Below are 57,671 nucleotides of genomic sequence, written 5' to 3' on the forward strand. Positions count from 1 at the left end.
CCTAGATTAACACACCAAGTGCAACGCTAAGTAATGGAATAAAACACCTGGTTTGGCGTTTTAAACCCTAATCGTTTTCTTGGTCTGTTGTTTAACCTGTCTTCAATGTTTTGAACCTCATCATCAGATACTTGTCTAAAGTCACATCCTTTAGGCAAGTACTCTCTAATCAAGCCATTGGTATTTTCGTTTGTTCCTCGTTGCCATGAGGCATAAGCATCAGCAAAGTAGAACCCACTATAGAGTCTTTGCTTAATGGCTTTATGATCCGCAAATTCCTTGCCATTATCGGACGTAATCGTCTTAACGTGTAGTTTCACTGGAGTTAGCATTACCACCATCGCATCCGCGACCAGATGAGCACTCTTTTTAGTCACTCGCTTCATCTTAACCAAACCTGTCTTTCGCTCTACCACTGTCACGATAGCTTGTTTATGGTTTTGACCAATGATGGTGTCCGCTTCCCAATCACCGATGCGGGATCGCTCTTTTACTACATGAGGGCGCTCATGAATTGAGATCCTGTCATTAATACGCCCACGAGTCTCAGTGGTAAGCCTTTGACGATAGGGTTTGGCTTTGCGTCTTAAATACTGCCATAGCGTGCCGCCTTGCCTCTTATCCGTCCATAAGTAACGATAGATACTCGTGTGACTGACTCCACTATGAACGCCTGCTATTTGCTCAGGACTCCACTGCAGTTTAAGCTTAGTCACGACCCAGTCCCAGACGTTTAAAATGATGGTGAAGGCATTATTTGCTCGCCTCGCTTTAGCGGTGTTGTCTGCATGCTTTGCCCGGTAGCCTCGTAGGCTTTTATTGCGTCTAAGCTCTCTTGATATGGTGCTGGGACTTCTGCCTAACGCCCCTGCTATAAATTTAATACTATGTTGTGCCCCTCTAAGGGCATAAATCTGATATCGTTCCTCTAGGCTTAGATGTGTATAGCTCATGGTTGCAATCTCACTTTGGCGGTGGATAGTAGCTTTGATGCTAGCGCATCTAGGCCTCTTTTTCACCTGCTCTTTGATATTGCACTTCATGTGTTAATCTAAGATTTACCTTTTATACCTACTTTTTATACTAATCTAAGCGGTTGTAAGTAGTCGTTTGGATAGGTAGTCTTTATAAACGTTGCTTGCCCTCGTATGATTTTTGCTGCTAGGCATCGCGATGCCTGCAAAAAACCGCAAATGTGTTTATACTAAATGGTCTTTTAATGTCTCATCATCATTTGTTATTAGAATTTTTGATATCTTTTAGTCGGTATCGCTTAGCTATTGAGCAATATGGATTTTTAACTTTTGCGTTTAAGGTTGTAACATGACAGTCACCTCTACACCTATTATTACCTCGTTGCTTGATAACGATTTGTACAAATTTACCATGCTACAAGCCATGTTACATCAGTTCCCGCAGACCCATGGTGTCTATCGATTTCGCTGCCGTAATAATAATGAAGCGGTCTATCCACTAGCAGACATTAGAGAGTCATTAGAGCATCAATTGGATATGTTGTGTGAATTGCGCTTCTTAGAAGATGAATTGGAGTATTTGCGTGGGTTGCGCTTTATGCGTTCCGATTTTGTCGATTATTTAGAGCTGTTTAAACTTAAGCGCCGTTTTATCACCGTCAGTACGGACAATAAAGGGCGTTTACTGATCGATATAGAAGGGCCAATGATTCAGGCGATGTTCTTTGAAGTGTTCGTGCTGGCTATCGTGAACGAGTTGTATTTTAATGCCTTATCGAGCCCTAGGGTAATAGAGGAGGGACAAAGGCGTTTGGATGACAAGGTTGCGCTGTTGCAGCAGTATGCAAAGCAACAAAACACAGACCAGCCGCCGTTCATCGTCGCAGACTTTGGCACACGTCGACGCTTTAGCAAAAGCTGGCAAGCGCATGTGGTAGAAACCCTGCATAAAGCTGAGCCGAAGGTGGTTAGCGGCACCTCAAACGTTTATTTAGCTAAGCAACTTGGGATGACACCGATAGGAACGATGGCGCATGAGTTTATGCAGGCTTTTCAGGCGTTGGATGTGCGTTTGCGTGACTCACAAAAGGCTGCGCTTGAAGCTTGGGTACATGAATATCGCGGTGATTTGGGTATCGCGTTGACCGATGTCGTTGGCATGGACGCATTCTTGCGTGATTTTGATCTGTATTTCGCCAAGCTTTTCGATGGTCTGCGCCATGATAGCGGCGATCCGTATGTTTGGGGTGATAAAGCCATTGCGCATTATCAAAAACTAAAGATAGACCCGAAGACGAAAATTTTGACTTTTAGTGATGGCTTGACGCTTGAAAAGGCGTGGGAGTTGCATCAATACTTTAAAGAGCGCATCAGAACCAGCTTTGGTATTGGCACCAATCTCACCAATGATATGGGCATCACGCCAATTAATATTGTACTCAAATTGGTTGAGTGTAATGGGCAGCCTGTTGCTAAACTGTCTGATAGCCCAGGCAAGACCATGATCAATAATGATACGTATCTTGCCTATTTGCGCCAAGTTTTCGAGGTTGATGAACCCGAATAGAGAATGAGCCTATCTCTAGCTGTTGCTATTTTCTGTTTTATCTTCTTCAGCAAAAGCGGCATCCAATGCTTGTTGTACTGCATTGATGCGCGTCTCGCAAACGCGATAAGCGGCAATTGATTCTTCCACCGTGGTCATCAAGTTGTCGATATCAGGCTCATCTTGTTGCTGCAATTCAGCCGCATTGGTTTTTAGAATATCGTAAGCTGCCTTAAAGGTTTTTGGGGCGGCTTTTTTGCGCTTGCGAGTAGGGGTAGTCATAGCGTGTCCTAATTTTTAAAGTACAAGTAAGTAAGTAGGGGAGCAATCGTTAGATATTATTATATGGTTAACTTGGTATATCTGAGATTTCTGTCGTGTTCTTCTCAGTATTAACATCAACAATCTGAGCTTTAGCCTTACCGTCTTTTAAGACGATATGAATGGTTTGCTCAGGGAAGAGCTGTGTGCTGCTGGTGAGTATCTGTTTGTCTTTATCATTAGTCAGCATGGTGTAGCCTTGCTTGAGCACACGAGACGGTCGGTGCAAGAGTACGATATCACGAAGATGGGCGCTATCACGTTGTGCTTGTATCAGCTGCTGCTGTGCGCTCTGCATGATGGTTTTTTGATGGATATCACTGTAGTTATGGGCGCTGGCTAATTGCTGATGTGCAAGGGTTTGCGTCTGTGTGTGTAACTCGGTTGTCAGTCTCGCCGCTTGCTTTACTTGCCGCTGTGCGCTTTGCTGAATACTACGCCACGCATAGTCGCTGTCTTTTTGTAGCGCGGTCAGCTGACCGATGGTACGTGACTGTATTTGGCTCAATTGTCGCGCCGTTTGTTGCTCCGCGATATTGAGTTGACGCTGAGCGGCTTGTTTTATTTGTGTTTGATAATGCAAAGTCTGCGTGACCAGCTGTGCTAAATGCGCCATGATAGCGGCAATTACCTTTGATGGCGTGTCAAAGCTGCTGTGCGCCACTTCATCTAAAATCACTTTATCGCGCTCGTGACCAATACCAACCCAGACGGGGATAAGCTGTTCAGCGACCAATGCCGCAAGCTCGTAATCATTGAGGTAAGCCAAATCTCCCACCGCGCCGCCGCCACGAATAATTACTAATAAGTCAGGCAGGCGCTGATAAGTATCTTGGAATCGTTGCTGAGCACTGACGATGGCTTGGCGAATCTCGCTTGGGGCATGATTGCCTTGAAAGGTCGCGTTATGGTAGTGAAAGTGACAAGCGCCCGTGCTCGCTAAGCGATCAGCATCGGCTTGAAAATCCCCTAAACCTGCGGCCTTTTCGGGAGCAATCACGAGGACATGCTCGATATCAAAGGGCACAGGTAATTGTTGATTGAGCTGCAATAAGCCTTCGCCAGTCAAGCGATCGACCATCTCCGCATATTGCCGTGCCAAATCTCCTAAGGTATAGCTAGGATCAATGTCTTCAATCGTAATAGAGAAGCCATATTGTGCGTGAAAGCCTGCGGATACTTTGAGTAATACGGTCAAGTCGCGCTCAAGAGGCATGCCGGTCGCCCGCTCAAATTTTGCCAATACGCGGGCAGCTTTAAAACGCCAAAGGTTACCACGGCAGCTTGCAACGACTTTGCCTTCTTCATCTTTTTCAGCCAACTCAAAGTAATAATGCCCGCCTTTGCTAGACAGATTACGAATTTCAGCCTTCACCCATACGCGGTGATCAAAGGTTTGTTTGATGACCATCTCAACTGCTGATAAATAGTCACTCAAACGCAAGACCGTATCTTCTAAATGATCTTCCTGCTCTGCCAGTTCGGCTTCTAGCGTCGCTAAATCCTTAGCAGGCGCTAACACTTTTGCCGATTTGAGATTTGAAAGGTTGGGTTTGCGCATAATAATAGACCATGGATTCTAAAAATAAGAGCTCTAAAAACAAGAGTTCTAAAAATAAGGATTCTGAAGACTAGGATTCTGAAGATTAGAAAACTGAATAGAGTGAGTACAACATTAGATAGGGTAGTCTACCCCAAAATTGCAGCTACAAAAAGTAAAGCCAGTAAGTCCGCGATCAATATATTATTTTCATCGCTGATTTACTGGCCAAACCCTATTATATTTTAAACCAAATGCCATTATTTTTATCGAGTACAAGGCAAAGCTAGCGATACTTAAGTATTCAATCAGCTTATTCCGTCAGCTTAAAAAGTTAGTAGAATGCTGGAGCTTTGTCAGTTAATAATGACTCTTTTATTGGCAACGGAAACTGATTTTATACTCATAATCATCATCGCGTGACAAATCTGGTGAGCCAGTCCCAAAGATTGAGCCGATAACCGCACCTGCTTGTCCAACCATACGACCCGCACGCTCATCTAAAATACCATTGTAAGTGACTTTATCATCAACGATAATCACTTGCTTGCTGCGACAAGTATTTTTGGCACTATCAAGTGCATTTTGCTGGGCTTTGACCTTGCTATCCGCTATGCCAGTCGTCTCGTAAATAGAATTGGCACGTTGAATGACTGGTGATGAAGGCGTGCTCTGGCAGGCACTTAAGATAAGAGCCGTCGCCAAAGTAGCCGTGATGGTGGCAGTTCTATTAACAGTATTCATAAATTACTCCTCTTTCCTATAAATTAACCATAAAAACCAAAGATAAGTAGGGCAAGTATTTTGTTCGTTAAGAGTTTTGTTCATTAAAAATGTCGTCCATGAAAAGACAGACTAAATTTAACCTATTGCAGTCTGGAGTGTCTAGGCAGTTATTGTGTGCGGTATTGCGCTTGTATTACCTGCTGACGTTGCCGCCAAGAAAATTGTCCTAATCTTACTAAGTGTTCCAAGCTATTAGCCATGATAAAACCATGTGCACTTGCCACAAACCTCGTGCATACACAGCAAATCACTTGAAATAAAAATCATATCTAGGATAATTGAGGTATTCATTTTTAATTATTAAGTAAGTTTATGCAATTGATTCCTGCTCCTGCTGGCGTGCTCGAAGTTGACGCGCTATGGCAACAAGACAATCCCAACGATCCGAATACTGACACGGTGGCGCTGCTTTGTCATCCCAACCCTTTGTTTGACGGCACCATGAACAATAAAGTGGTCACGACGATGTACCGTTTTGCCCGTGATAACGGTATGCACGTGGTCCGTTTTAATTTTCGCGGTGTCGGTCAATCGACAGGCGAGCATGATTATGCTGAAGGAGAGGTGGTGGATGCAATGACCGTGCTACAATGGATTGCAGAACAAACCAATGCACGTAAGTTATGGCTTGGCGGCTTTTCTTTCGGTGGCTACGTGATTGCGCGTGCGGCTGAGCAAGTCATAGAAGCGCCGCATGTATGGGGCTTGAGTGATTTTGAAGTTTCTAAAATCGCGCTGATTGCTCCCTCAGTAGAAAAAAATAATACCAGTGACTTAAGCTTACCAGCTGACAAAACTTTTGAGATTTATGGTAATGCTGATACAGTCATTGATCCTGATAATATGCAGGAGTTTGCAGAACGCTTAGGACTGGCAGTCAGTATCGTGGATGGGGCAGGACATTTTTTTCACGGGCGCTTGTCTGAGCTAAAAAAACTGTTGGAACAGCACAGTTTTGCTGAGCATTGATTTCTCTAAGCACTGATTTCGCTTGGCATTGATAAGAGTAAGTAATTTTTTATTCTTATTAACTAGTCACACATAGAAATAGAAATAAGTGGTCATTAACACTACACACCTTTTTCTTTATATTTACCTTTTTAAATGATGAGTCTTATTATGAGTTTATCTCCATTGCAACGTTACGAGCAAGCCATCAGCACTGATGAGTTTACTCGAGATGAGCAGCAATATCAGGCCATGAGCTATCTTGATGAGCTACACCATCAGCTCACCAATAGCGTGGAACAAAAAAAAGGCATTTTTAGCTTTTTAAAGGCCAAGCCAGTTGCCCCAAAAGGTTTGTATATGTGGGGCGGGGTGGGACGCGGTAAGACCTGGATGATGGACATGTTTTACGACTCTTTGACCATTGATCGCAAGATACGTCAGCATTTCCATCATTTCATGCAGCGCGTCCATCGCGAGCTAAATGCCATCCAAGGTGAGAGTGATCCATTAGAGAAAGTTGCTGATATCATTTACAAAGAAGCCGTTATTATCTGCTTTGATGAGTTCTTTGTCTCCAACGTCTCTGATGCGATGATTTTGGGCGATCTATTTACCATGTTATTCAATCGCGGCGTGACGTTGGTTGCGACTTCAAATATTGAGCCGTCTGGCCTCTATAAAGACGGTTTGCATCGCGATCGTTTTATGCCGGCTATCGCTGAAGTTGAGCGCCATACCACAGTCATGAATATCGACTCTGGTATTGACTATCGTTTGCGCGTATTACAGCAAGCAGAGTTGTATGAATCACCCATGACCAAAGCCAATCACCATTGGCTGGCCAACCGCTTTGCGAGCTTGTCTAATAATCAAAAAATCAGCAATGAGCCTATCACTATCAATGGTCGGCAGATCAAAATCAATGCCCGTACCGAAGATATTTTATTCTGCGATTTCCGTCATTTATGTATGGAGCCGCGCTCCGCTGCTGATTTTATTGAAATCGCCAAACAGTTCAATACGGTACTGGTCAATGGGGTCCCAGCGTTAGATGATGACCTGCGTGATCCAACGCGCCGGTTTATTTATATGGTCGATGAGTTTTATGATCGCCGCGTAAAACTATTGGTTCGAGCAGAGCAGTCAATTCTTGAGCTGTATCAAGGTGAAAAGCTGGCGTTTGAGATTGAACGGACACGCTCGCGTTTGCTTGAGATGCAATCAGAAGACTACTTAAAGATGGAGCACCGTGTTGAAAATGCGGATGCTGCTTAATATAGTTAATCCTTTATAAATTAAATGCGGCGTTAGTCTAGCTTGGTCTACTATTGGTAGGACTTTTATTTAAAAGTATGATTGTGATTTAAAGATAGAGGTTAAGGGCTGCTTGGGTTTTCGTTTACGATTGTCCAATCATATTTATAACGGGATAATCTGCTGAGATAAATAGTGGCAGTCAATATCAATAGGGTCTGTTGAACATTCAAATATTAGGACTGCTGATTGCTAAAATCGTCCCAAACCTTTTATCAAATCAGGCGTAAACCGACGATAATGTCGAGACCTTAGCTAGGTTTACAACAACGTTTGGGGTGATTTTAGTATCAGCCTTTCAGGGCAGGGCTGTTTTTTGCCAATACATGGCGAAATTGTCTAACCTAGAATGACTAGGCGTCAAAAATTTCACTGCGTATTGTCTAAAAAATAGCCACTGCCAGTGCCACATTTGAATGTTAAACAGACCCTAATAAATAAGGACAAATAATGAATAAGTCTGACGAAAACAACTTTACAAAGGAAAATCAAGCAAAAGATAGTCAAGTGCAAAGTGGTCAAGAACAAGATAGTCAAGCAGAAAACAGTCAAATAGAAAGAAACCCTGCAAAAAATAATGAAAATATCTCTATTAAATCACTAACGACTGAGAGCACGCCATTTACTAGTGAGGAGCTCATTCACTGGATTAATTCAAGACGTAGTGTGGGTAACTTAGATCTTCCTGCACCAACGCAAGCCCAGATTGAAGAAGCGATTGAGTGTGCAGCGACCGCACCTGACCACAAAAAATTGCGTCCGTGGCGCTTTATTGTGACTGCCGGTGACGCTCGTCACGACTTGGGGCGTGCCCTTGTCGAAGCAGCAGAGGCAAAGGCCACCGAAGAGGGCGAGATACTCTCTGAAAAAACAGTGAAAAAAACTCAGACGATGCCGCTACGTGCGCCGCTTATTATTACGGTGGTGACTCAGATGCAAGAGCATAAAAAGGTACCGCATTTCGAACAGATGTTAAGTACAGGCGCTGCGGTACAAAATCTGATTTTGGCGTTAAAAGCGCAAGGCTTCAGCACAGTATGGCGTACAGGATTATTGTGTAACGAACCTGCGGTAAAAGCATATTTCGGCGTAAGTGCAGATGATTATGTCACGGCTTTTGTTTATACTGGCACCAGTCCTAAAGGTGAGCACCCACGTAAACCTATTGATATCGAGCCGCTTGTTCGCTTTGAGTCATAACCATACTTGAGGGCTACTGAGCTAAAGACGGTTTTTTATTAAACAATATTACTAATTAAAGAAAATGATTTATGCAACACAATTGGCCTCAGTAGCTGCCCACTAAAGATATTATTACTAATAAGTCAGTCAATACGGATACATGCATATGACAAGCGCTAATGACAACAATACTAACAAAGATAATGCTCAGAATAGTAGCAACGAGAGTAACAAAGCCGCTGACAAACAAAACAGTCTGTTGTCAGGCATCATTGAACGAGCCAGCAAATCTGGTATCGGTCGTAAGAAGCTCAACCCTAGCACGGTAGAGTCAGCAGTCGCAAAAAACATGGCAGAGATTCACAGCAATCCTACCAAGCTGCGTTTGGCGTTCTTAGGTGGTGGTAGTTTTGGTACGGCAATGGCGAACTTAGCCGCGCGTAATGGTTGTGATACCACGCTGTGGGTTCGTAACAAGCGTACCGTTAAGGCCATGACAAAAACCCAGACGAACAAGAAATATCTGCCCGGTTATAAGCTTGATGACCGCCTGAAATATAGTCATGATTTAGCATCGGCAGTCAAAGATACCGACATTATCTTTATTGCCGTACCAGGCTTGGCCTTTCGCGAAACGCTAAAAAATATCGCCCCCTTTATTAGTGGACAGTCTATTGTGTCGCTAACGAAAGGCATGGAAAAAGACACTTTTGCCACGATGAGTGATATTATCAAAGAAGTGTTGCCTGAGGTGAATTTTGGCGTCATGTCAGGGCCTAATCTTGCTATAGAGATTATGAAAAATATGCCATCTGCGACCGTGATTGCGAGTGAGTCTGAACCACTACGTCATGCTGTACAAGCGGCACTGCATAGTGCTTTCTTTAGAGTATTTGCCAGTGATGATATACGCGGTGTTGAGCTGGGCGGGGCGCTCAAAAACATTTATGCCATTGCGATGGGTATGGCTGCGGCCTACGAAGTGGGTGAGAATACCAAAGCAATGATATTGACCCGTGCCTTGGCAGAGATGAGTCGTTTTGGTGTCGAAGCCGGTGCCAATCCACTGACGTTTTTAGGGCTATCAGGTGTTGGCGATTTATACGCCACTTGTAGTTCGGAGTTAAGTCGTAACTACCGCATCGGTAATATGCTTGGTCGTGGTATGAGTATTGATGCTGCCGTCAAAAAACTGGGCCAGACTGCAGAAGGCGTTAATACTATTCAGCAAGTCCATGAAAAGGCGACTAAAGACGGTATTTATATGCCCATTACCCATGCGCTTTATGCGGTTATTTATGAAGATAAGGCCGCGCTGGGTGTGGCGCTCCATTTGATGGAAGCGGGTTTCCGCAGTGATGTCGAATTTGTGATGGCTCATGACCATAGCAACGCTGCACTTACTGCGCAAATGAAAGCTGCCAGTAGTACCTCCGACAATGACAATGACGATGATGTTGATACAGACAGCGATGCTAAATAAAACGATTGTTGGCAACGTGTATTGCTGAAAATGTGTATTGCTAAAAACGTGTAAAGTCAGACAGTGGCAAAGTAGGTCATAGAAAGGCAGTTGATAAAAAGGCAGCTGACAAAAAGCCAGGTTATAGACAAGGAACGCTATGAAAATGATATTAATACGTCACGGTCAGGCAGAAGACGAAACGCGTCCAGACAGCGCTCGTCAGCTGACTGACTTTGGACAGCAGCAAGCCGCGCAAACTGCAAAATATATCACGACCAATTATAAGCCTGATCGTTTTATCGTAAGTCCTTATGATAGGGCGCAGCAAACCCTAGCAGAGCTGCAAGCGCGGGCGCCTACAGTACCAGCGACGGTACAAGATAATATAACGCCTTCTGACGATGCCCATAGTGCGTTGACCGATATAGCAAAGATTGAGGCGCAGTGTCTCGTGGTGGTGTGTCATATGTCTATCGTCGCCAATCTGGCTGCCTTACTAACCGGTGATTATCCTGAGGCGTTCTCTTTGGCAGAAGCACGAGTGTTTGAGATGGATTTTATCATGTCTGGAATGGCAACCGAGGTCAATCGCTTTGTACCTGAGCAACCGTATTGATATCGCTCTTTCATTGGCTATAGTCGATCCTAAATAAAATGGATACGCTATTTCATAACGCGAAACTGGTATAAATTTTTCTGGCTTGGTGTGCCTACGCCGACAGAGGCTGCAAAACTTATATTAAAAACTAAGCATCCCAGTTCCGCTGTATCTTTTCCATATTGGACTGACTATATTTAGTAGTAGTAATATTATTCATCATGACCCTGTTTAAAAATATTAAGATGCTTTAAACATAAACATAAACATAAACATAAACATAAACATGGTCATGGGCTCTTACAAAACGTCTAAATTTGTTATTTTATGGCTTTGATAATTAAGGACACACTTGGTGTTACATGTTTGGTTAAGAGCGCAGCACAGTCCGCTAGCTGTCTGGCATGAAGACGTACAACAATGGCAGTCAGTTGCTGGCTGGCAACAGTTGCATGATATTTATAGCAGCTATAAATCCAATAGCCATAAAACAGTATGTTTGTACTTTCCATCAAGCCACGTATTACACGTCGATACCGAGCTTAGTGGTGCACAGTTTAAGCAATTGGGTAATACTGGTAAGCAGTATTTATTTGAAGAGATGTCTTTGACCCCTGTTGAGCAATTGGCAGTGCGGCAAACCAGCCTTGCTGATAGTCAGTATTTATACGCGCTGGCGCAGGCTGATATTGAGGCATGGCAGCAAAGTGCCAAACTCGTTGGTATGACTATCGCAGCATTACTGCCCGACTTTCTATTGTTACCAGTGCCGGAAGAAGGTGCAGGGCAGCAAGTCATACTCTATCAAGATGACCAGACGATGCTGCTACGCCAATCATTATATCAAGGAATGGCGGTCAGCTATTTACCGTTGATTTTTGAGCGCTTCCCGCAGCTGAGTGAAGTGATGGTGGTACCAAGCATTGAAGCTTTTGATAGTACAAGTTTTTCAGACCTTGATGCTACAAAGTCTGATCATAGGATTGATTTACAAAAGCCAGTAACGACCAGCGATGTTTCGGCACAAACAGCCGCGCTCATAGCAGCTCATCAGCTGCTATTGACGACGCTAACGAGTACGCCCAAGCCGATTGACAATCCTGACCGTCACGCGCTTAATTTCTTTATCAAATCAACCGATTCGCAATTATCACCTTATCTACGAGTGGCAATGATGGTGGCGCTGTCGGCACTCGTGCTACAGATAGCCACAGATGGGGTGCAGTCTTATCAGTATCATCAGGCGACGGCTGCGACAAAAACAGCGATTGCGGGGCAATATCAGTCTTGGTTTCCTGATGAACGTCTAAACCCGCGCACCAATTTGACCACGCAAATGGCGCCAAAACTGGGTACCAATGGTCAAGCCTCGCCACATATGGCCGTGTTGGCACGCATATCACCACTGATTAAGCAGTCCTCTCTAAAAGCGCAAGCTTTGGTTATGCAACCATCCACGCTCAGTTTTACGTTGATTGCCCCTGACCGCGACAGTCTTGATAAATTCGCCAATACCCTGTTCACTCAAGGATTAACGGCCAAGCTAGAGCGGGTAAATAGCAATGAGCAAGGGCAGTTTAGTGGGCAAATTACTGTGAGTATAAATGAAGATGATACGACGCCAGAAAGCGTCAGTGCCGACAAGGCAGCAGCATCTTAAGCTTATTGAGAATTTTTAGTATTTGCTGAGCGCTGTGTTTTGACGATGACCATCCGTAAGGTGCTCACTCAGATGATTGCAATCTACTTACTCAAGATTAAACCCTCCACGATTAACTATTGGCAATAAAGGTTAGAGCATGAAACGATTACAGCGCCGAGCCGAACGTAGCGTGTCTGCGCCTAAAACAAGCGCTTTTTCAGAGCGGGTGAATAGTTATCAAAATGTCCTATCATCACGCTGGCAGGCATTGTCTCCACGCGATCAATTAGCATTGACTATATTGTCTGCTTTTTTACTGTTATTCGTGGGTGGCTACGGCGGTTATACGGTTCATCAAGCTGCAAGCGATAGCAAAAGTGAGTATCAAGAGCAAATTGCTGATTATTTTTGGCTGCGCGCGCAAGCGGGTAAGGTGGATAGCAATGCGACTAACAGCGTCGATGGGGCAGCTGCTATGCCACCTGCCAACAGAGTGAGTGAGCTACTAAATACCTCGGGTATTGCCAATGCGCAAGTGGTTGCGGCTGGTGACGGGGTGCAGCTGAGCTTCACCAATGCCAGTCAAGCGGTTGTGAGTGCAGCACTCGGTAAGCTTAAGCAGCAAGGTTGGCAATTTACCCAACTCTCGATGCAACAGGACGTGACCACCAAAGCCATTGAGGTGCAAGCAACTGTTACTTCTTAACAATGCTAACTGCCTCGCACTGTATATTGAATTTAGCTTCATTGAAGAACACCTCATCCGACACAATCAAAGGTTTATTGAACACTTTAGTGATGAATACTTCCTATACATTATTCTCCTGCACTTAAGCGGATAAGCATCTGCGTCAACAGACTACTATTAAGACTAAGACGTCTGATTATAATATGACCTGTTAAGGATCAAGACACATGATAAATGACAATATAAGCGGCAACAGGAGTGACAGTAAACGCCGTTCTTTAACCACTTATAATCACATCACCTATCTATTGTATGTGATCAGTTATTTCACGGCTGGTCTGTTGTGGGTCGTGCCGATTATCATGAATTATGCTAAGCGCCACGATGCGGACGGCTCATGGCTAGCCACGCATTTTGATTGGCAAATTAAGACGTTTTGGTACAGTATCGTCTGGTTTATCATAGGCATTCTTATCATCACGTTTGCTTTGGGCGGTTTTGGTGTCAGCATGTTTGCCGATAGCAGCAATATAGCCATTGGTTCATTTTTATTGGTCAGTATTGGTTTTATTATTATGGGTTTGACCTTTATTTGGCACCTTTATCGTATTGTACGAGGTTGGATTGCCTTAACAGATGGACGACCTGTACCATAATACGTTCAATCCCATATCATTTATATACAGTGTTTAGCAGCGCTTATTGACTTTTTGGAATAGAAATTTGCTGTATGAAACTTTGGTCTTATTTCTGTTAAGCTGATATAATCGCTGCGCTTAATCTCTTTCGTTTTTCTCATTCATCATTGCTTTTCGAGCAGGGTCTGTCATTACTATGTCTTATGCCTTACTTCGCCCTTTTTTATTTAAGATGGACCCTGAACACGCCCACGAGATGACCTTATCTTTGTTAGATAAAGCCCATAAAGCGCGTGCCTTAGGTTTGGTATATGGTCAGTCGATGCAGCCTACAGACTGTATGGGTTTACAGTTCGCTAATCCAGTTGGCCTTGCCGCAGGGTTGGACAAAAACGGCGATTATATCGATGCACTGGCCGAGCTGGGTTTTGGCTTTATAGAAGTGGGGACGGTCACGCCAAGACCGCAGGTTGGTAATGATAAGCCACGCCTATTTAGAATCAAACAAGCCGATGCCATTATCAATCGCATGGGCTTTAATAATCAGGGCGTTGATTACCTGATTGAAAACGTCAAACGCTGTAAATACAAAGGTAATATCGGCATCAATATCGGTAAAAATGCCAGTACGCCAGTGGAGCAAGCCGCTGATGATTATGTCTATTGCCTAGAGCGGGTTTATGCACACGCTTCCTATATTACCGTCAATATCTCATCGCCAAATACCAAAAACTTACGTGACTTACAGAGTGGTGAAGCGTTGACTCAGCTACTTGATACGATTAAAAACCGTCACAACCAATTGGCAACAGAGTATGGCTTTTATGTGCCACTGGTCTTAAAAGTAGCGCCTGATTTAGAGCCGCTACAAGTGGATTATATCTCACAGCAGTTGTTAGATTTTGAGATTGATGGTTTGATAGCCACCAATACCACATTGAGCCGCGTCGGTGTCGAAGACTTGCCCGATGGTGACCAAGCCGGTGGCCTATCGGGTCGTCCAGTGAGCCACATCAGCACCCAAATTTTACAACAATTCTCTGATCAGCTGGATGGTAAAGTAGCTTTGATTGGGGTGGGTGGTATCGATAGTGGTGCCAAAGCGGTCAAAAAGATTGAAGCAGGTGCTGATATGGTACAGCTTTATACCGGACTGATTTATCGAGGTCCTGGGCTGGTACAGTCATGCATTCAAGCCATCGGTGGCTATTACGATGCCATGGAAAGTTAGACAACCACTAAAAATGAGGCGTGACATATGAGTGGTCTAGATATTGTGATTGCTATTGTGGTCTTAATTGGCTTATGGCGCGGCTTTCAGGTAGGACTCATTAAGACAGCAGTCGGCTTGGCAGGTTGGTTTATTGCTCTTATTGCTGCCACGCGCTTGGCAGGCTCAGTTGCTCCGCAATTATCAGGTATCGTACAAAACCCTGTCTTGCAAATGGCAACGGCGTTCTTATTGGTCGTAATCATTATCTTAGCGATTATGCATATCGTCGCCTTTGCTTTTTCAGGGGTACTCAAAACCTTACGTCTGGGTATTGTTGACAAGATGGCAGGTGGCGTCCTTGGGGCGGCCAAAAATGTATTGATGGTATTAGTCGTTTTGAGTGTCAGCGCGCCCTTATTGGTAAAAATGCCGCAATGGCAAACCTCGGTGCTTGCTCCTGAACTGATGCCTTATGCGCCAATGGGTAAGGCTTTAGTCTCAGACGTGCTCGGTATGGCTTGGGATCAGGTCAATCAGTCTTAATACGCATAGTTTTTTAGACTTATTCTTCGTTTCTTAAGCCTGTTTTTTAAGCCTATTTTTTAACGTTTTAATACCAAAAATCATAACTGAGTCTTTGTAACTTATCCTTGATAAAAAATTATTCGATAGCATTTAGGGTTCATAAATTTCAATTTGTGAATGATTGATGGCTTTGCTGACTGTAGGTCAGTGAGCAAACTGTCATCAAGATTTTAAGCTTAAGCAACATCATCAGGTCAGCGGTAAGAGTAGATGGCTGTTTTTCATAAGCTACTGTCAAGCTTATGCCGTTATTGTGTTACTAATGTGTGGTTCAAAATAGGATATAACTATGTGTGGAGTCGTTGGGGTTGCAGCTCATGAGCCGGTCAATCAGATTCTTTATGATGGCTTAACAATGCTACAGCATCGCGGGCAAGACGCGGCAGGTATTGTGACTTTGCAAGATGGTCGGCTTTATTTACGTAAAGAAAACGGCATGGTACGTGACGTTTTTATGAATCGCCATATGATAAAACTGGTTGGCAAATTTGGCATCGGTCATGTTCGTTATCCAACGGCAGGCACGTCAAGCAGTGCAGAAGCGCAGCCGTTTTATGTCAATTCACCTTACGGTATTACGCTGGCGCACAATGGTAATTTGACCAATGCTGAGGGCTTGGCCAAGTCTCTATATAAAGAAGACCGTCGTCACCTGAATACTGATTCAGACTCGGAAGTACTGTTAAACGTGCTGGCGCATGAGATGCAGAATCTAGGAAAAACCCATCCAATGCCTGCCGAAATATTTGAAGCAGTCACAGCGGTTTATAGTCGTATTGAAGGCGCTTATGGCGTTGTTGCTTTAATCACAGGTCATGGCTTGCTTGCCTTCCGCGATCCAAACGGTATTCGCCCACTTATCTTTGGTGAACGTTTGGCAGCCAATGGCGGCACAGAATATATGGTTGCTTCAGAATCGGTCGCCTTGACTGGCTCTGGCTTCACTATTATTCGTGATGTCAAACCCGGTGAAGCGATTTTTATTGACTTAGACCATCAGCTACATACGCATCAGTGCGTCGAGCAGCAAGAATACACCCCTTGTATCTTTGAATACGTCTATTTTGCTCGTCCAGATTCCATCATGGACAATATCTCAGTCTATAAGTCGCGTCTGCGTATGGGCGAGAAGCTTGGTGATAAAATTCTTGCAGAATGGGGTGAAGATCACGATATTGATGTGGTTATTCCTATTCCAGATACCTCGCGTACCTCAGCGATGGAGCTGGCGCTTAAGATGAATATTAAGTACCGTGAAGGGTTTATGAAAAACCGTTATATCGGTCGTACTTTTATCATGCCAGGTCAGCAGCAACGCAAAAAATCAGTGCGTCAAAAGCTCAGTGCTGTACCGTTAGAGTTTAAAGGTAAAAACGTGCTATTGGTTGATGATTCGATCGTCCGTGGTACTACTTGTCATGAGATTATTCAAATGGCGCGTGATGCAGGTGCACGTAAAGTATTTTTTGCCAGTGCAGCGCCACCCGTAAAATATCCAAACGTGTATGGTATCGATATGCCAGTGCGTAGCGAGCTTATTGCTTCAGGGCATAGCGTTGAAGAAGTGCGTAAAATTATTGGTGCTGATCGTTTGATCTTCCAAGATTTAGACGATTTGATCGAAGCAGTAAAAGACACCAAATACAGTAAAGTCGAAGGTTTTGACTGTGCGGTATTTAATGGTTGCTACATTACTGGACAAATCAATGAAGCCTATCTTGAGCACCTACAAGAGCAGCGCAGTGAAACTGCTAAGACCGGAAAAAAAGGCGTGCAAATAGTGGCTGATACACCTGTAGATATGATGGGTGTAGAAGAGCTTTAAGCTGCTAAATACCTAAATTTTTAAATATAAAAAGGCTGGATTCTTGATAGAATCCAGCCTTTTTTTTGCGACTTAAAATAATGAGTATTTGTTTAAAAGGTGCGGTTTTTTCAATGTGTATAGTGAATGAAAAGTAATATTGATACACCACGCACTGCTGATATCCATTTTTCTTGCTGTGCCTGTGCAGAAAGAGGCTACAAAAAATTGATATCAGCAATAGCGTCGTATTTTTAGGATACTTTGACTATAGTATCGGTAACTGTCTAACATCTGATCAGCAAGACTACCACATGAGGTCATCTGGAATCACATAAGCGGCATAAGGATCGTCATCTGCTAACTCATTGTCTGAGGTATCGTTAGACACTACCATAAAGCCTTCTAGTTTTGCATCTATACGATCGGCCAAGGGGCGAGGAAGTAGAGCATAGCTTTCTTCCAAGCGTGCAATGACCACGTGACCTGCTACGATTTGATCGTATAGTTTTTGCGTGATAGAGATTTTTTTGACTTTAGTGTCGTCAACGAACTGATAATTGACTTCACCCTTTGTATCAGTGATTTGATGCTGCCTAATCATTTGGACGATATTGGCCTTTAGCATTTTCTCTTCTAAAAGCTGCTGTTTTTCTTGATTAAGCTTTTGATCCTTCTCCAGCTTTTTTGCTTGGGCTGCTGCCAATGCTTTTTTGGCTTCCACATTGGACGCATCACCAGTGCGCTTGGCATGTTCAGATTGCTTGCTTATCTTTTTGGCTTTTTTGCTATCAACCAATCCCGCTTTTAAAAGTTGAGCTTGTAGGGCATTCTTGGCCATAATTCCATTACCTAGATGATAAAAATAAAAATTAAATAGTAGCAAATTTTGCGGTGGCGTGTCGTTAATTCCTCTAATCTGCAAAAGATGGTACTGTTATACAAAATACGATTAATAATGATTAGGGCGTGTTGAACATTCACAAATAGGCACTGCTGATTGCTAAAATGGTTTCATACAAGGCGCAAGTCGACGATAATGTTAACACCTTAGCTAGACTTGCAACGCAGTATGGGGCAATTTTAGCATCAGCCCTTAGGGACAGGACTGTTTTTTGCCGCTTCTGTGTTAAAAATAGACGTTTAGAAAGACTAAACTTAAGATTTTTAACGTTGAATCGCCTAAAAAATAGTCTCTGTCAGTGCCATGGTCGAATGTTCAACACGCCCTAACCATTAAGCCAGTTTGGTAAACAACATTATGATGCGTGACTGGTAAAATTTTTCTTGCTTGCTGTGCCTACGCAGACAGAGGCTGCAAAAAACTTATACCAGTCACGCTGTCTCTTTTTTATATTGACCCGACTATAAGTAATGATTAGCGATTAAGCCAGTTGAGTGAATAACCAAAGCAAGCCATTAATCGCAGCGATGCCGACGATCATGCTCACCAATAATTGACGGCTAAAATGATAGACCAATAATACCAGAAGTAAAGCACCTATTTGAGCCATGAGTAAATGTAACTCTGCGCTTTGCATACCCGTACTTGCTGATAAGTCTTGATAGGAGAGACTGGTTAAAATAAGTAATACCATCACGGATAACGGTAAGCTCTCATTTAAACGGTGTAACCAAGGCGTATCCAGCAGCTTTTTGGGTATCAAGGCGGGAAGGGCGCGCGTAATAAAAGTGACGGCAGCCATAGCAAAGGTGGCAAAAATAAGGTAACTACTGCTCATCGGTGTCTCCTTGTACGCGGCGCTGCATCCACACACCACGGGCCAAAATCATCAGCATACAAAGGCTAATCGCTACCAATAACAGCCAGTTGCTAGTAAACAAAGAGGCAACGGCTAAAGCAATCACGGCAATAGCAATTGGGAAATAGCGCTTGATACTTTGAAACTGCTCATAGGCCAAAATCGCAAACAGACAAACCAAAGCAAAGTCTAAATGTGGTATCAAGTCACTAAGTGTGCTCCCTATCATCACGCCAATCGTACTCGCTAGCACCCACCAGCTTTGGTTAAACAAACTGATCGGTAGGATTAATGCCTGTCGAGACTCATTAGGTAAACTGGTCATGACCGAAAAAGTCTCGTCAGTTAGGGCAAATAAGCAGTATGTTTTGGCCAGTTTTTGTTTCGGTAAGTATTGTAATAACGGCATACCATAAAATACGTGGCGTAAATTAATAGCGGCGATATTCGTGGCCATATTGCCAATCGGTAAACCTGCACTTAGCATGGGCAAACAGGCGTATTGCGCCGCGCCCGCATACAAGACAATACTGAGCATAATCGTTGCCCATATAGGGATACCAGCCACTTGCGCCAGCACGCCAAAGGCGATGCCTGCAGGCAGATAGCCCATCGCGACTGGCAGGCTCTTTTTGAAGCCTCCTGCCCAATCATAGTGAGCGGCTTGTTGATGATTTAGTTCCTTTGAATGAATGGTCACATGACATCCTAATTTTCTAACAGTATTGTTTTTTGACTAGGGCGTGTTGAACATTCGACCATGGCACTGACAGAGACTATTTTTTAGGCGATTCAACGTTAAAAATCTTAAGTTTAGTCTTTCTAAACGTCTATTTTTAACACAGAAGCGGCAAAAAACAGTCCTGTCCCTACGGGCTGATGCTAAAATCGCCCCATACTGCGTTGCAAGTCTAGCTAAGGTATTAACATTATCGTCGACTTGCGCCTTGTATGAAACCATTTTAGCAATCAGCAGTGCCTATTTGTGAATGTTCAACACGCCCTATATTTTATAATGAAGGGCTAATTGTTATCCGATAAGGTTAAGAAAGTCCTATTTTTCAGGTAAATAAACCTTTAGGTAATCAATGCTAAACATTGGGCTGTAATTTTTCATAGCTACCAGTTTGATGTGCACGGTATAAAAACCCGCCGAGAATAATCAGCCTTAGCAGCAACAAACACCAAACGCTGAGCCAGATGCCAGTCATGTCCCACTGCTGATAGAGTAGCCAACTCAGAGGGAAAAATACCGCCGCCAATATAAGGGCAGCGTTACGAATGACATTACCCGCTGTTAAACCAAAGAATATGCCATCTAACCAATAAGCGCCAACGCCGACCAATGGTAATAGCACCGCATAAAGATGGTAATCATAGGCGAGTGTGAAGACTGGTTCAATATTGGTCATAAACTTCAAATAAGTTGGCATAGCAAGCCACCAAATCGTACTCAACATGATGGCAAGCCCATAGCTGACTACGCCAGTGCGTTTGACGATAATACGAAAACGTGGCCAATCACGTCGTCCTGCTGCTTGACCACTCAAGGTCTCAGCAGATACTGCGACACCATCGAGGGCAAATGCTGAAATACTTAGTACCTGCAATAAAATAGCGTTGGCCGCCAGAATGACATCACCGCTTTGCGCAGATAAGCGGGTAATCCAAGCAAAGCTCAATGTTAAGATCAGCGTACGAATAAAGATATCTTTATTGAGCGAAAATAGCCTAAGCATTTTATCTTTGGTGAAATGTTGCCGATCAGCAGTAAACAGCGCCGTCCAAGATATTTGTAGATGTTGACGACTTAACCATAGTGCTAATAATACCCCAGACCAAAATGCAATAGTCGTACCTAGTGCCACACCGACCAAGCCCATGTGCATGCCATACACAAAAAATAGCGTTAGAATGATATTAAGTAAGGCGATAAAGCCTTGTTGGTAGAGCATGTAGCGAGTCTTGCCCTGACCCGCAAACCAGCCTATAAAGGCAAAGTTCATTAGCTCAGCGATCACACCCCAAAAGCGCACATCCAAATAAGTCTTGGCAGCAAGGCCACTGTTAGGATTGGCAGATAATGCTTGCAGACCAAACTCTATTAACCAAGGTTTTGCCAGCAGTAACAGTGCGCCAATGATGAATGCCAACAATAACGCACGTTGCAAAATAGATAGCAGTGGTGAGGGCGCTAGATTCGGTTGTTTTGTCGTACTGCTGATAGCGTTGTCAACATGACTAGCCAATTGTCCCAATGCTTGTGCCGACAGTCCAGATGAGGCGTACTGTAAAAAATTAAAACTGACGAGCAATAAAGACAATAACTGTATGGCCAACCCCATACCAGCAAGCTTAGCGGTGTCATTCATATTACCGACAATGGCAGTATCAATGACGCTTTGAAGTGGCATTGCCAAATTGGCCAACAATACCGGCAAGGCAATAGCGATAATACGCGCGTAGCGAGTATCAATCGGTGGCATAGAGCGTGGCGGCGTAATAGTTGACATAGATGGCTCATTTTATACTTAACAGACAGAGGGTACAGAAAATCATTTTGCTTTCGGAATAAGCAATACATTTGATCGCTATATCGATAATTTATAGAACCATATAAAGATAAAAGCACCTAACACTCATTGATTATGAGTCAGGTGCTTTTATTGGTAGCTCACTTCCGTATAGTGAAAAACGGATTATAAGCTTGTTTGAATACTCTTCTATTTAAAGATTAACTAAGTTGCTTTAAATATTGTCTTGCTCAAACATTTTTGGATCATTAAAGGTCACAATTTCTTCTTCAAATTCAGGCTTAACCTTCACCACGAAATCATCACGAGATAGCCCCATACGTAGCGGGATAGAACTGGCGATATAGGTTGATGAATAAGTACCAGCCAGCAAACCGATGAACAGTGCAACCGAGAACCAATAGAGACCGTCACCGCCCAAGAACAACATGGCTAAAACAACCAGTAATACGGTTGAGATAGTCATAATGGTACGACGTAACGTCTCTGTTAATGATAAATCAATCGTTTGACGCGGCGTAATACCACGGACACGGCGGAAGTTCTCACGAATACGGTCATAGACAACGATGGTATCGTTCAAGGAATAACCGATCAATGCCAGAATAGCTGCCAAAACGGTCAGGTCAAACGGAAAGCCGAATAAGGCAAAGACACCAATGGTCACGATAGCATCGTGGAACAGTGACAGCACTGCACCTAGAGACAGCTTAAACTGGAAACGTAGCGCAACATAACCAAGCATACAAGCCAAGGCCAAGACCAGCGACATAACAGAGTTTAAGTAGACTTCATTACCTACTTGGCTACCAATGATATTTACATTACTGATTTCAACCGTGTTATTAGGCAATGCTAACGCGGCGCTAAGACTGGCATTGAGTCCGTCAATGTTGTCAGACTGAGGTGGTAAGCGAACTAGTAGCTCTTGACGTGTGCCAAGATACTGTACGACGGCATCATCGAAGCCATTGTCGGCCAAGGCTTTGACCACTTCTACTTGCTCAGCCGGCTGCTCGTAACGTACATCTGCTGATACACCACCAGTAAAATCTAGACCAAAATTTAGACCATTAACAGCAATCGCGATAATACTACCAATCACCATGAGTAACGATAAAATAGCCATTGGCTTTTCTATCTTCATAAAGGGGATAATGCGCTGGTTGCCGACGGCTTTGATACCACCCTCAGCTTGTGCAGCAGCATCCTCAGCGGCATCACTGATCAACTGACTCTGATCAATAGCAGTGCTCGTCTCTGCGGTTTGAGTCGTCAATGCTTGAGAATTTTGACCACCACGACGCGTTTTATTTTTACCCGATGCGGCTGTGGTAGGGTTGTTGGTTTTAGTATTGCTACCTTTACCATCACGACGTGGTTTGTTACGGCGGCGCGTACTGCCACTATTTGAGTCGCCATTTGAGCCATTTCGATCTGGGTTATTCTGTTGTTCTAGGGGATTATTCTTATCGATCGCCATATGTTTCTCCTAACCGATGCTCAAACGTTTGATAGATTTACGTTTACCGTAAGCAATTTGTACCAGAGCACGCGTTACCAAAATCGCGGTAAATAGCGAGCTGACAATACCAATAGCTAAAGTGACCGCAAAGCCTTTAATCGGACCGGTACCAATCGCAAATAAGATAAAGGCGACCAATAAGGTGGTGATGTTGGCATCGAAGATACTACTAAAGGCGCGATCAAAGCCGGCCACAATGGCGGATTTTGGTCGGACGCCATTTGCCAGCTCCTCACGTATTCGCTCAAAAATCAGCACGTTGGCATCGACTGCCATACCGATGGTCAAGACGATACCGGCAATACCGGGTAGGGTCAGTGATGAGCCTAAAATTGACATAATGGCAATGATAATGATGACGTTAATCGCTAGCGCCACGTTGGCAATGACCCCAAACAGACGGTAGAAAATGATCATAAAGGCAAAGACTAATAAGTAACCTACCTGCGTAGAAAACAGGCCTTTGTCAATATTCTCTTGACCCAATGAGGGGCCAATCGTGCGCTCTTCTACAAAATACATCGGTGCGGCTAAGGCGCCTGAACGTAGGAGTAATGCAAGTTCTGCCGCTTCTGCGCTACTATCAAGACCAGTAATACGGAAAGAGGAGCCCAGTACCGCTTGAATATTAGCGCGGTTGATGACTTTGGTTTCAGCATAAGGCGTACGTACTTCGACTGTTTCGCCAGTCGCTGGATCTTCTTCGTAAGTGATACGTTGCTTGTTTTCAATGAATAGCACGGCCATCTGTTTACCAACAGCAGTACGCGTGGCGTTTTGCATCAGCTTGCCACCAGCGCTGTCCAAAGTAATGCTGACTTCAGGTGAGCCGCTCTCATCAATACCCGTCTGCGCGTTAGTGACTTTATCACCGGTGACGATAGATTGGCGCTCTAAAAGTACTGGTGGACCATCAAGCGTCTCAAACGGGAATGCTTCGGTACCAGCAGGAGGAATACCGCCCATATAGTTTTCACTATCTTCAGCGACCATCCGGAACTCAAGGTTCGCTGTGCGACCAAGCACACGTTTGGCTTCTGCAGTATCTTGCACACCTGGCAATTCTACGACGATACGACTCGCGCCTTGTGATTGTACTAAGGCCTCTGTGACGCCAAGCTCAGCAATACGATTGCGTAGGGTCGTCAAGTTTTGATTGACCGCGTAGCTATTGATTTCATCTAGCGTGGCATCGTTGTACGCCAAAATCAGGGCAGGGCCTTGGTCATCAATAGAAGACTGTAAACTGAAGGTATTACCCATTGAGCCTTGCAAGACATTTTGTGCACGGTTACGCGCATCGGTATCAGCGAAATGCAGCATGATGCCTTGGTTTTCAGTTTTGATGCCTTTGATCGCGATACGCTCAGCCCGTAGGTCACGACGTACATCGCGGCTCGCACTAGTCAGGCGTTGATCGAGAGCCTTGTCCATGTCAACTTCTAGTACAAAACGAACACCACCGCGCAAATCGAGACCAAGCTTCATCGGCTTAGCACCGATATCACGCAGCCACTGCGGGGTCGTCTGCGCTAAGTTAAGCGCGACCACATAGTCTTCGCCCAGATTCTGGCGCAGTACTTCCTGAGCTTTGAGCTGCTCGACGGGGTTATCAAGACGTACCAGCGCACTGTTGCCTTCAAAGGTACCATCATGATTATTAATTCCAGCCTCTTCGAGTAAGCTTTGAGACTGGGTTAAGATACCATCAGACAGCTGCGTACCTGCTGCGGCACTTGTAATCTGTACGGCAGGTTCATCAGGATAGAGGTTAGGAGCAGCATACAGACCGGCAATGATTAGCACGACGGCAATCAGTAAGTATTTCCAAGCGGGATATTGCATAATCACTTCTTTAGGTTGATAAACTATTGGCGACGCAGGCCACAAGTTAGCAGATGGGAAGTTAGCGATAGCAATGGTTGAGTGCGGTATTTAGCAGTCGTCATCATGCACCATTGCGATCATCCGCGATGATAGTAAAGCGTAAAAGGTAAAGCGAAAAATGACCGTAAATAATGTACGGTCATTTTAAAGTTATTACAACTATTAATTCATAACTGCCATCAATTAGTAACAACTAATGTTCAATCATTATCAGATTTATTAATAACGATTAAACGCTTTCGATAGTGCCAGCTGGCAATACTGAGATGACAGAAGCACGTTGTACTTTGACATCCGTATTATTATTCAAGCTAACAACCGCGTAATCGCCTTCTATGGCTTTGATACGACCCATCAGTCCACCAGCAAAGATGATTTCGCTACCAACAGTCAACGCACTGACCATGGCGCGGTGCTCTTTGGTACGCTTAGACTGTGGGCGAATAACCAAAAAGTAAAAAATGGCAAAAAAAGCAACAGGTAATAAAATTTGGCCAAATAGTGATGCAGCACCAGCAGTTTCGGCGGCATGAGCAGCTTGGATAAATAAAAACATAATTTCTCTCAGTGAGTCATAGATAATAATAAATTAAACGCATAGTAACAAAAAATCCTAGACTTGGTAACTGTTAATCATAGGCTAGGCGTGTTTTTCTTAACGTACTGGCATACTAGGTCGCATCCTCAATTCTAGAGATAGTCATAATGAAGGTTTAAAAATGGCTATATCTAGGCCAACTCCCATCAAATACGCATATACTATCGACAGTATTTGGCTTGTTTACTTAGGGTCTGTTGAACATTCAAATGTGGCACTGGCAGTGGCTATTTTTTAGACAATACGCAGTGAAATTTTTGACGCCTAGTCATTCTAGGTTAGATAATTTCGCCATGTATCGGCAAAAAATAGCCCTGCCCTGAAAGGCTGATACTAAAATCACCCCAAACGTTGTTGTAAACCTAGCTAAGGTCTCGACATTATCGTCGGTTTACGCCTGATTTGATAAAAGTTTGGGACGATTTTAGCAATCAGCAATCCTAATATTTGAATGTTCAACAGACCCTCACATTTATCTTAATTTTTTAATCATTTTTAAAGAGAGAATGTGCCCTGAGATTTATTTCAGATTTATCGTTATTACAAAAATAGGGGTGCGTCTTATAAGGGTACGTCTTATAAGGTCTAGGAGTTGAATTCGTGCAAACCCTTAGTTATAAACCTCATTAATAAAGTAAGCATTATTAGCGCGCTATCGCTAGCAATATCTGTTTAAAAAATGCTATCAAGTTGAGCAAAGGGCTCAACAAAATGGCTCAAAACAACCTTTTTAATAAATAGTGACTTATTGTGCATTCACATCATCAGTGCTACTATCAAAAGACAATGATTGCCTGTATTTAGTGCACTCTCTATTGAGCCATATTCTGCCCACTATAAAACCGCGACAGCATCAACCTTGTTAACCATACTGGTATAATGCTTGTACTTGATTTGCTTTTATCAATTTATCGATATTATTGTGGATTGACTAGGGCGTGTTGAACATTCAACCATGGCACTGACAGAGACTATTTTTTAGGCGATTCAACGTTAAAAATCTTAAGTTTAGTCTTTCTAGACGTCTATTTTTAACACAGAAGCGGCAAAAAACAGTCCTGTCCCTACGGGCTGATGCTAAAATCGCCTCATACTGCGTTGCAAGTCTAGCTAAGGTATTAACATTATCGTCGACTTGCGCCTTGTATGAAACCATTTTAGCAATCAGCAGTGCCTATTTGTGAATGTTCAACACGCCCTATATAATAAGTGCTAATAGAGGATAAGAAAGCTGCGTTAATTGACCATTTATAAGTACGGTTTAGATTTATCATAGATGGTTTGTTGTCCGATGTGGTTTGCTTATTCTATCTCCCGATTCCTTTTTCTCTTTTATGTTTAGGTTACCTAACTTGTCCACCACTTCTATGTTTATACCTCGTTTGTGTCGTCCACGCGCTTGTCGTAAAGACGCTTCTGCTGAACCTCCCCCGACGATGGGTCATAACCCTCGCTTAGGCTTGGGCATAAAATCGTTGTCTCTGCTAACTGTATTGACCACTTTTATGTTGCCAAAAGCGGTATGGGCGGCTGAAGGCTTAGCAGAACCGACTGCTGCCAGTGTACTGCTGCTTATCTTGTTTGTGCTGATCGCTATTGGCATCTCGTTTATCTGCTCTCTGGCTGAGTCTGTTTTGCTGAGCATGACGCCTTCATACATTGCAGATATTCAAGAAAACAATCCCAAAAAAGGCCAAATGCTCAAGCAGCTAAAAGTTGACAATATCGATCAGTCGCTGGCTGCTATTTTGACACTAAATACCGCCGCTCATACGCTCGGCTCTATTGGTGCTGGTGCACAGGCCACGATTGTCTTCGGCAGTACGTGGTTTGGTGTCTTTTCGGCTATTATGACTTTGGCTATTTTGATATTTTCTGAAATTATTCCAAAAACGTTAGGCACGATGTATTGGCGCCGTTTAAGTGGCTTAGTTGCTTACTTTGTGCGCACGATAATTGTTGCGCTATACCCAGTCATTTGGTTCTCGGAGCGTCTGACTAAGCTATTGGTACGTGGTAAAGAGACCCATGTGTTTAGCCGTCGTGAGTTTGCCGCGCTTGCTAGTATTGGTGAAGAGTCTGGACAGATCGATCCACTAGAGTCTCGAATTATCCGCAATTTACTCGCATTTGGCGCTATTAAAGTCGAAGATATCATGACGCCGCGCTCGGTGATGCTGGCGTTCGAAGAAAACAAGACCGTGGCTGAATTGTTGGTTGATCGTCCTAAACTAACCTTTTCACGACTACCGATTTATGATGGTGACTTGGACAATATTACTGGTTTTGTCTTAAAAACAGATATGTTGTTGGCGAAAGTCAATCATGCTATGCATAAGCCATTGACTCAATTTAAACGCGATATCACCTTTGTATTTTCAAAAATGAAGTTGTTTGATTTGTTAGAGCTCATGCTAAAAAATCGTATCCATATTGCCATTACCGTGGGTGAATACGGTGAAGTAAAAGGTCTAGTCACCTTAGAAGATGTGTTTGAAACGTTATTGGGTCTAGAAATTGTTGATGAGATAGACCGCGTTGAAGATATGCAGGCGCTCGCACGGCAAATGATGGACAGACGCGTAGAGCGTTTGGGCATGAAGCTGAGCGATGATGAGCAGTATGAAGACAGTAATACATAAGCCATAGCATTACCATTGATGCGCCATACGTTGGGCTTCTGAGTCATGACAGTGCTGTTGACGTATGGTCAGTGCTTTAGAGTAATAAGTGCTGTAGGGTAATAAAGGTGTAAGGCGTTCATAGTAAAATGATATTCGCAATAATTACACAGGGTGTCACATGACTGTGAGAATTGAGTGATAGGCTAAAGCCACTATCCAACTATGCTGTGAACAGTATTAAACAAACAGCAAAATATAATTAAATAGTAAGTAAATGCCAAACGTCAATTAATGACAACAACGAAAAAGTATCGCTAAGGATTATCATGAAACGACTATGGGGAAAAGGGCTATTGGCTCTATTGCTAAAAAGTGCTGGTCTAGCAGCAGTTGTTGCTGTAGCAAGTACGGTCAGCATCACTGCGCAAGCGGCAACCATGACCGAAGATTTGGTGCAAAGCTATGCAGCTGCCATGAAGTCATCAGCGAATAATAAAAGCATCAATCAAGTCGCGCGTCTGGTCTCTGATGATGCGTTGATTTCATTATCAAGAAAAGGCAAATCTACCAGCTTAGACAAAGACGCTTATTTAAAGCTATTACAAAATAGCTGGAATGATACGTCTAATTATCGCTACGATATCTCGGTAGATAATGTTGTTATCACTGGCAATCAAGCTAAGGCAAATGTTACCACCAATGAGAGCTGGGTAAAAGATGGTCGTAATGTGTCATTCGTTACCACCTCGCGCGTCACTCTGACCCTATCTACTGGTAATGCCGTCCTGCTACGTGCTGTATCACAAGTCGCTATTAACTAAGCATTCAGTACTTGTAATCAGTGCTTATAGTCAGTAGTGATGGCTTATCGTTTATATTCAGCGCTGAGCTATAAAAAAGATAATAATCATCCAAAGTTTTAGTAGCTGTACGTCTAAACGTTCGATTTTTACATACGTTTATCATGTCGTCGTGGCTTTTAGAGTAATAGCTGATTATTATCTTTTATATTAGGCTAGTCTTTGTTTAACATTGCATACTATACTAGCCCTCAATATTACCTTATCAATTCTTGTCGTTAGGAAACTTCCAATATCATGTCTACTGTGCTATCAAACTCTCGCTCGTTTATTGCCTTACCCTTGACGCTCGCGGTATCGACTTTACTTATCAGTGCTTGTAGTAATACGTCAACGGTAAAAAATAAGGGCATGACCAACAGCTCAGCTGTGGTTACCAAACGTCCTACCACTCAAGCTGCTAAGCCAAGCACGAACGCTGATTATTCAACGGCGTTTTTAGATGCCGAGAGCTTAGACGAGCTGGCCGATTTGTTAGAAGCGACCGACATGACGATGGTTGAAGGTAATAAACTTGCCATTCAACAATACGGGGACTTGTGGAATCGCCTACGTGCAGGCTATCGCATGAACGGTGGACAGCCTGTTTATAACCAACGTATCGAAGGGCAAAAAGGTTGGTTTACTAGCAGACAGGATTATCTAAACCGTTTAACGGCACGTGCCAGTCGCTATCTATACCATACCGTACGAGAAGCTGAGCGTCGTAATATCCCTACTGAGCTTGCATTATTGCCGGTGATTGAGAGCTCCTATGATCCAAGTGGTACCAGTAGTGCCGCGGCCGCTGGCCTATGGCAGTTCATTCCGAGTACGGGCCGTATTTATGGTCTCAATCAAAGCAGTAGTTACGACGGTCGCCGTGATGTCATCGAATCGACCCGCGCTGCATATGACTTTTTGACAGCCCTACATAATCAGTTCGGTAGTTGGGAGCTGGCCTTGGCCGCTTATAACGCGGGTCCTGGTCGCGTGCAAAAAGCAATCGATGCCAATGCGGCTCGCGGTTTACCAACTGATTATTGGTCACTCAGATTACCGACTGAGACCATGAACTATGTACCACGCTTTTTGGCAGTGGCTGAAATTGTGGCAAAACCTGAGCAATATGGTGTCTACTTGCCTGCTATTGCCAACCGTCAGCATTTCCGTAGTGTGCCAGTGAACTATGGCGTTAGCTTAGCTGAAGTATCGCAAGTAACAGGCGTCAGTTACGACGAACTAGAAAGGCTGAATACTGCGCTGACGTCAGCCCGTGTTGATTCCTCAGGCCCGCAGCGTATCATTATTCCGAATGATGTAAGCCTTAATACTGATGCAAAATTAAGCTCATTACGAGGGAACGGTAGTAGTAATGTCATTGCTACGAGTAATACTAACCCGAATGCACCAACGACGCCAAGCTACAATAGCAAGCCGTACACCACCGGCACGTCATTGCCGTCTACAGGTAGTGCACTTGCAGATTATGCAGCGAGCGCCAGTGTGCCTCAGCAAACGACCAGTTATATCTCACCATCAGCCACGCCGACGAGCAGCTCTGTCTATAGTAACAATGCCGCTGTGCGTACTGAGCCACCACTGACCACGGCAGAAACCAACAAAATCAATGCGGAGCTCAAAAGTAGCAACAGTCTACCGACCACCTCTGCGCAGATTACCCAAAATAATACCATTGTCCAAGAGCCACCGCTAAGTAAAGAAGAGCGTGACTTTATTGCCAATCAAATTCGTAACAGTACGGCTGAAACCAACGTCATCAATGCGGATGGTAATATTAATTTATCTGCAGTACAGACGCAGCAGTCTATTCTAGAAGCGCGCGGCGAAGAGAAAAAACTGAGCTTCCCAAAAACCTCAGTCAGTAAGCCCAAGCCACAAGGCGCGCGCACCACTTATACCGTAAAACGCGGCGATACCTTATCAAACATCGCCACTCGTGCTGGTGTAAGCTGGCGTGACATCGCTGAATGGAACCAAATAGATGCTAGCGCTAAGCTACTATCTGGCAGCACATTATATTTATATGATGCTAAAACCATTGAGCCGATAAGTAGCAGTAGCACAAGCGCTGCTAGCCAGCCTGAGAGCTATGTGGTACAAAGCGGCGACACGCTCATTGGTACGGCCAATCGTTTCGGTTTATCAGTGACCCAACTCGCAAGTTATAACAACCTCAGCAGTCGCGCTGACTTGCTGAGAGGCCAAAAGCTGTGGTTGATTCCCGGTAAGGTCACGGCGCCAGCAACGACACCTGCTGCACCATCGACTAAACCAAGCAAGTCGTCGACAGCGACTAAGAACTACAAAGTCAAAGCAGGCGATGGTCTTATTGCCTTAGCACGTCAATTTAATATCTCAACCGAAACCTTAGCCAGTCTTAACAACATCGGTACTACTAACTCTTTATACGTGGGTCAGACGTTAAAAGTACCGGCTAGCGTAGATTTTAATTCTACTAATAGCAGCACTAGTACTAGTAGTTCGACTAGTAGCGCAAGCTCTTCAGTACCAACGACCAACTATAAAGTAAAATCAGGTGATACCTTAATCGGCATTGCCAATAGTGTGGGCGTCAGTGCGGCAGAGTTGGCTGCGGTGAATAGCAACTTCGATGCTAAGGCGCGTCTACAACGCGGCCAAACGATCAAAGTTCCAGCTTCTAAGGAATTGGTTGATCGTCAGTTAAATGACAAGGCGGTCAGTTATAAAGTAAAATCAGGAGATACCTTAACGGGTGTCGCTCAACGTTACAATATTGGTTTGGGCGATTTGGCAGCAGCCAACAACTTAAAAACCAACTCTAACTTGATATTGGGTCGTACGATTACCATTCCTGCTAACGGTAGTGCTCCTGCCAAAGCTACTTCTAGTACTAGTAATCAAAGTACTAGCAACAGCGCTGCTAGTACCACGACCAGTACAGCCAGTAGTGGCAAAAAACTGGGCAATACTGAGAGTTATAAAGTCAAATCAGGCGATGGCTTAATCGCGCTGGCTCGTCAGTTTGGTATTGCAGTCGAAGATTTGGCAGCGACCAATGATCTCGCGACCAATGCTCAGCTACAGCGTGGCCAAACCATCAAAGTCCCTAAAGCAACGGTAAGCTATACGGTTGGTTCAGGGGATAGTTTGATTGGTCTCGCCCGTAAGTATGGGGTGTCGACTCAAGAGCTTGCGGATATGAACAATATAAAAGCTGATACCATGCTACAGCGTGGTCAGCGTCTAACCGTACCAAATCGCTAATATAGTCGCATTTAGTACAGGTTAAAAATCAAAAAAGCTGCTCTTATAAAAGAGCAGCTTTTTTATTGGAAAAGTTTTATACGTATTTTATTCAAAAGCTTTTATTACGAAGCTTTTACTATGAGTCTTCTACTATCAGGCTTTAAAACAGAAGAATCATTAAACCAAAAAGAAGGGTCATTAAACGGTTTGCGTCTTGATAGTTTCAAGATAGCTCCTAATGTTACTGACATAATGCATCGCTTGTCCATAACGGCTATTAGACGCTCTATTTTCAGCAAGGTAGGCATAAACGTTCGCCCAGCTTTTGTCATCTATGCCCTGAGCTCTCAATTTACGCTGAATGCTTTTTACTGCGTTCGGCCCCATATTATAGCCCGCCAGTGCAAACCAAATACGATCGGTTTTGGGTACATCGGCAAAGTCTGATTTCATTTGCTCTAGATAACGCGCACCACCACCGATACTCTCATAAGGGTCGACACGATTAGACACGCCCATCGCCTTTGCGGTGTTATTGGTCAGCATCATAATGCCGCGTACCCCAGTCGGCGATACCGCATTGGCATCAAGATGTGATTCTTGATAGCCCATCGCCACCAGCAATTCCCAATCATGATTGTAGTTGCGCGCTTGCTCTTCAAAAGACGACTGATAATCAGGCAGCTTTTCTGTCAGCGTTTTTTGGAAATGGTCTTGGCTATACGCATCTTTTAACAAGTTCTGATTATAAAAAGCGGCCAGCTTTTGGGTGTTTTGAAGCTTGATACTGTCGCATAGGAAGTAACTGGCTTTTTGCGATAGCGGATCATTGGCTGAATTAAATGTCCAACTGACTTTTGGATGTAGACCGTTTTTGGTCAAACTGGCATCATAGCCGCAGCTAACATTGACAGAAGACAAATTCAGCTGGCTTTTGAGTTGGGTGCTGGCAGTCGTCAACGCCATATCAGCATTACCTGATTTTACCGCTTTGAGTGCGGCTTCTTCAGTCGCATAGGCTTTTAGATCGACGTCCACACCCAGCTCATCGGCATAGGTACGTACCAAATCATAACCAAAGCCGTGCTGAAAACCGTCCGTCGCAAAATAAGTACTATCCCCAGGGACAGCAGCGATGGTCAAGGTGTTCTCCAACATGACATGGTCATAGGCTGGCACCTGCGCACCCATGGTGGTAAAACTCTCAGCAGGCAAAGAGAGCAGGGCGATACTAGAGACTTGTGCCAGTTTCTTGGTTCTGGCAAAACGACTTGAGGTAACAGGGTTAACGAATGTAACGAGGTTACTTTTAGTGTTCAGTAGGCGTTTGGACGGACGCAGTAAATATGAGATACGGCGTTTGGCCCCTTGCGCAGATACTTTTACACGATAAGTAATACGCTGCATGGATGTCTCCTAATTTTAGCCATCCTTCTTACCGCAAAAACACATACAAACATATGACCATAATATTGACATATATCGATATTGCCTCTTAAATAAAGTCGCATCTCTTAATGGGACAAATGCCACTCTATTTGTTTGACTATAGCGCCACTAGCGTACTCTCTCTAAGAGTTAGTGGGGTAGTTTGTCGTCAGCCAGCTATCGGTGCGTTATCAAAGCGTTCTAAAATACTATTTTTAAATTGATTTTAAAAACCGGACGCACAACGACGCGAAGGATATAAATCAGATGATTCCTTCATCGATAACTAAATATGGCTAGTGGCCAAACAACTATATGTCAAACACAGGTAAGGTCATGATTAAGTCATTGAGACAAAGACATCGCATAAAATCTTGATATAATAATTTGCTAATTAAGCAAATACATTCATCTGTTTTTACGATGCTAACTTTTATGGCTGGCTATACCTTGAATCATTAGTAATAGGATAGCTGGCTGTTAAAGTTTCTTGTCCAGCAATAAGGGTAAGTAAAATAACCAAGCTTGATAATTTTTATCGCTTCTTATCAAACAGGTGATTTAATACCATCATCGCGACACTAAAAATAAAAAAATACTATGTTGCTAACATATGTAGTGCAAGCATAGTATTTCAATGGATAGCGGTTTAAAGCCTTACCACTTATGTAGCATGATAAAGTCTTAAACAACTACCAGCATTATTTTAGTGCCATAACCGGAAGCTGTAATAAATGGGAAGTTTCATGACAAAACGTTCTTTCTTCAAGTACCAATATGCGGTTATATCGTAGATTATTCAAGTTAAGTTAAGAAAAGAGCGATAAAACTTAACAATTAGGCTATAGACGGTAAGAAATCCACTCGTTATCGCTACATTCGCTAAAGTTTTATTAACATGCGTAACAGACTGAATATCGTTTATTCGAATGAGTGCACTGTTTTGCTCATCTTTATAATGACCAATCGTAATGACTAAGACTAAGACTAAGTGTAATGACTGATTGTAAAAGCTAGGCTGGATTATCAATATCAATAAATGTTACTGGTAGTCCAAATTGCTGAGCAATGATATCGCCTAATGCTTGAATACCACCACGTTCAGTTGCGTGATGACCACAAGCAAAATAATCAATCCCCAGCTCGCGCGCAAGGTGGGTGGTACGCTCGGATATTTCACCAGAAATAAAAGCATCACAACCCATCAAGGCCGCTTGCTCAATCATGTCTTGCGCGCCGCCTGTGCAAATGCCCACACGCTCGATAAGCCTATCGTTCGGTCGCTCATCATCAGTATTGGTAGCGGTTTTATAGTTGGCCGAAATATGTAAGGGTATACGCCCTAATGCCTTGGTAATTTGAGCAATAAGACTTTGAGCATTCTGTGGCTCACAAATCGCAATATTACCAACAGGGTGCGCCTCATGAGGATAAAGGGGCCCAATAATTGTCATATCGAGCAAGTCGGCAAGTTTTGCGTTGTTGCCAATAACTGGATGGGCATCTAGGGGTAAGTGATAGCCAAGCATCGATATGCCGTGCTGCATTAATTTACGGATACGTCGACCTTTCATACCCGTAATGGGCGCGGGTTCCCCTTTCCAAAAATAACCATGATGCACCACAATAGCGCCGGCGTTATCAGCAATAGCGGCATCAATTAAAGCTTCACAGGCGGTCACACCCGTAACGATACGCTGAATCGGACGTCCGCCATCTACTTGTAGACCGTTTGGCGCATAGTCTTGAAAGGCGCTAGCAGACAGATACTCGTCGCAAAAAGTGGCTAAGCTTTGCGCGGTAACAATTGTATTGGTTGGGACAGTTAAGCTATCATTGGCTGTCATCGTTTTTCCTTGTCGTGGCGTTGTATCATTATGGCGTTTCATCTTTATCATGTTTCATTTTATAGCGCCAATTTATCAATTTGATTGATTGATTTCGTTGGTCAATGTGGCGCTTGATTAATCATGACTAAAAGCAGATGCCTTTTTATAGTCATCATTTTAACATGGTGGTGTCAAAGAGTAGACAAGGCTAATAACTCAAATGGTACACGATACGTTACCAATTAAAGGCATGGGCGGGTATAATTTGCATACGTGAGTTTGCCTGATTATTAGGTTTTAATCAGTGCTTGTAATCCATATTTGTAATCCATACTTGTAATCCGTTAAGCACAGCCAGCCACTCAATAGTATCTACTTAGCACAAAGTGTCTCATCTTATTGGTCATTGCCTGTTTGTATCAAATTTATAGAGGTTTTATCTATGTCGCCAGCCCCGAACACCAACAACAAGACGTCTCTATTAAAATGGTTACCGTGGATTTTATTACTGTTAGTGCTTGCAGCGTTTATCTGGTTATTCACCAGTATGAAAACGCCGTCAGAAGCCACTTGGGAGCCACCAAGAACCTCGGCTGCTGAGCAGGCAGCGTCGGAACCTGTAGCCGATACGCCAACGCCTATTTCCTCTTATCATAATGCCGTTAGCCGTGCGTCGCAGTCAGTGGTCAACATCTATACGACACAGACCATGGCGGAGCATCCTTATATGGATGATCCTGTGTTGCGCCGCTTCTTTGAGTTCCATGGTGGACCGCCACAAGATCAAGGCCCAACCAACTTGGGCTCGGGTGTGATTGTGTCAGAAGACGGCTTTATCGTCACCAATGCGCACGTAATCGAAAAGGCAGATGAGATTACCGTTGCCTTTAATGATGGTCGTAAGAGTCGCGCTAAGCTTATCGGTACCGACCCAGACAGTGATTTGGCAGTGATTCGGGTCGACATGACTGGATTGACACCGTTAGGCTTCCGTGAAGAACCTATTAAAGTGGGAGACATTGCATTAGCGATTGGTAATCCGTTCGGTGTCGGTCAAACAGTGACGCAAGGGATTATTTCAGCAACGGGTCGTACTGGACTTGGGGTCAATAAGTTTGAAGACTTTATCCAAACCGATGCCGCTATCAATCCCGGTAACTCGGGCGGCGCACTGGTTGATGCGCGCGGTGAATTGGTTGGTATTAATACGGCTATTTACTCACGCTCTGGTGGCTCGATGGGCATTGGTTTTGCTATCCCGACCGCCCTAGTTGAGCAAGTGATGAATGCTCTGATCAAAGATGGTAAGGTCAGTCGCGGCTGGCTAGGTATTGAGATACAGTCGCAGCTTCGGGATCCGACGCAGCTTGAAACCTCGACGGGTGTAGAAGTGCTAAATGTTATCGATAAAGGTCCAGCTGCCAAGAGTGGTCTGCGCGTTGGCGATATCATCCTGACGATTGATGGCGTTGAGATGACCGATGCCAACACGCTGATTCAGTATGTCGCTCGCAAACCACCCAATACTGAGCTAAACGCCCAGATATTACGCCGTGGTAAAAATGCGCAAGTGAAGATACTGTTAGAGGAGCGTCCTGTGCAAGAGCCAGTCGAGCGCCCTGTTATTATCGAAGATGAGACCATGAATGGTCTTGGTCAACCCAACATGCAAGACGGTGGACAAGAGACGCCCATGATGTCAGAAGCCGAGCGTGACCGTATGCGTGAAGAGCTGCTAAAACTGTTTGACCAAGATGGCGTGGCTCAGTAGTTTCTTGGGTCAGAATAATTGGCGCAAGGGCTCAAAAAGATTATTAGCATAAAAAAAGCGCGTTATCTTATGTAGATAGCGCGCTTTTTATTGATCTTAACGTTTTATAAATGAGAGGTTATTTCTCGATTGGTTCGTGGTTGATATAAATCACCCCTTGCACACGGCAGCAGCAGGGTAGGATCTCATCGTCCTCAATCATCGCAAGCGGAGCAAACGGGTAATCGACCGTATGCGAGCTGGCAATGCGCTTGACTCGGCAGCTACCACAGTAGCCTTCCTTGCACTGATAATTGACCTCATGTCCGGTGCGCAACAGTCCATCGAGTAGACTCTCATTATCATGCAAATAGAATTGTTTTTTACTGGTCATTACCCAAGTCATGATAAATCCTATGTAAAAAGCGTAAAGCTACTAAAGCCTAAAGCTCAAAATCATCAAAGTCACTGTCTGATAAGTCCGAATCAATCTGACCGACCAAGTACGAGCTGATTTCGGTTTCTTGCGGTGCGACCTGTACATTGTCAGACGACAACCACGTATTGATCCAAGGAATCGGATTTGATTTTGATTTCGGGAAAGCTGATGGCAAGCCCACCGCTTCCATACGCAAGTTGGTGATGTATTCGATATATTGGCACAGAATATCTTTATTCAGACCAATCATCGAGCCGTCTTTGAACAGATAACCTGCCCATTCTTTTTCTTGCTCAGCCGCCTTGCGGAATATCTCGATGCTTTCCTCATAGCACTCTGCGGCAATTTCGACCATCTCGGGATCGTCACGACCGTTGCGCATGAGGTTTAGCATATGCTGCGTACCAGTCAAATGCAGCGCTTCATCACGAGCGATGAGTTTAATGATTTTGGCATTACCTTCCATCAGCTTACGCTCAGCAAAGGCAAACGAGCAGGCAAACGACACATAAAAGCGAATGGCTTCTAAGACGTTGACCGCCATAATGCACAGATACATTTGCTTCTTAAGTGACCTCAAATCAACGGTGATTTCTTTACCGTTGATATTGTGCGTACCAGCACCGTACAGGCTATACAGCTGCGAATTGCGATACAGCTCGTCATAATATTGAGCGATGTCTGAAGCACGCTCTAAAATGTGCTCGTTTTGCATAATATCGTCAAACACAATACCGGGATCGTTGACGATATTACGAATGATATGGGTATAGCTGCGTGAGTGAATGGTCTCAGAGAATGACCACGTCTCAATCCATGTCTCCAGCTCAGGAATCGATACCAGCGGCAGTAGCACGACGTTTGGGCTACGACCTTGGATAGAGTCGAGTAGGGTCTGGTACTTTAGGTTACTGATAAAGATATGCTGCTCATGCGAGGACAGATTGCCGTAGTCCATACGGTCTTTTGACACATCGACTTCTTCTGGACGCCAAAAGAATGACAGCTGCTTTTCAATTAATTGCTCAAAGATGGGGTGCTTTTGTTGGTCGTAGCGGGCAATATTGACTGGCTGACCAAAGAACATCGGCTCTTTCATGGCGTCATTTGGTGTTTGGGAAAAAATCGAATAAGTCATGGGACTGCCTTTATAAGTGATACGGTTATTAATTTATATGGATTTGACTGGGTTTGCTTGGATTGGATTACAAGTTCTCTAACGATATCTGTTCTGACGTCTGTCCATCATTCATATACGCTTTAAATATCTCGCTCAGCTCCACATCATCCAATGCTTCCAATTCATCGATTGCGCTTTTGCGCAGCGCACTCAAGCCTTCATCATCTGACAGTTGCTGTATTTCTTTCTGTGCGTCTTTTTTGGTTATTCTCTTAGCTGGTTTTTTTGATGCTTTTGCGGTGTCTTTCTTTGGTGTTTCTAGTGTTGATACAGCGCCTTCGCTTAATTGCTGACGAACTTCCTCGATGTCTACTTCTACTTGTACGATATGCGAGCCGCCATCGTTTAGGTCTGAAAATACGTTAGGGATAAACAAACCACCGTCTTTGATGATTGCGGTATATTGCACGTCTATGACCTCCGTCATTTTATTCTGTCTGTGTGTCGATTACGGCTGGCGTGTCGCAAGCGCGTCATATACTTTGTTATTTTCTCTTTTGCCTACTGCTAGCACGTATACAACGACGACATCATCTTTGACGATATATACCAAACGATAGCCGATGGTGCGTAGTTTGATTTTATAGGCGTCCGTATGTCCTGAAAGTTTCGACGCAGGCACACGAGGGTTTGATAATCGCTGCTGTAATTTTTTCTTAAACTGCTGCTGAATACTGGGCGCTAACTTTTTCCATTCTTTTAATGCTAAGGGATGAAACTCAAGACTATAAGTCATCCAATGTGACCTTGATAGGTGTTTGCCCGTCATTCATCCGTGCGCTAACGGTTTGACTCAATGCCATATCGTCCATCGCTTCCATCATGCGCTCATACATATCGGTTGAAACTAAATAAGCCACGGGTTTATTGTGGTTTAAGATAGCAATTGATTCACCGTCCGACTGTTTAATCAGTGCCGAAGGATTGGTCTTTAGCTCTGAGATACTGGCTGTCTGTGTGGCAAATATGGGTTGCATGATTCATTCTCCACTAAAATTACGCTCTAAATATAGGGCTAATATTAGCACGAAAATTAGGTCTTATTTGTTACTGTATTAATTTTAAATATTTTAGTAGCCAATCCCGCCTACCGCTTGTATCTGCCTAGCCGCTGGCGTGCAGTCTATCGTGTCTGACCGCATTCCTGTTGTCTCGATACTACATTCAGCCACGGACTGCATCGCCATCGTCGTCAGCGGGATACCGCTATAGTCGGGGCTAAACGACCTTGTTAGGACGTCTTTCTTTTTTCTTAATGACTCTTCTGATTGGACGTAATTTGTAGGGTGCGCCTCGCGCACCTTTAAACATGATTTCCATATCATCGGTGCGCTGGGCGCACCCTACAACTTTCTATGCTTTAGAGTAGGTTGGTGTCGAGGCACGAGACCCAACGAATTATTCAATTAAAATTGTTGGGTGTCGCAAGCTCCACCCAACCTACGCTTGTTTTTCATACAACAGTTAATTATGAGCTGTATTATTGTGCAACCATGAAGCGCTTGCTTCGTCTATTTCATAATTGAGGTCTTTACTATCATTAACTAGACTCACACCTAAGTTTCTAATCTCGTCAAATCCAATTTTCAAAGAATGAGTCGCTTCTTGGACTAAGCTTTCATCATCTTTTGATAGGGAGTACATAAATTTCAGAAACCCAATTTTTTGATGAATTAACGGAAATGACGGGTCAATTTCAATAATCTTTTGTAAAGCTGTGATACATGCTTCGATTCTATCAACATATATGTTCATGACTTGTTCCGTACCTTGCGGTAGAAACTTTAATACTTCAGATTTAAAAAGTAAGTTGGCTACATTATCATCCAATTCTTCTAGCTTTAGTTCGATTAGTTCGATATGCGCTTCGCTCAAATCTTTGATTTCTAAGAATTCCTTAAAAATATCAATAGTGAATAGTATGACATTATCTTCAATTCTTGATAATAGTATATCGTAAGTCGACATCACTTCTACGTAAAAATTAGATTCTTCATTTTCTTCGTCTGATAATAATAAAGGTAGTATTTCTAGATAATATCTCGTGGCAAAATGTCTTTTAAAGTCATTATAGTTATCATAAGGAAAATATGAATTTAGTCTAATGCAATTAAATATTTGTTTAATTCCTTCTTCATTATTTTTCTGCATAAACATAAGCATTGCATAATATCTATGGTAGGAAACTTCAAAAATATTTACAAAACTAGTAGTTTTTACTGATGATATTTTGTGAGTTTTCATTTCCTCCTTAACACTATTAAGAATTTTCAAGTTATCATCTAGAGAGTATTTTAGGCTTTTTGAATCATCATATGCTATAAACATATCGTTAAAAGACTGAGATATGAATAAGAAGTTCACTTTTATACTAAGACTTATTTTTACTCTCTGGTTTAAGTTCTCAAACTCAAGTATGTCCTGTATAGCTTCTAAGTTTTCTTGAAACACGAGGGAAGTCTTATGTTTGTTGGTATTCAAGTAGCTCTTGTAATGTATAGAATCAGATTCTGAATCAGGAAAAAAAGAAAAACCAAATATTACATTTTTAGTTACAAGTTTTTTGAATAAGGAATTCAAGCTTTTATAGCTTTTCATCAAAGTATAGAACCTTGGAATGTCCATACTCTTAATTTTTATTATCCTCATTTTTATTAGGTAACTATGTTTCTTAAAATTATCTATTTCCTGATCAACTATACTATCTATTTTTTCCGTCTTAATATTCTTATCAAGGTAGCTATTGTCATTATTGTAATACGATCCAAGGTACAACAAAGTTGGTTTGTTTGAAAAATCTTTAAACGTTATAAATACTGATATTATAGTTACAACAGTTATGGTTAAGAAAATATTTATAAAAACTGAAGTATTTAGAGTAAAATGAAAAATAACACCCAATAATATAAAAGCACTCCAATGCTTAATATTAAAAAAAATAAAAGCAGCTAAAGCTTTGATAACTTCTCCTAGCCTCGGTGCTAGAAAAGTAGAAAGTACGAATGCGCCTATAGCCCCTAAGATTGATAAAGTAGCTGGATTTTTAAGTACTTCATTTAGCTCAATAGGCATTTTTTGGAACCAAGTCAGTTTTATGGATTATAAGATATCGAATTACAGTAGTTAAGACGTATGCTAATTTGCACGCTGGTGACAAAAAGCTCATACAAGCGACTAGCAGGATCAGCTTCAAAAGCCAAACCCGCCATCCATCAGAAATTCTATTTAAAGAGTTTTTCCTGAAAACTTAAATCTTACACGCACCGCCAGCACAATCATCTTCCATATCCGCTTGCGCATCGTTCGCACCATCACGCGTGTTATGGTAGTACAACGTCTTCACGCCAAGCTTATAAGCGTTGAGCAGATCTTTAAGCAATATCTTCATCGGTACACGGCCACCTTCATAACGAACCGGATCGTAGTTAGTATTGGCAGAGATGCTTTGATCGACGAACTTTTGCATGATAGCGACGAGCTTTAAATAACCGTCATTGTTCGGCATTTGCCATAGTAGCTCGTACTGATCTTTTAGGGTAGCAATCTCAGGCACGACTTGCTTGAGGATACCGTCCTTTGACGCTTTGATAGAGACCAGACCGCGTGGTGGCTCGATACCATTGGTCGCGTTGGCAATCTGACTAGAAGTCTCAGACGGCATCAAGGCGGTTAGGGTAGAGTTGCGCAGACCGTGAGTGGTGATTTCAGTGCGTAGCGTTTCCCAATCGAGATGTAGCGGCTCTTGGCAGATTTTATCCAAGTCGGCTTTGTACGTATCAATCGGCAAGATACCTTGCGAGTAAGTTGTCTCATTGAACGCAGGGCACGCGCCTTGCTCTTTTGCCAATTTGTTTGAGGCTTTTAAGAGATAGAATTGCAATGCTTCAAAGGTTTGATGGGTCAGACCATGCGCGCTGCCGTCTGAATAGCGCACGCCATTCTTCGCTAAGTAATACGCATAGTTAATCACGCCCACACCTAGCGTACGTCGACGCATACTGCCATTTTGCGCAGCTTTGACTGGATAGTCTTGATAGTCGAGCAGGGCATCAAGCGCACGGACGATGAGCTCGGCTGGCTCTTCGATATCGCTGACGTTTTCAACTTTACCCAAGTTAACTGCTGATAGCGTACAAAGCGCGATTTCGCCTTCTTCGTCATTAATGTTATCAAGTGGTTTAGTCGGTAGGGCGATTTCCATGCATAGGTTTGACTGACGAATCGGAGCGACCGTCGGATCAAACGGGCTATGAGTGTTGCAATGGTCGACGTTTTGGATATAGATACGACCCGTACTGGCGCGCTCTTGCATCATTAGGCTAAACAAATCTGCCGCTGGGATTTGACGGCTACGAATGCTTGGGTCATTCTCGTACTTGGTGTATAACTCTTCGAATTTGTCTTGATCTTCAAAGAAGGCATCATACAAGCCAGGGGTATCACCCGGTGAGAATAGCGAGATATCTTGACCTTTGATGAGGCGGGTATACATCGTTTTGTTTAACTGAACGCCATAATCCATATGACGAACACGGTTGTCTTCGACACCGCGGTTGTTTTTGAGTACCAGTAATGACTCAACTTCTAAATGCCATAATGGATAGAACAACGTCGCTGCACCGCCACGGACGCCGCCTTGTGAGCAGCATTTAACAGCTGTCTGAAACAGTTTATAGAATGGGATACAGCCAGTATGCTGGGCTTCACCGCCACGGATAGGGCTACCAAGGGCGCGAATACGACCAGCGTTGATGCCGATACCAGCGCGCTGCGATACATAGCGTACGATGGCGCTAGTGGTCGCGTTGATTGAATCTAGGCTATCACCACATTCGATCAGTACACACGAGCTAAACTGGCGTGATGGCGTACGCACACCTGACATGATTGGCGTCGGTAGCGAAATTTTGAACTCTGAAGTCGCATCATAGAAGCGCTTCACATAGCTCATGCGCTCAGCTCTGTCGTAATTGGCGAACAGACACATACCGACCAGCATATATAAGAACTGCGGGCTCTCATAAACGGTTTTGCTGACGCGATCTTGCACGAGGTATTTACCCGCCATTTGCTCAACAGCAGCATAAGCCAAATTCATATCGCGCCAGTGGTCGAGGTATTCTTCTAATTCATCAAATTCAGCACGGCTATAGTCAGCTAGGATATGTTGATCATATTTGCCAGCGTCAGTCAGTTTTTTGACATGGTCATATAGGTGCGGCGGAGTGAATTTATTATAAGCAATCTTACGCAGATGAAAGATGGCCAAGCGCGCGGCTAAATACTGATAGTCAGGCGTGGTTTCAGAGATAAGGTCAGCGGCAGACTTGATGATGGTCTCGTGAATATCACGAGTTTTGATACCTTCATAAAACTGAATGTGCGACTTTAGCTCTACTTGTGACACAGACACGTTATCCAAATCGTCCGCTGCCCAGGCAATAACCTTGTGAATTTTGTCTAAATCAATAGGCTCTAAACGTCCGTCACGTTTGGTCACTTGGATTTTGTCGATATGTGTCATGCTAGCCTCTTAGATGATTGCTTATATTATTCGCTAAGCGGTTAAGTCCGCGAAACGTTTATTATTAAATTAATAATCAAACTACTAATAATCAATAGCTTAGCGGTGCTTTTTTATGGCAAAAGCATCCAGCTGCTCGAAATAATGATAAAAATCATTGAGCACTACATGTAGCGTCTTTATTAGTAGGTAGGCACAATATAGCGGGAAAATTTTGAAAATACTATATTGATTTTAGTAGCAAACTATGTTGCTAAGGGGTGAAAGCGCGTCCAAATTTTGGCAAAGGACGACGGGGCAAGGGTTAGGTGCGAATGACACAAATAATAAATTTTTTGTAAAAATGGATGGTCGTTTGCTTTTTATTATTTGCTAAAGGGTCGAGTGATAGTTGTGGTCATCACCGTAATAATTCGGATGCAGATTGTACCGCAGACAACAAAAAATCGCCACCCATATGAGTGACGATTTAGACCTAAAAAGGGTTGTTTTTTTCTAAACACCCATTCCCTGTTTATACAACCAAGCGTACCGTTTTGGCATCGTCTAGTGAGGCATAAAGCGTATTTACTTGTTCAACAGTGGTTAAGTACAGATTGGCACGTACCGAATGAAAACGTCCTGTTTTTGACGGTTTGACTTCCATAGACGCCAAATCAAACTCTGGGAACTGGCTACCGAGGATGAGCTTCACTTCATTCAGCAAATTCTCATGCTCGCCTTCATGACCGATGATGCTCAGTGGGTAGTTCATTGGGAACTCCCAAAGCTCAGGATTTTGCACGTCGGTTTTTTTGCCTTTCAAAATACCGTCATTGGCGACTAACTCGGTCACTTTGACGTCTCTTTTTGGGTTGTTGTTATCGCTCATCATCGTATCCTTATCGTTATTTGAGAATGTCGCTTACATACTGGCTATTTATAATGGCACTTGACCCATTATTCAAGGGCACTGATACGTATTGAAGCAAATTAGTAGCGCTGAAAAAGAGCACTGCTATTGTTAAAATAAGCTAGCAATACCATAAATGACTATCTTGTAGACACAAAAAAGCTGAGTCATGCTCAGCTTTTTTGATTTGATTTTAAGAATGCTTATATCGTGTTCAGCATTTTGTACCTAGATAAATTAGTCATTTTCAAGGAAAGAGCGTAGGTGCTCTGAACGTGATGGATGACGCAATTTACGTAGGGCTTTTGCTTCAATCTGACGAATACGCTCACGCGTCACATCGAACTGCTTACCAACTTCTTCTAACGTATGATCCGTTGGCATATCGATACCGAAACGCATTTTTAGGACACGTGCTTCACGCTCAGTCAGATTACCCAATACGTCACGAGTGGCTTCACGCAGACCAGCCGCGGTTGCATCATCAACAGGACTTGAAATCGTACCATCTTCGATGAAATCGCCTAGATGTGAGTCTTCGTCATCACCGATAGGCGTCTCCATAGAGATAGGCTCTTTGGCGATTTTTAGCACTTTACGGACTTTGACTTCGTCCATCTCTAAGCGTTCGCCTAATTCCTCAGGCGTTGGCTCGCGTCCCATCTCTTGTAGCAATTGACGTGAGACACGGTTGATTTTGTTAATGGTCTCAATCATATGCACAGGGATACGGATGGTACGCGCCTGATCCGCGATAGAGCGGGTAATCGCCTGACGAATCCACCAAGTGGCATAGGTCGAGAACTTATAACCACGACGGTATTCAAATTTATCGACTGCTTTCATCAGACCGATGTTACCTTCTTGAATAAGATCCAAGAACTGGAGACCACGGTTGGTGTATTTTTTAGCGATAGAGATAACCAGACGTAGGTTGGCTTCGACCATCTCTTTTTTAGCACGGCGAGCTTTTGCTTCACCGACTGCCATACGACGGGCGACGTCTTTCATATCGTGGATTTTCATGTCGAGCTGCTGCTCGTAATCACGAATTTTACGTTGTAGCAAAATCACGTCATCGGTGACTTTTTCTAGCGTACCAGCAAAAGCGGGCTTGCCTTTTAGGCGCTCAATGAGCCAATCAACGTTGGTTTCGTTACTAGGGAAGGTCTTGCGAAACTCATCACGCGGCATACGACCACGGCGAATCACCAAACGCATGATTTGACGTTCTTGCTTACGCACATCATCATACACGTCATGCATGATAGCCATGACTTGGTCTGACAAGCGATTGTTGAGCTTGAGCATCATAAAGCGTTCTGCCAATTGTGCATAGGCTTCGTCGGCTTGTGCGCTACCACGACCATAGTCGAGCAAGGCCTGTTTTGCTTTAATAAATAGGTTTTCGATCTCTTCTAGACGCAAGCGTACTTCTTCTGGATCGATGCCGCCCGTTTCTTCTTCCTCTTCCTCAGCGTCATCAATATCATCAGCGTCGTCATCATCGAGATCGTCTTTCGCATTGGCTTTTGGCTTGATAACAGGCGGGTTTTCTTTTTCTTCTTTGATGCGCTCGCGCTCTTCTTTCGCCGCTTCTTTGGCTTCTTGAGCCGCTATTTTGTCTTCTTCGGTCTCAGGATCCAAAAAGCCGGTGATGACATCAGAGAGTTTTTTGTCGCCATCTTGCACTTTTTGATATTCATCAAGGACGAATTGTACCGTGCCCGGCCAGTATGACATCGCATGCTGGACGTCACGAATACCTTCTTCGATACGCTTGGCAATAGCAATCTCGCCTTCACGGGTTAAGAGGTCAACCGTACCCATCTCACGCATATACATACGCACAGGGTCAGTGGTGCGACCAGGCTCTGTCTCAACAGAGGCAAGCACTGCCGCTGCCTCATCCGCTGCCATGTCATCATCACTTGAATCATCGTTCATCAAGATGTCATCGGCATCTGGGGCAGACTCAAAGATTTTAATGCCAACGTCGGTCAGCATTTGCACGATGTCTTCGATCTGGTCACTTTCGGTAATAGAGTCGGGTAGTTGGTCATTCACCTCGGCATAGGTAAGGTACCCTTGCTCTTTACCCATTTGGATTAAGGTGGCCAGTTGAGAGGTGGACTTAGAAACTGACTTATCGTTCATAAATACTCGCTTACTTGCATCGGACATTTTTATAGGGTGACTCGCTAGCGCTCGCTCGGTGCGTTGATCTAATCAATCGATTAATCAAAATAAGGCGTAGGGACAGTCAACAATATCAAAAATGAGTGGATATGAATAAAGGCTCAAAACACTACAATAACGGAGCTAAAAAACTGTTAAAAATATATCAAAAATAATAATTGTTAAAAGTAATACTAAAAATTTGTGCTTAACGATGCACGCTTATAGTCATTTCGTAAGCCATGCTATAAATAGTTAGCGACACAGTTTAACACAGACCAGTGTAGTCAAGCACGAGGTAGTGCATGCTCTCTATCATATTTACTCATTATTTTCGATTCGTATAATGGTTTATTGTTCGTATAATGAATGATAAAGATGGCTTGAGCGATTGGCCATAATCACTAGTAGTGGGGGCAACCACCATACTTTTAAAGGGCTGCCAATTTATAAACCAAAAATAACATCAGATATTAAGACTGCACGGTGACCATCTGCGCCGATTGTTCGGCTTGCTGAGCACGTAGCCAATCGTTCAATAGCTGTGTCTGCTTACGGACAATCGCCAGCTTAATATGATCGGGGTTTTTTATCAGCTCTTGTATCTTTTTCTTCATATTGCGTTCGAGAAGCTGACTGACCAAGTTTTCAATCAGCTCATCAAGGCTCAAAATATTTCTTGTCGTTAGGGTTTTATAAAAGCCGCCCCAGTTACGACTCAGCATCTCTTGGGTAATCGGTTTGACGTTCGACAGGATAAAGTGCGCAGCGGCGTTGGCGTCCTGCGGTAAATAATTGAGGCAGCGCTTGATAGTGCTGACGATATCGAGCAGGGCATCATCTTGCAAGTCTTCCCAAGCAAGTGCACGCAAGATATCAGGCGAGGCTTTTTCCTTGATATGAGCTGGCAGGTTGATGCGGTTGATACCGGCCTGTTGCCAGATCGACTCAATAGGATCTTCAAGCAGTGCACGCGGCTGGAATAAAAAACAAAGCTGCAATTGCTGGCTGATGGTCATATCACCATCGAAATCTAGCAGCGCGTCCCTTGCTTCTTTGTTTTGGCTACGCTTACCACCTAGCTTTTGATAGATATCATTATTTAGTAGGTAACGAAAGCTACTGCCTTTGGGAAGCGCCATGGTTAGTGAACGTACCTGTGACATCAGTTTGGCTTTGCCTTCTACCAAGGTCAAATCATAGCGCTCGCTTAAGTAGGCAAAAATATACTGTGACAGCGGCATGGCATTTTTGATTTGCTCTCGCATAGCGTCACCGCCTTGACTCTTGATAAAGGTGTCAGGGTCATGATTGTTGGGCAGTGTCAAAAACCGTAGCTCTTTATCATCAGCCAGTACAGGCAGAGCAACTTCTAGCGTTCGCCAAGCCGCTTTTTGTCCTGCACTATCACCATCGAAGCTTAATGTCAGGGTAGGATTTAGCGTTAATAATCGCGAGATTTGACTCTCATTAATCGCCGTACCCATAGAGGCAATCGCGCCATAGATACCGGATTGGTAAAGGGCAATTACATCCATATAACCTTCGACCACCAGCCAACTATCCGCACGTTGCTGGCGTGATTCATAATAGCCGTACAGCACATGCTGCTTATGAAAAACGGGCGAGTCAGAGGAGTTGATATATTTGGGCTTCACGTCATCATCGAGCGCGCGACCACCAAAGCCAATGGTGCGACCTTGATTGTCACGAATCGGAAAAATCACCCGATCGCGAAGCAAGTCGTAATCGCGCCCAGATTCTGATTGGCGCACTAAACCAAGCGCTTTTAGACCTTCAATATCTTGCGGGAATTGATGCTCAAGATGCTGCCAACCGAAGGGTGCATAACCGAGACCAAAAGTCTCAAAGATATCTTCAGTAATGCCACGCGATAAGAAATAATGCTTGGCATGCGGATGGATAGTGAGGTTGTGTTGATAGAATTGCTGAATTTGTTCCAGTAAATCGTATAGATTGCCGTCTTTATCTGAGACACTATTGTCACTATGTGAGCCTGCGCCAGCATTGGTATCGGTCAACCATGCAGGTGGAGCGCCATTGTTAGTTGCATCTTGATAGTCGGCAGGATAAGAATCCATTGGATAAGGCGCTGAATCGTAAGCGTCTAGCGGTGGATAGCTGTCGTAGCTGTTTTCATAGTTATGATCGTAGCTACTATCATGATTATTATGGTCATTATAAGTGGGCTGATCTGTATAGTTTTTCTGCTGAGAATCGGTTGCTATGCTTGCTGGTAATTGGTTATCCACTGCTGGCTGAAATTTTGCAGTTTCAGCAGCGGGTGCACGCGAGGCGGGTTTTATAGCAGCTTGTTTTTTAGTACGCTGATAACTAACGTTTTGCTGTTCTTCTTTTGGGACTTCGATGCCCGTTTGTTTTGACAGCTCATTGACCGCTTCGATGAACGTTAGGTTTTCATAATCACGTAAAAAACTGATGGCATTGCCACCGACACTACAACCAAAGCAGTGATAGATATTTTTTTGTGGATTGACGTAAAAAGACGGTGATTTTTCACCATGAAACGGGCAACAGCCTTTAAACTCACTACCAGCACGTTTGAGCGTCGTGTGACGCCCAATAATACTGATTAAGTCAGCTTGGCTATTTAATTGTTCGAGAATATGGTTTGGGATACTCATAAGGACAAATATTTTACCACAAGGTCTACATACAATTCATAAATAGGGCTACCAATACCTAAAATAGTTTCAAATAGATGAGAAACCGTTAGTATAATTCGTTTGATTTCTCAATAAAATATCACTGTAGTCTGTTATGACTTTTAAGCCCTTTGTAAATGTATACTGGCATTTCGATTAAGCCAAGTTACTGATAATTTGTCATTAAACTCGGTGAAATATTGTTACGGAATTGTGTTAGTGTATTCGTTTGAATGCTTCCTCACTGCAATGAAGATTCATTTTAATAGGGAAGTTATTAAGAAAACGGTATGAGTTCAATGAGCCATGGAGTGCGCGTACTTCACGAAGGTTTGCGTAAAAAAGCCATGTCTATTAATTCTGCTGGAGGTAGAGAGCAGTCAAATAATCGGCTCCGCTGACGAACGAGAGCTACACCATATCACTCTAGGCAAACATCTGGACGACAGCTGAGGTGGCGATAGTCGCACCCAAATAGCCATGAAAACACCAACCGTAATAGGATTTTATTATGAACGTCCGTAAAGCCACAGTAGCAGCAGGAATGGTCACAACCTACCTGATGCTGACAGCGTGTACAACAATGCAATCTGCGCCGCAAGCAGTACAATCCACGCCGGAAAAAGCCAAAAACGTCATTATGATCATTGGCGACGGTATGGGGCCACAACAAGTTGGTCTACTATTGGCGTACGCCAAGCAAGCGCCAAACTCGGTAATCACCGACGGCACAACAGCCTTTGACCGGATCGCTGCTAACGGCCGTATGGGTATTTCCATGACCCACGCCAACAACAACCTAGTGGTCGATTCTGCCGCTTCCGCTACACAACTGGCAACCGGTAAGCTAGCTGGTGCTGAGATGGTTGGCACGGATAAAGACGGTAACAGCGCAGAAAGTATACTGGAAAAGGCCAAAAAACTAGGCAAATCCACCGGGCTGGTGTCCGATACCCGCATTACCCATGCAACCCCAGCTGGCTTTGCCGCGCACCAGAGCCATCGCAGCTTAGAAAATGAAATTGCTGAAGACCTGCTGAACAATAACGTAGATGTCATGTTGTCCGGTGGTCTGCGTTACTGGATTCCTGAGTCCGTCAATGATGAGCAATCAGCTGTCCGCCAAGAATTGGAAGTGCTGTCCGAAGGTAGCGTCGTTATCAAATCTAAGCGTAAAGACAACCGAAACTTGATCGCTGAAGCACAGCAGAAGAACTATGATTTAGCGTTCAACCGCTCACAGATGGAAAAGGCCGACGGTAAAATACTTGGCTTATTTGCTTATTCATCGTTGCCAAACGGTATTACCGAGCACCAAACTAAGAATGACCCCGCCCGCACCATACCAACGCTAAAAGAAATGTCAGAAAAAGCGATTAATTCGTTGTCCAAAAACGACGAAGGATTTTTCCTGATGATTGAAGCTGGGCAAATAGATTGGGCAGGGCACTACAACGACACTGGCACTATGCTGCACGAAATGCTGCGGTTGAACGAAACACTTAATTATGTATTGGATTGGGCAGAAGGCCGTGACGATACCCTGATTGTGGTAACCGCCGATCACGAAACAGGTGGCTTTGGCTTCAGCTATTCTGCTAATGATCTACCCCACGGACGTGACCTACCAGGCAACGTTTTCAAAGAGCAACAGTTCCAACCGCTCTTCAACTTCGGCGACGTAGCGACCCTCGATACACTCTACGAGCAAAAATCCTCCTACGGCGACATATTTTACAGCCAGTTCGATGCACTAGAAGCAGACCAGCAAACACCTGCCAGCTTAGCTCGCATTGTAAATTCTGAAACTGGCTTTGACATTACAGAAGCTCAAGCTGCGCGCGTACTCGCAACCGAGGACAATCCTCTTTACACCGAAGGTCATCCTTATCTAAGCACCAAAACCGTTCCAAAAATGGACGTTAACGGTGCCTTTTTCGCTTACCAAACTGACGACAATCGTCAAAACCTGCTGGCTCGCGAAGTGGCTGAACAGCAAAACGTAGTCTGGGCCACCGGCACCCATACCAATACACCGGTACTGGTATTTACCCAAGGCCCGGGAGATACTACCGTACCCTTTGGCAAAGTACTGCATCACACAGAAGTAGGTCAACACGCTATGGAAGCACTAGAAGACTAATACATTAATACCTGCCTAAATATTTGACTGGCCCTCGATAATTATCGGGGGCCGGTCTACTTTTAAAAGGCAATGGCGTTAAATAATGAGGGGCTTAATTCTGCTACGTTTATGGTGAGTTGTTAGAGAAGGGTGGTTTGCGAAGGCATAAGCAGTTTTCCCGTAACTGCAAACTCGGGTGTGTTACAGTAGCATTGATACTAATGATGAACAATTATCGATATTAAAAACATAAAATCTATAAAGATATTGTTCAGTATCAGTATGAACAAAAAAAGGCCAACTATCAGTTGGCCTTTTTAAATAACTACAGATTAGCTATATCACTTCAGTGTAAGGCTATGAACGCTAACTATTCAGCTTCTTCTATGACTATATCATTGTCCATTGGTGTTAGACGAATACTATCGCTATTATTCTCATCAGATAGCGTGGTACGGCGCGTTGGGTTGATGTTCTGCGGATCAACATTCGCTTCTCTAGCGGTAGAGCCAGTGCTGGCTTGGTTGGTAACGCGTTCAGAGGACGCCTCAGGCAGACCTAAGCCGACATTGATACCACCAATACGGTTCGTTGGAGAGGTATTTAGTGGTGCATTAGCGTTAGCAGCATTGGCGTTAGTTGCATTGTCATTTGGCAATCGCAACTGATTGGCGTTACGAACGACTTGGGTTTTGGTTGCGCCAGTGTAGTTACCTTGAGAGACTGAGCTGTCTTTGATACCCGAACGGCCAAGCTTACCAAAGGTCAGCTTGTTAAACCAAGTGCGGTCACGCTTGGTATTGAGCTTGACGCGTCCATCACTGGTTAGCCAATTTGGATAGTTGATTTGTAATAGGGTTTTGTACTCTTTGGCCAAGTCGGTTAGCCCTAGCTTTTCATGGCTGTAGGCGAGAATGGCGATGGCTTCGGGTACAGACTCGCTCAGTGGATAGTATTGAAAGACCCATTTGGCACGGTTGATAGCCGCGACATAAGCTTCACGCTCAATATACCAACTGGCCGCACTCAGCTCACTTTCAGCAAACTGATTGTAAATAAAGGTCATACGCTGTGCAGCATCTGGCGTATAAGGGCTATTGGGGTACTTATTAATAAGCTCTTGAAAGTTGGCAAAGGCGATACGCAGATAGGCAGTATCACGCTCAGCTTGATTCAGCTTAAACAATTTAAGGCCTTCAGATGAGCCCTGCATATTGGCCACACCGCGCACGTAATAGGCGTAGCTGACTTGCGGATTAGAAGGGTAGAGACCAATAAACTGATCAGCGCTGGCTGCTGCCAACTCAAACTTACCGCTTTCATATTGGGCATACATCATATCGAGCAGCGCTTGTTCAGCATACTGTCCGGTAGGATAAAAAGTACGCAGATTGGTCAAGTCTTCAATCGCTTGGGTATAACGAGCTTTGTCAATCTGAGCGATGGCATCGTTATAGTAGCCTTGCTCTGACTTCTCGGCGGTTTCGACTGCATCGACGTTTTTATTGGTCAGGTTCTTAAAAGTCTGACAACCCACCAAGTTGACACTTAGCGCAAGCAGGGTGATTGAGGACAGTTTGATAAACGTATTGCCAACAGCGTGCATACTTCTTCTCCGACACAAGACGCATAATAGCAGCGGCGCTATCATGCTATATATAAGGTTAATAATAAAAACGATGCGTAACGCACCAGTTAACGGTTTATTATTGAGTATGCTAATAGGTAAGCCGACTCGTAATCAACATAATTTTTATCAAATACAGTTTTTGCAATGGCTTATTTAATAGTACCAGTTTAAAAGTACATTTTTAAAAATACCGTGCCATAGCATACAGCAAAATAGAGCTTACTTTATAGAATAACCGCGGCTTCGTCTATTTTTTCGTTATCTATTTTGCTGTTCATCTATCTAGAGCGCTTTGAATGGCAGAAGGCCTTCCGTATTTATCTTAGTGTATTCAAGGCCCTACCAGCGGATATATCCTGAACATCTCTGTCTATTACGTTTCAGCTTTGCAGTTTAGCATGAGCCGTCGCAACGAGCGATATCGAATGGCGCTGACATCGACAAATATACAGTAAATTACAGCAACGTCATATTTTAGAGAGTTAATTGTCGATGATTTAGCGATCAAATGATAGGGATAAAATGACAGATAACGCGCAGCTTCTATAGGGCTTGAGCACTTGGCATGCTACACTATGGCACTACTGCCGCTGATTTTTTGACCAAGATAGGTTTTGATGGTCAATGCGAGGCGTTGTTTTTGTTATAGCGCACTATATTTGCCTATAAATTTTTCTTATAAAGTGGTTTATTATAAGTGCTTTATTACTATAAGAAGTGCATTGCTATAAGTACTTTATAAAATTATGTCAGGCATTTTTATGTCTAAATCTGTTATGAATAATAATACTATGACCACCCATTTACCACCGAATCAATCGCTAGATACTGATTTATCAGCGCAAGAGCCTTCCATGTCAAATAAAGTTTTAAAAAATAACGAATCATCAGATGCTAAGCCGCTAGAAACTGATGACCGCATAAACGCAGAGACGGTATCCGATGGTTTCATCGCAGACGATACCCTGTCACAAGCGTCAGAAGGTACTGTTTCAGAAGGCAGTGTCTCAAAAGATAGTGATAGACTCGATGACGAGATGATTGAGGACTATGAAACGGATGAGGCTGACGAAGGTATTGATGACAGTGACGACGATGATGATGCTGATTATGAAGCGTCGACTGCAGGGCAAGCGGTACCCGTCGTTATCGATGTAACCTATGCCGTCACCGAAGAACAAGCAGGTCTCCGTATCGATAAATTGGCATCACTGGTGTTTACCGACTTTTCGCGTGCGCAGTTGCAAGGCTGGATCAGCGACGGCAGCTTACTCTATAACGATAGCGTGCAAAAGCCCAAGATTCGGGTCAAAGCGGGAGATGTGATACATCTGTCAACGACGCTGCAGCCGCATGGGGAAGATCAACCAGAAGATATCGATATCGATGTGGTCTATGAAGACGATGATGTCTTGGTGATTAATAAGCCCGTCGGTATGGTGGTTCATCCTGGTGCTGGCAATCAGACAGGTACTTTGGTCAATGCGTTGCTGTATCACTATCCGCAGCAGCACCATCTTCCGCGTGCCGGTCTGGTGCATCGTATTGACAAAGACACTTCTGGATTGTTGCTTATTGGCAAGACCAAACCTGCGCAATTGGCATTGATGGAGCAACTGAAAGACAAGTCTGTCTATCGTCATTACCAGTGTGTCGTCGCTGGCGATGCGGCAAGTCTGCTGCGTCATCGTCGTATTGATGCGCCCATTGGTCGCCATCGCAATCAGCGTACCAAAATGACGGTCATGACTGCTGGTCGCGAAGCGGTCACGCATTTGTTAAATGTGACGGCTCTTAATGACAATTACTGTCTGCTAGATGTGGGTCTTGAGACGGGTCGTACCCACCAGATTCGCGTGCATTTGAGTCATATTACCTATCCGATCGTCGGCGATCGCGTCTATGGTGGTCGTCGTCAACTGCGGGCAGGTCTCACAGAGGCGCAGCGTCAAGCGATTACTAACTTCCCAAGACAGGCATTGCATGCTTATACTTTGGGTTTTGTTCATCCAACGACGGGCGAAGATATCGAAGTCACTACGCCAATCCCTGAAGACATGCAGCAGTTGATGGCTGTGTTAGGTGATGGTTACGATCCTGAATAAATGCTTTTGACTAATTGGCCTTAAGTACGTATTTCTGTGACGAGAGAGATGGTAGAGACGCCATGAAAAGTAAGCTTCCTATGACATTGCTAGCACAACTAGACGATGTGGCGGTTTTTCAGACCGCCGCACTTGCCAATGGTAATAAATGTGCAGCTGATACAAACAGTCAGCAAATGCATGAGCTAGGGCAGGCGAGCTATGGCGCGCTTAATTTGGGCTTGCATGTAAACGATGATGCGGCAAAGGTTTTAGACAATCGCATGCGTCTCTTGACGGCGATTAATGAGAAATTGAACAGCTTGCCATCAACGAGTGCGCAAAATACTCCTATCAAAAGATTGCATTGGGTCAATCAAGTACATGGCAATGATATTCATCATATCGACGCCACTGCCTTAAGTATGCAACCGCTAGCGGCTGATGCTATGCTGAGTCAGCAGCAGGGTGTCGGTTTAGCGATAATGACTGCCGACTGTGTGCCTATTGTTTTATATCAACCTGCAAGTGGTAAAATTGCCGCCATTCACGCAGGTTGGCAAGGGCTGGCTTGTGGCGTCATCCAAGCAACTGCTGAGCGCTTTACCGACTCAGGGCAAATTATGGCATGGATTGGCGTCTGTATTAGCCAGCAGAATTATGAAGTGGGTAGTCAAGTCCGCGATAAGCTACTGGCAGGTTGCGTAGACAGTCAGTTATTAACGTCAGCAAATATCGAGCGCTTCGATGCGCGCTACGTGATGGATTCTGCAAACCAAACCGGTGATGATAGCCATACTGATACTAGTAAAAATTCGGATGTTAATCCTCAGTGCTTACATAAGACCGTTGATAAACTCGCAAATTATGCCAAAGTAAATGCGGATAACATCAAGCTAAACTTACCAAGACTTGCCGCTGACCAATTAACTGCTGCTGGTATGACGTTATGTAATGAGTCTGCTATAGGCTGTAGTTACGGCGATGACCGTTATTACTCTTATCGGCGTCAGACGCATTTGCAGCAACCAGCGACGGGACGGATGGCGCTAGTGATTGTGCGCCGTGCTTCCACCCAGTCAGATACTGAGTTGGTATGAATTTGCTAGTCGCTGATCAATACTAAGTACGCTTGAGCCATTTTATTTCTATTTAATTATTTATAGCCATTATTAGAGTTTGTATGAATACATCTGCCACAGCATCTTCAACCTCCATAGCGACTGATGACGCAACGAGCGTATCGATTGCCGTCATCTATCATAGCAATTATGGTCATACCAAGCGTGTGGCCGAAGCGATCGTTATAGGTGCGCGCCAACAATTACCAGAAGCGCAGGCAAGAGCCGTCGATGTTCATGATGTCGACTGGGATTTTTTGGATCAGGCAGATCTGCTGGTTTTTGGTAGTGCCGTCTATATGGGTAGCGTGACTGCTGGATTTAAAACCTTTATGGATGAGACCTCACAGCGTTGGTACCATCGCAAATGGGAAGGTAAGTGGGCCGCAGGTTTTGCCAATTCGGGCGGTCTTAGCGGTGATAAATTGGCCGTCTTACAACAGATCTGTTTGTATACCATGCAGCACGGCATGAATTGGATCGGTTTACCCTTGATGCCGACAGGTCATGAATCGCATGATTTAAATCGTCTGTC

Annotated in this window: 45 protein-coding genes (1 of these 45 running past the window's edge); 20 read left to right on the forward strand and 25 right to left on the reverse strand. The window is 43.8% G+C overall.

All coding sequences use genetic code 11. From position 1 onward, the window contains the following. Nucleotides 1-26: 26 nt before the first annotated feature. Nucleotides 27-953 carry an IS30 family transposase gene (locus W293_RS16630; protein ID WP_037025096.1) on the reverse strand — a complete coding sequence of 309 codons (927 nt, stop codon included), beginning with the start codon at nucleotides 951-953 and terminating at the stop codon, nucleotides 27-29. Nucleotides 954-1,323: 370 nt separating this feature from the next. Here W293_RS16630 and pncB point away from each other — a divergent pair, with 370 nt between their 5' ends. After that, on the forward strand, nucleotides 1,324-2,541 hold the full coding sequence (gene pncB, locus W293_RS0115260) for a nicotinate phosphoribosyltransferase (RefSeq protein ID WP_025653248.1): 1,218 nt from the start codon (nucleotides 1,324-1,326) through the stop codon (nucleotides 2,539-2,541). A gap of 15 nt (nucleotides 2,542-2,556) precedes the next feature. Here pncB and xseB read toward each other — a convergent pair whose 3' ends face one another. From xseB to W293_RS0115275, 3 genes are all read right to left on the reverse strand, one after another. Continuing rightward, on the reverse strand, nucleotides 2,557-2,802 hold the full coding sequence (gene xseB / locus W293_RS0115265; protein WP_025653249.1) for an exodeoxyribonuclease VII small subunit: 246 nt from the start codon (nucleotides 2,800-2,802) through the stop codon (nucleotides 2,557-2,559). Nucleotides 2,803-2,869: 67 nt separating this feature from the next. Continuing rightward, the gene (gene xseA / locus W293_RS0115270; RefSeq protein WP_025653250.1) at nucleotides 2,870-4,402 is read right to left on the reverse strand and encodes an exodeoxyribonuclease VII large subunit; all 1,533 of its coding nucleotides are present in this window, start codon (nucleotides 4,400-4,402) and stop codon (nucleotides 2,870-2,872) included. A 354-nt stretch (nucleotides 4,403-4,756) separates the two neighbouring features. Continuing rightward, nucleotides 4,757-5,125 carry a hypothetical protein gene (locus W293_RS0115275; protein ID WP_037025126.1) on the reverse strand — a complete coding sequence of 123 codons (369 nt, stop codon included), beginning with the start codon at nucleotides 5,123-5,125 and terminating at the stop codon, nucleotides 4,757-4,759. Between the two features lie 354 nt (nucleotides 5,126-5,479). Here W293_RS0115275 and W293_RS0115280 point away from each other — a divergent pair, with 354 nt between their 5' ends. From W293_RS0115280 to purF, 11 genes are all read left to right on the forward strand, one after another. Then, the gene (locus W293_RS0115280) at nucleotides 5,480-6,136 is read left to right on the forward strand and encodes an alpha/beta hydrolase (RefSeq protein ID WP_025653252.1); all 657 of its coding nucleotides are present in this window, start codon (nucleotides 5,480-5,482) and stop codon (nucleotides 6,134-6,136) included. A gap of 150 nt (nucleotides 6,137-6,286) precedes the next feature. Further along, complete coding sequence (gene zapE, locus W293_RS0115285) at nucleotides 6,287-7,393, forward strand: cell division protein ZapE (RefSeq protein ID WP_025653253.1); 1,107 nt, start codon at nucleotides 6,287-6,289, stop codon at nucleotides 7,391-7,393. Nucleotides 7,394-7,882: 489 nt separating this feature from the next. Beyond that, nucleotides 7,883-8,632 (forward strand): nitroreductase, encoded by a 750-nt coding sequence (locus tag W293_RS16635; protein WP_025653254.1) that lies wholly within the window; start codon nucleotides 7,883-7,885, stop codon nucleotides 8,630-8,632. Nucleotides 8,633-8,780: 148 nt separating this feature from the next. Then, nucleotides 8,781-10,097 (forward strand): NAD(P)H-dependent glycerol-3-phosphate dehydrogenase, encoded by a 1,317-nt coding sequence (locus W293_RS0115295; protein ID WP_025653255.1) that lies wholly within the window; start codon nucleotides 8,781-8,783, stop codon nucleotides 10,095-10,097. Nucleotides 10,098-10,236: 139 nt separating this feature from the next. Next, complete coding sequence (gene sixA / locus W293_RS0115300; RefSeq protein WP_025653256.1) at nucleotides 10,237-10,695, forward strand: phosphohistidine phosphatase SixA; 459 nt, start codon at nucleotides 10,237-10,239, stop codon at nucleotides 10,693-10,695. A 337-nt stretch (nucleotides 10,696-11,032) separates the two neighbouring features. Next, nucleotides 11,033-12,337: a type II secretion system protein GspL gene (gspL, locus tag W293_RS0115305; RefSeq protein WP_025653258.1), complete on the forward strand. Its 1,305-nt coding sequence runs from the start codon at nucleotides 11,033-11,035 to the stop codon at nucleotides 12,335-12,337. A gap of 139 nt (nucleotides 12,338-12,476) precedes the next feature. Continuing rightward, a complete protein-coding gene (gene gspM / locus W293_RS0115310; protein WP_025653259.1) occupies nucleotides 12,477-13,025 on the forward strand; it encodes a type II secretion system protein GspM in 549 nt (182 codons plus the stop codon). 209 nt (nucleotides 13,026-13,234) lie between these two features. Next, nucleotides 13,235-13,663 carry a DUF4870 family protein gene (locus tag W293_RS0115315; RefSeq protein ID WP_025653260.1) on the forward strand — a complete coding sequence of 143 codons (429 nt, stop codon included), beginning with the start codon at nucleotides 13,235-13,237 and terminating at the stop codon, nucleotides 13,661-13,663. A 178-nt stretch (nucleotides 13,664-13,841) separates the two neighbouring features. Further along, a complete protein-coding gene (locus tag W293_RS0115320) occupies nucleotides 13,842-14,876 on the forward strand; it encodes a quinone-dependent dihydroorotate dehydrogenase (RefSeq protein ID WP_025653261.1) in 1,035 nt (344 codons plus the stop codon). Nucleotides 14,877-14,903: 27 nt separating this feature from the next. Further along, complete coding sequence (locus tag W293_RS0115325; protein WP_025653262.1) at nucleotides 14,904-15,401, forward strand: CvpA family protein; 498 nt, start codon at nucleotides 14,904-14,906, stop codon at nucleotides 15,399-15,401. Nucleotides 15,402-15,732: 331 nt separating this feature from the next. After that, a complete protein-coding gene (gene purF, locus W293_RS0115330) occupies nucleotides 15,733-17,268 on the forward strand; it encodes an amidophosphoribosyltransferase (RefSeq protein ID WP_025653263.1) in 1,536 nt (511 codons plus the stop codon). Nucleotides 17,269-17,554: 286 nt separating this feature from the next. Here the strand turns inward: purF and W293_RS0115335 are convergent, their stop codons facing one another. The 7 genes from W293_RS0115335 to yajC form a co-directional block, all read right to left on the reverse strand. After that, the gene (locus W293_RS0115335; protein ID WP_025653264.1) at nucleotides 17,555-18,088 is read right to left on the reverse strand and encodes a DUF2058 domain-containing protein; all 534 of its coding nucleotides are present in this window, start codon (nucleotides 18,086-18,088) and stop codon (nucleotides 17,555-17,557) included. Nucleotides 18,089-18,632: 544 nt separating this feature from the next. Beyond that, nucleotides 18,633-18,989, reverse strand: a complete 357-nt coding sequence (locus tag W293_RS0115340; RefSeq protein ID WP_025653265.1) for an AzlD domain-containing protein — start codon at nucleotides 18,987-18,989, stop codon at nucleotides 18,633-18,635. Continuing rightward, nucleotides 18,979-19,710 (reverse strand): AzlC family ABC transporter permease, encoded by a 732-nt coding sequence (locus tag W293_RS0115345; RefSeq protein WP_025653266.1) that lies wholly within the window; start codon nucleotides 19,708-19,710, stop codon nucleotides 18,979-18,981. The genes W293_RS0115340 and W293_RS0115345 overlap by 11 nt, the downstream gene beginning before the upstream one ends. Nucleotides 19,711-20,101: 391 nt before the next feature. Then, the gene (locus tag W293_RS0115350) at nucleotides 20,102-21,523 is read right to left on the reverse strand and encodes an MATE family efflux transporter (protein ID WP_025653267.1); all 1,422 of its coding nucleotides are present in this window, start codon (nucleotides 21,521-21,523) and stop codon (nucleotides 20,102-20,104) included. Nucleotides 21,524-21,758: 235 nt separating this feature from the next. Continuing rightward, the gene (secF, locus tag W293_RS0115355) at nucleotides 21,759-23,027 is read right to left on the reverse strand and encodes a protein translocase subunit SecF (RefSeq protein ID WP_025653268.1); all 1,269 of its coding nucleotides are present in this window, start codon (nucleotides 23,025-23,027) and stop codon (nucleotides 21,759-21,761) included. 9 nt (nucleotides 23,028-23,036) lie between these two features. After that, the gene (gene secD / locus W293_RS0115360) at nucleotides 23,037-24,914 is read right to left on the reverse strand and encodes a protein translocase subunit SecD (protein WP_025653269.1); all 1,878 of its coding nucleotides are present in this window, start codon (nucleotides 24,912-24,914) and stop codon (nucleotides 23,037-23,039) included. Nucleotides 24,915-25,185: 271 nt separating this feature from the next. Next, nucleotides 25,186-25,512 carry a preprotein translocase subunit YajC gene (gene yajC, locus W293_RS0115365; RefSeq protein WP_025653270.1) on the reverse strand — a complete coding sequence of 109 codons (327 nt, stop codon included), beginning with the start codon at nucleotides 25,510-25,512 and terminating at the stop codon, nucleotides 25,186-25,188. 1,409 nt (nucleotides 25,513-26,921) lie between these two features. On the opposite strand from yajC, the gene W293_RS0115370 reads away from it, so the two are divergent. The 3 genes from W293_RS0115370 to W293_RS0115380 all read left to right on the forward strand — a co-directional run bounded on the left by W293_RS0115370 (nucleotide 26,922) and on the right by W293_RS0115380 (nucleotide 32,287). Continuing rightward, nucleotides 26,922-28,196, forward strand: a complete 1,275-nt coding sequence (locus W293_RS0115370) for a CNNM domain-containing protein (RefSeq protein ID WP_084212346.1) — start codon at nucleotides 26,922-26,924, stop codon at nucleotides 28,194-28,196. 308 nt (nucleotides 28,197-28,504) lie between these two features. Beyond that, nucleotides 28,505-28,999, forward strand: a complete 495-nt coding sequence (locus tag W293_RS0115375) for a hypothetical protein (RefSeq protein ID WP_025653272.1) — start codon at nucleotides 28,505-28,507, stop codon at nucleotides 28,997-28,999. A 276-nt stretch (nucleotides 29,000-29,275) separates the two neighbouring features. After that, the gene (locus W293_RS0115380; RefSeq protein ID WP_025653273.1) at nucleotides 29,276-32,287 is read left to right on the forward strand and encodes a LysM peptidoglycan-binding domain-containing protein; all 3,012 of its coding nucleotides are present in this window, start codon (nucleotides 29,276-29,278) and stop codon (nucleotides 32,285-32,287) included. A 180-nt stretch (nucleotides 32,288-32,467) separates the two neighbouring features. On the opposite strand, the gene W293_RS0115385 is transcribed toward W293_RS0115380, so the two are convergent. Continuing rightward, on the reverse strand, nucleotides 32,468-33,676 hold the full coding sequence (locus tag W293_RS0115385; RefSeq protein WP_025653274.1) for a transglycosylase SLT domain-containing protein: 1,209 nt from the start codon (nucleotides 33,674-33,676) through the stop codon (nucleotides 32,468-32,470). A 1,034-nt stretch (nucleotides 33,677-34,710) separates the two neighbouring features. After that, on the reverse strand, nucleotides 34,711-35,544 hold the full coding sequence (locus W293_RS0115390; protein ID WP_025653275.1) for a Nif3-like dinuclear metal center hexameric protein: 834 nt from the start codon (nucleotides 35,542-35,544) through the stop codon (nucleotides 34,711-34,713). 424 nt (nucleotides 35,545-35,968) lie between these two features. On the opposite strand from W293_RS0115390, the gene W293_RS0115395 reads away from it, so the two are divergent. Next, on the forward strand, nucleotides 35,969-37,297 hold the full coding sequence (locus W293_RS0115395; protein WP_025653276.1) for a S1C family serine protease: 1,329 nt from the start codon (nucleotides 35,969-35,971) through the stop codon (nucleotides 37,295-37,297). 118 nt (nucleotides 37,298-37,415) lie between these two features. Here the strand turns inward: W293_RS0115395 and yfaE are convergent, their stop codons facing one another. From yfaE to W293_RS0115450, 11 genes are all read right to left on the reverse strand, one after another. Continuing rightward, nucleotides 37,416-37,682, reverse strand: coding sequence for a class I ribonucleotide reductase maintenance protein YfaE (yfaE, locus tag W293_RS0115400; protein ID WP_025653277.1), 267 nt, complete (start codon nucleotides 37,680-37,682; stop codon nucleotides 37,416-37,418). Between the two features lie 37 nt (nucleotides 37,683-37,719). Further along, the gene (gene nrdB / locus W293_RS0115405; RefSeq protein ID WP_025653278.1) at nucleotides 37,720-38,853 is read right to left on the reverse strand and encodes a class Ia ribonucleoside-diphosphate reductase subunit beta; all 1,134 of its coding nucleotides are present in this window, start codon (nucleotides 38,851-38,853) and stop codon (nucleotides 37,720-37,722) included. A gap of 67 nt (nucleotides 38,854-38,920) precedes the next feature. Further along, nucleotides 38,921-39,304 carry a hypothetical protein gene (locus W293_RS0115410; protein ID WP_025653279.1) on the reverse strand — a complete coding sequence of 128 codons (384 nt, stop codon included), beginning with the start codon at nucleotides 39,302-39,304 and terminating at the stop codon, nucleotides 38,921-38,923. 39 nt (nucleotides 39,305-39,343) lie between these two features. Further along, on the reverse strand, nucleotides 39,344-39,631 hold the full coding sequence (locus W293_RS0115415) for a type II toxin-antitoxin system RelE family toxin (RefSeq protein ID WP_025653280.1): 288 nt from the start codon (nucleotides 39,629-39,631) through the stop codon (nucleotides 39,344-39,346). Next, nucleotides 39,621-39,872: a type II toxin-antitoxin system Phd/YefM family antitoxin gene (locus tag W293_RS0115420; protein WP_025653281.1), complete on the reverse strand. Its 252-nt coding sequence runs from the start codon at nucleotides 39,870-39,872 to the stop codon at nucleotides 39,621-39,623. Before W293_RS0115420 ends, W293_RS0115415 begins: the two co-directional genes overlap by 11 nt. 93 nt (nucleotides 39,873-39,965) lie before the next feature. Then, a complete protein-coding gene (locus tag W293_RS17305) occupies nucleotides 39,966-40,220 on the reverse strand; it encodes a hypothetical protein (RefSeq protein WP_156915606.1) in 255 nt (84 codons plus the stop codon). A gap of 139 nt (nucleotides 40,221-40,359) precedes the next feature. Further along, on the reverse strand, nucleotides 40,360-41,967 hold the full coding sequence (locus W293_RS0115425) for a hypothetical protein (RefSeq protein WP_025653282.1): 1,608 nt from the start codon (nucleotides 41,965-41,967) through the stop codon (nucleotides 40,360-40,362). Between the two features lie 175 nt (nucleotides 41,968-42,142). After that, complete coding sequence (gene nrdA, locus W293_RS0115435) at nucleotides 42,143-44,419, reverse strand: class 1a ribonucleoside-diphosphate reductase subunit alpha (RefSeq protein ID WP_025653283.1); 2,277 nt, start codon at nucleotides 44,417-44,419, stop codon at nucleotides 42,143-42,145. Nucleotides 44,420-44,933: 514 nt separating this feature from the next. Beyond that, complete coding sequence (locus tag W293_RS0115440) at nucleotides 44,934-45,290, reverse strand: YbeD family protein (protein ID WP_025653284.1); 357 nt, start codon at nucleotides 45,288-45,290, stop codon at nucleotides 44,934-44,936. A 258-nt stretch (nucleotides 45,291-45,548) separates the two neighbouring features. Then, nucleotides 45,549-47,468, reverse strand: a complete 1,920-nt coding sequence (gene rpoD, locus W293_RS0115445; RefSeq protein ID WP_025653285.1) for an RNA polymerase sigma factor RpoD — start codon at nucleotides 47,466-47,468, stop codon at nucleotides 45,549-45,551. A gap of 494 nt (nucleotides 47,469-47,962) precedes the next feature. Beyond that, complete coding sequence (locus tag W293_RS0115450) at nucleotides 47,963-50,155, reverse strand: DNA primase (protein ID WP_025653286.1); 2,193 nt, start codon at nucleotides 50,153-50,155, stop codon at nucleotides 47,963-47,965. A gap of 583 nt (nucleotides 50,156-50,738) precedes the next feature. Between W293_RS0115450 and W293_RS0115455 the strand changes: the two genes are divergently transcribed. Further along, nucleotides 50,739-52,319 carry an alkaline phosphatase gene (locus tag W293_RS0115455; RefSeq protein WP_051395079.1) on the forward strand — a complete coding sequence of 527 codons (1,581 nt, stop codon included), beginning with the start codon at nucleotides 50,739-50,741 and terminating at the stop codon, nucleotides 52,317-52,319. Between the two features lie 352 nt (nucleotides 52,320-52,671). On the opposite strand, the gene W293_RS0115460 is transcribed toward W293_RS0115455, so the two are convergent. After that, nucleotides 52,672-53,907: an outer membrane protein assembly factor BamD gene (locus tag W293_RS0115460; protein WP_025653288.1), complete on the reverse strand. Its 1,236-nt coding sequence runs from the start codon at nucleotides 53,905-53,907 to the stop codon at nucleotides 52,672-52,674. Between the two features lie 815 nt (nucleotides 53,908-54,722). On the opposite strand from W293_RS0115460, the gene W293_RS0115465 reads away from it, so the two are divergent. The 3 genes from W293_RS0115465 to W293_RS0115475 form a co-directional block, all read left to right on the forward strand. Next, complete coding sequence (locus W293_RS0115465; RefSeq protein WP_025653289.1) at nucleotides 54,723-56,036, forward strand: RluA family pseudouridine synthase; 1,314 nt, start codon at nucleotides 54,723-54,725, stop codon at nucleotides 56,034-56,036. 62 nt (nucleotides 56,037-56,098) lie between these two features. After that, entirely contained in the window at nucleotides 56,099-57,115 is a 1,017-nt protein-coding gene (locus tag W293_RS0115470; protein ID WP_025653290.1) for a polyphenol oxidase family protein, read from the forward strand. Nucleotides 57,116-57,198: 83 nt separating this feature from the next. Then, nucleotides 57,199-57,671 carry the 5' portion of a flavodoxin family protein gene (locus W293_RS0115475; protein WP_025653291.1) on the forward strand. Its footprint extends 145 nt past the window's final position, so 473 of the gene's 618 nt are visible here — the first part of the coding sequence; its start codon is at nucleotides 57,199-57,201; the stop codon falls past the right edge of the window.

This window comes from Psychrobacter sp. TB67, from assembly GCF_000511065.1.
In the GTDB taxonomy this organism is placed as follows: domain Bacteria; phylum Pseudomonadota; class Gammaproteobacteria; order Pseudomonadales; family Moraxellaceae; genus Psychrobacter; species Psychrobacter okhotskensis.

Bases quoted from the DNA above. Each gene is read 5' to 3' on its own strand.
- W293_RS0115450 (WP_025653286.1), bottom strand. From the start codon at position 50,155: ATGAGTATCCCAAACCATATTCTCGAACAATTAAATAGCCAAGCTGAC.
- xseB (WP_025653249.1), bottom strand. From the start codon at position 2,802: ATGACTACCCCTACTCGCAAGCGCAAAAAAGCCGCCCCAAAAACCTTT.
- W293_RS0115455 (WP_051395079.1), top strand. From the start codon at position 50,739: ATGCTGACAGCGTGTACAACAATGCAATCTGCGCCGCAAGCAGTACAA.
- gspM (WP_025653259.1), top strand. From the start codon at position 12,477: ATGAAACGATTACAGCGCCGAGCCGAACGTAGCGTGTCTGCGCCTAAA.
- pncB (WP_025653248.1), top strand. From the start codon at position 1,324: ATGACAGTCACCTCTACACCTATTATTACCTCGTTGCTTGATAACGAT.
- W293_RS0115425 (WP_025653282.1), bottom strand. From the start codon at position 41,967: ATGCCTATTGAGCTAAATGAAGTACTTAAAAATCCAGCTACTTTATCA.
- W293_RS0115370 (WP_084212346.1), top strand. From the start codon at position 26,922: ATGTTTATACCTCGTTTGTGTCGTCCACGCGCTTGTCGTAAAGACGCT.
- purF (WP_025653263.1), top strand. From the start codon at position 15,733: ATGTGTGGAGTCGTTGGGGTTGCAGCTCATGAGCCGGTCAATCAGATT.
- W293_RS0115420 (WP_025653281.1), bottom strand. From the start codon at position 39,872: ATGCAACCCATATTTGCCACACAGACAGCCAGTATCTCAGAGCTAAAG.
- W293_RS0115390 (WP_025653275.1), bottom strand. From the start codon at position 35,544: ATGACAGCCAATGATAGCTTAACTGTCCCAACCAATACAATTGTTACC.
- xseA (WP_025653250.1), bottom strand. From the start codon at position 4,402: ATGCGCAAACCCAACCTTTCAAATCTCAAATCGGCAAAAGTGTTAGCG.
- W293_RS0115335 (WP_025653264.1), bottom strand. From the start codon at position 18,088: ATGGCCAAGAATGCCCTACAAGCTCAACTTTTAAAAGCGGGATTGGTT.
- sixA (WP_025653256.1), top strand. From the start codon at position 10,237: ATGAAAATGATATTAATACGTCACGGTCAGGCAGAAGACGAAACGCGT.
- W293_RS0115375 (WP_025653272.1), top strand. From the start codon at position 28,505: ATGAAACGACTATGGGGAAAAGGGCTATTGGCTCTATTGCTAAAAAGT.
- W293_RS0115315 (WP_025653260.1), top strand. From the start codon at position 13,235: ATGATAAATGACAATATAAGCGGCAACAGGAGTGACAGTAAACGCCGT.
- W293_RS0115325 (WP_025653262.1), top strand. From the start codon at position 14,904: ATGAGTGGTCTAGATATTGTGATTGCTATTGTGGTCTTAATTGGCTTA.
- secF (WP_025653268.1), bottom strand. From the start codon at position 23,027: ATGGCGATCGATAAGAATAATCCCCTAGAACAACAGAATAACCCAGAT.
- W293_RS0115470 (WP_025653290.1), top strand. From the start codon at position 56,099: ATGAAAAGTAAGCTTCCTATGACATTGCTAGCACAACTAGACGATGTG.
- W293_RS0115415 (WP_025653280.1), bottom strand. From the start codon at position 39,631: ATGACTTATAGTCTTGAGTTTCATCCCTTAGCATTAAAAGAATGGAAA.
- W293_RS0115465 (WP_025653289.1), top strand. From the start codon at position 54,723: ATGACCACCCATTTACCACCGAATCAATCGCTAGATACTGATTTATCA.
- secD (WP_025653269.1), bottom strand. From the start codon at position 24,914: ATGCAATATCCCGCTTGGAAATACTTACTGATTGCCGTCGTGCTAATC.
- W293_RS16630 (WP_037025096.1), bottom strand. From the start codon at position 953: ATGAGCTATACACATCTAAGCCTAGAGGAACGATATCAGATTTATGCC.
- W293_RS0115350 (WP_025653267.1), bottom strand. From the start codon at position 21,523: ATGTCAACTATTACGCCGCCACGCTCTATGCCACCGATTGATACTCGC.
- zapE (WP_025653253.1), top strand. From the start codon at position 6,287: ATGAGTTTATCTCCATTGCAACGTTACGAGCAAGCCATCAGCACTGAT.
- W293_RS16635 (WP_025653254.1), top strand. From the start codon at position 7,883: ATGAATAAGTCTGACGAAAACAACTTTACAAAGGAAAATCAAGCAAAA.
- W293_RS0115460 (WP_025653288.1), bottom strand. From the start codon at position 53,907: ATGCACGCTGTTGGCAATACGTTTATCAAACTGTCCTCAATCACCCTG.
- W293_RS0115395 (WP_025653276.1), top strand. From the start codon at position 35,969: ATGTCGCCAGCCCCGAACACCAACAACAAGACGTCTCTATTAAAATGG.
- nrdB (WP_025653278.1), bottom strand. From the start codon at position 38,853: ATGACTTATTCGATTTTTTCCCAAACACCAAATGACGCCATGAAAGAG.
- W293_RS0115320 (WP_025653261.1), top strand. From the start codon at position 13,842: ATGTCTTATGCCTTACTTCGCCCTTTTTTATTTAAGATGGACCCTGAA.
- W293_RS0115385 (WP_025653274.1), bottom strand. From the start codon at position 33,676: ATGCAGCGTATTACTTATCGTGTAAAAGTATCTGCGCAAGGGGCCAAA.
- nrdA (WP_025653283.1), bottom strand. From the start codon at position 44,419: ATGACACATATCGACAAAATCCAAGTGACCAAACGTGACGGACGTTTA.
- W293_RS0115380 (WP_025653273.1), top strand. From the start codon at position 29,276: ATGTCTACTGTGCTATCAAACTCTCGCTCGTTTATTGCCTTACCCTTG.
- rpoD (WP_025653285.1), bottom strand. From the start codon at position 47,468: ATGAACGATAAGTCAGTTTCTAAGTCCACCTCTCAACTGGCCACCTTA.
- W293_RS0115280 (WP_025653252.1), top strand. From the start codon at position 5,480: ATGCAATTGATTCCTGCTCCTGCTGGCGTGCTCGAAGTTGACGCGCTA.
- W293_RS0115440 (WP_025653284.1), bottom strand. From the start codon at position 45,290: ATGAGCGATAACAACAACCCAAAAAGAGACGTCAAAGTGACCGAGTTA.
- W293_RS17305 (WP_156915606.1), bottom strand. From the start codon at position 40,220: ATGATATGGAAATCATGTTTAAAGGTGCGCGAGGCGCACCCTACAAAT.
- W293_RS0115340 (WP_025653265.1), bottom strand. From the start codon at position 18,989: ATGAGCAGTAGTTACCTTATTTTTGCCACCTTTGCTATGGCTGCCGTC.
- W293_RS0115295 (WP_025653255.1), top strand. From the start codon at position 8,781: ATGACAAGCGCTAATGACAACAATACTAACAAAGATAATGCTCAGAAT.
- yajC (WP_025653270.1), bottom strand. From the start codon at position 25,512: ATGTTTTTATTTATCCAAGCTGCTCATGCCGCCGAAACTGCTGGTGCT.
- yfaE (WP_025653277.1), bottom strand. From the start codon at position 37,682: ATGACTTGGGTAATGACCAGTAAAAAACAATTCTATTTGCATGATAAT.
- W293_RS0115275 (WP_037025126.1), bottom strand. From the start codon at position 5,125: ATGAATACTGTTAATAGAACTGCCACCATCACGGCTACTTTGGCGACG.